This window comes from Pseudomonas sp. Sample_23 (assembly GCF_004307595.1).
Taxonomy (GTDB): domain Bacteria; phylum Pseudomonadota; class Gammaproteobacteria; order Pseudomonadales; family Pseudomonadaceae; genus Aquipseudomonas; species Aquipseudomonas atacamensis.
On sequence record NZ_RCNX01000031.1, the window covers coordinates 1 to 48,724 of the forward strand.

Here is a 48,724-nt window from a genome sequence, read left to right on the forward strand (position 1 = left end):
GGATGGGGGTTGGGGACACCGTCTTATTTACCCAACGGTCCAGAAGCCCCTCATCCCAGCCCTCTCCCGGAGGGAGAGGGGGCCGACCGAGGTGTCTTGCGCTCGACATCGACCTGAACGACCGAGTCGGCTATGGCTGTCAGGATTTGATTTCGACTCGGCATTTCAGGTCGGCGGAACTCGACAGAACACCCTGGTCGGCTCCCTCTCCCTCTGGGAGAGGGCTGGGGTGAGGGTTTTTCAGCCCAACACCACCAACCGATTCGGCAATTCATTCCTCACCTGCGTCACCGGCACATGCACCTTCAACAACTCGCCACACGCCTCCACGCACGTGACAAACCCTTCCAGCGTGCGCCCCTGCCTGACCTGTTCGGTAAACGCCGCGACAATCGCGTCCCAGTTGCTGTTGTCCAGCCGTTTGGAAATTCCCTCGTCCACCAGAATTTCCACATAGCGCTCAGCCTCGCAGACAAAAATCAGCACGCCGGTGCTGCCCACGGTGTGGTGCAGGTTCTGTTCGAGAAACTGCCGCCGCGCCAGGTTGGAGGCGCGCCAGTGGCGCACACGGCGCGGGACCAGATGCGTGGTGATTTTCGGCAGACGAAACAGCAGGCACAGGACGATGAACATGCCCCATTGCACCAGCAGCAGACTGCGCAGGGTCAGCCAGCCGGTGAGGTAGTGGACGATGCCCGGCAACACCAGCGCCAGCAGGCTGGCCCAGAGCAGCGGGATGTACGCGTAATCGTCGGCACGGGCAGCGAGCACCGTGACCAGTTCGGCGTCGGTGTCGCGCTCGACCCGGGCGATGGCCTCGGCGACTTTGCGTTGTTCGTGTTCAGTCAGTAATGCCATGTCGAAAAGTGCCTGCTCATTATTCTTTTGATCTCACCAGCCGCCGGACGAACCGCCGCCGCCGAAACTGCCCCCGCCACCGCTGAAGCCGCCACCGCCACCGCCGCTGAATCCGCCGCCACCGCCAAAGCCGCCCCCTCCTCCGGAGCCGCCCCGGCCGGCAGGCAGGATACCGAGCATCTGGCAGACAAACACCGTCACGATGAACAACATCACCAGAAACATGAACAGCGCCGGGTGCCGCGAGATGAAATCATCCGCCGGGTCGCCGCTGGATTCATACACGGTCGACGGTTCGTCCAGCGGATTGCCACCGAGCACCACCAGCATCGCCGCAACGCCATCGCTGATGCCTTTGCTGAAGTTGCCGGCCTTGAACGCCGGCGTGATGACCTGATGAATGATCACCGACGACTGCGCATCGGTCAGGCGATCCTCCAGGCCATAGCCGACTTCGATGCGCAGTTTGCGCTCGTCACGGGCGACGATCAGCAAGGCGCCGTTGTTCTTGTCCTTCTGGCCGATGCCCCAGTGCCGACCCAGTTGGACGCCGAAATCCTCGATGGTGGTGCCCTGCAGATCCGGCAGCGTGACCACCACCAATTGCTCGCCGGTGGCCTGCTCGTGCGCCTGCAATTGCTGGCTCAGTTGCGCGCGAATCGATGGCTCGAGCATTTGCGCCTGATCGACCACGCGCCCGCTCAGCGGCGGAAAGGTCAATTCGGCCCGGGCGCTGACGGCGAACAGCCACAGCATCAGCACCAGGCTTAGTTTCAACACACGCATGGGCGACCTCGAGTCAGAATTTCACTTCCGGGGCCTTCTCCGCGCCGGGCGTGGTGGCTTCGAAGGTCTCGCGCATCGGCAGATCGCTGTACATCACGCTGTGCCACAGGCGACCGGGGAAGGTGCGGATCTCGGTGTTGTACTTCTGCACCGCCAGAATGAAATCGCGGCGCGCCACGGCAATGCGGTTTTCCGTGCCTTCAAGTTGCGATTGCAGAGCGAGGAAGTTCTGGTTGGCCTTCAGATCCGGGTAGCGCTCGGAGACCACCATCAAGCGGCTCAATGCGCCGGTCAGTTGATCCTGCGCCTGCTGGAACTGCTTGAGCTTCTCGGGATTGTCGAGGGTGCTGGCATCGACCTGAATCGAGGTGGCCTTGGCTCGCGCTTCAATCACGGCGGTCAGGGTTTCCTGTTCGTGGGCCGCGTAGCCCTTCACGGTTTCCACCAGATTGGGGATCAGGTCGGCACGGCGCTGGTACTGGTTCTGCACTTGGCCCCAGGCGGCTTTGGCCTGTTCGTCGAGGGTCGGGATATTGTTGATGCCGCACGCGGTCAACAGCGTGGCGAACACCAGCAACGTGGCGATCTGTAACCGTGAACGGGAGGTTGAGCTGATATTCATTGCAGTGATGCTCCATGACACATTTGATTTAAAAACCGAGCGCTGGGCATTCCCGGCCAGCGGTTGGGGCATAATCGGCGCCGCCACTGGCATGCGACGGGCTAATCGGCTAAAAAGTGCCCTTCGCGTTCACGTTGCCGCTGTCGGCTGCGGTTTTCCGGCTCAGGATTTTGCGCTGGTATCCGAACAACAATAGTCGCTCCCTACATTTTGGCTGGCCGGTGTTGCATCACCGTTTGGGCTCTAGAGAAAAAATTCATGAAGAAGCTGTGTTTGCTGGGTCTGTTCGTCAGCCTGGCCAGTCATCAGGTACTGGCCGCCACGACCCCGGTACCTTTGGAAAACAAGGACGCTTTCATCAGCAACCTGATGAAACAAATGACCCTCGACGAGAAGATCGGCCAGTTGCGCCTGATCAGCATCGGCCCGGAAATGCCCCGCGAGCTGATCCGCAAGGAAATCGCCGGCGGCAACATCGGCGGCACGTTCAACTCGATCACCCGCGCGGAAAACCGTCCGATGCAGGACGCTGCCATGCGCAGCCGCCTGAAGATTCCGATGTTTTTCGCGTACGACGTGATCCACGGTCACCGTACGATTTTCCCGATTCCGCTGGCCCTCGCGTCGAGCTGGGACATGGACGCCATCGGCCAGTCCGGTCGCGTTGCGGCTAAAGAAGCCGCCGCCGACAGCCTCGACATCACCTTCGCGCCGATGGTGGATATCTCCCGCGATCCACGCTGGGGCCGCAGTTCCGAAGGTTTCGGCGAAGACACCTACCTGACCTCGCGCATCGCCAAAGTCATGGTCAAGGCCTATCAGGGCGAGACCCCGAGCGCCGCCGACAGCATCATGGCCAGCGTCAAGCACTTCGCCCTGTACGGCGCGGTCGAGGGCGGTCGCGACTACAACACCGTCGACATGAGCCCGGTGAAGATGTACCAGGATTACCTGCCGCCGTACCGCGCCGCGATCGATGCCGGCGCTGGCGGTGTGATGGTGGCGTTGAACTCGATCAACGGCATTCCGGCCACGGCCAACACCTGGCTGATGAACGACCTGCTGCGCAAGGACTGGGGCTTCAAAGGTCTGGCAGTCAGCGATCACGGCGCGATTTTCGAACTGATCAAGCACGGTGTCGCGCGCGACGGTCGCGAAGCGGCGAAGCTGGCGATCAAGGCCGGCATCGACATGAGCATGAACGACACCCTCTACGGCAAAGAACTGCCGGGGTTGCTCAAGTCTGGTGAGATCGAACAGAAAGACATCGACAACGCTGTGCGCGAAGTCCTCGCGGCCAAGTACGACATGGGCCTGTTCAAGGACCCGTACCTGCGCATCGGCAAGGCCGAGGATGATCCGGCCGACACCTACGCCGAGAGCCGCCTGCACCGCGCCGAGGCCCGCGAAGTGGCACGTCGCAGTCTGGTGCTGCTGAAGAACCACAACGAAACCCTGCCGCTGAAGAAAGACGCGAAAATCGCGCTGGTCGGTCCATTGGCGAAAGCGCCGATCGACATGATGGGCAGCTGGGCCGCCGCCGGGCGCCCGGCGCAATCGGTCACCCTGTTCGACGGCATGAGTTCGGTGATCGGCGACAAGGCCAACCTGATCTACGCCCGTGGCGCCAACATCACGGGCGACAAGAAGGTCCTCGACTACCTGAACTTCCTCAACTTCGACGCCCCGGAAGTGGTCGATGACCCGCGCCCGGCCAGCGTGCTGATCGACGAAGCGGTGAAAGCGGCGAAGGATGCTGACGTGATCGTCGCCGCTGTCGGCGAGTCCCGTGGCATGTCCCACGAATCCTCGAGCCGCACAGACCTGAACATCCCGGAAACCCAGCGCGAATTGATCCGTGCGTTGAAAGCCACTGGCAAACCGCTGGTACTGGTGCTGATGAACGGCCGTCCGCTGACGATTCTCGAAGAGAACCAGTCGGCCGATGCGATTCTGGAAACCTGGTTCAGCGGCACCGAGGGCGGCAACGCCATTGCCGACGTGCTGTTCGGCGACTACAACCCGTCGGGCAAACTGCCGGTGACTTTCCCGCGTTCCGTGGGCCAGATCCCGACCTACTACAACCACCTGAGCATCGGCCGGCCGTTCACTCCGGGCAAACCGGGCAACTACACCTCGCAGTATTTCGATGACACCACCGGCCCGCTGTTTCCGTTCGGTTATGGCTTGAGCTACACCACCTTCGCCCTGAGCGATATGGCGCTGTCATCGACCACCCTGAACGCCAGCGGCAAGCTCGACGCCAGCGTCATGGTCAAGAACACCGGCAAGCGTGACGGCGAAACCGTGGTGCAGTTGTACATCCAGGACGTCACCGGTTCGATGATCCGCCCGGTGAAAGAACTGAAGAACTTCCAGAAGATCATGCTCAAGGCCGGCGAACAGAAAGTCGTGCACTTCACCATCACCGAGGAAGACCTGAAGTTCTACAACGCCCAGCTCAAATACGCAGCCGAGCCTGGCAAGTTCAACGTGCAGATCGGCCTGGATTCGCAGGCGGTGACGCAGCAGAGCTTTGAATTGCTGTAACACCGATCCCACATTGATCGTTCCCACGCTCCGCGTGGGAATGCAGCCCGTGACGCTCCGCATCACTGGACGCGGAGCGTCCCTAGAGGCATTCCCACGCAGAGCGTGGGAACGATCAAATGACACACCGCTTTCGCGAGCAGGCTCGCTACCAGATTGGATTCAGGGTGTATTCAAAATCGTGGTTATCCGCGACGGTCGAGAATATTCACCACCAACCGATCCACCCAGCCCCACACCCGCTGCTTGACCCGCCGCCACAACGGTCGGCGCTGCCACTCCTCCAGACTCACCAGCTGACTCAAGCCGAAGTCCTTCACAAAGCTCGCCTCCACCGCTGCCGTCAACGCCGGGTCCAGCGCCTCCAGGTTCGCCTCCAGATTGAAACGCAGATTCCAGTGATCGAAGTTGCACGAACCGATGCTTACCCATTCGTCCACCAGAACCATTTTCAGGTGCAGGAAGCACGGCTGGTATTCGAAGATCTGCACCCCGGCCTTAAGCAGGCGCGGGTAGTAGCGGTGCCCGGCGTAGCGCACTGACGGGTGATCGGTGCGCGGCCCGGTCAGCAACAGCCGCACATCGACCCCGCGTGCAGCGGCTTTGCGCAGCGAGCGGCGGATTTTCCAGGTAGGCAGAAAGTACGGCGTGGCCATCCAGATGCGTTTTTGCCCGCTGTTCAGCGCGCGAAACAGCGATTGCAGAATGTCCCGGTGCTGGCGGGCGTCAGCGTAGGCCACGCGGCCCATGCCCTCGCCCTTGTCTGGTACGCGGGGCAGACGCGGCAGACCAAAATGCGCGGCCGGACGCCAGGCGCGGCGGTAACGGTTGGCGATCCACTGGCGATCGAACAGCAATTGCCAATCGATCACCAATGGGCCGCTGATCTCGACCATCACTTCGTGCCACTCGCTGACATCATGGCCCGGCGTCCAGAATTCATCGGTCACGCCGGTGCCGCCGACCACTGCCAGGCATTGGTCGACCAGCAGCAACTTGCGGTGGTCACGATAGAAATTGCCGACCCAGCGCCGCCAGCTCAGGCGATTGTAGAAACGCAGCTCGACCCCGGCCTGGGTCAGACGCTGACGCAGATGCAGCGTAAACGCGAGGCTGCCGTAATCATCGAACAGGCAACGCACGCGCACTCCGCGCTCGGCCGCCGCGACCAGCGCCTGGACGATGGCTTCGGCGCAGGCGCCGGCCTCGACCAGATACAGCTCCAGTTCGATCTGTTCTGTAGCTCCAGCGATGTGCTCGAGCATGCGCGGAAAGAACTGCGGGCCGTCGATCAACAGTTCGAAACGGTTGCCGTCACGCCAGGGAAACACCGCACCGCGCATGTCAGCGCGCCGTGAAAATCAGCACCGCACCCACCGGCACCGACAGACTGATCGCCGACAGATCGGCGAGTTTGCGCAGGTTTTCCAGGCCCGGCGCCAGATCGAAATCCTCGGCGTTGATCACCAGCGGCTCCAGTGTCACCACCTGAAAGCGCCGATCATCCAGACGCGTGGCGAGCAACTCGGCCGGGTATTCGTGCTGCTTGCCGTGCAGGCTGACGGTCAGCGGCAGGCGCAATTCCAACTGCGCGCCGGGCGCCAGATCGTTAATCGGGCGCAAGTCGATCTGGGTGGTGATGGTCGCCGAAGGGAATTGCTCGATCTGGAACAGCTCCTTGCGCATGCGCTCATCGCGCAGCGGAATGCCGCTGTTGATCGATTCGAGCTCGACTTCGACCTCGGCGCGACCGTTGGGGTCGACCTTGCCGTGCAGCACCAGAAAGCGCTGCACTTCCGACACGCTGGCATTTTTGGTGCTGACGAACGACAGCCGCGACGACTCGCCGTCCAGGTACCAATTGGCCTGGGCCGGCAGTGCAGCGGCGGTCAACAGCAGACTGGCGAAGGTTGTATAGAGGGAGCGGTTGAACATTGAACACTCGTGGGGGCGATAAACCTGCACGAACCTTAACCGCCCGCCAAGTTATTGCAAGCCCTGTGGGAGCGAGCCTGCTCGCGAATGCAATGCTCCCCGCACAGCATGTATTGCGGCTTGCGACGATTTCGCGAGCAGGCTCGCTCCCACAGGGGAGACCAGATAATTCAAGGATTCAGGCGACAGCCCTGGCGTTCGCTCAGCCATTGCGCGCTGTTACTGCGGCCCATACCGCTGACGGTGATGGTTTTGCTGGAAACATCATCGGTAAAACCGCTGGTTGGCAGCCATTGCTTTACATAACCACGGCAATACCCGGCATCGTTGTTCATCACATAACGACACGAGCAATATTCCTTGGCGGTGTAGGCGCTGATGATGTCCGGGAAAGCCCAGAGGTTTTCCCGTTCATACCAACCCCAACCGAGCAGCACGACCAACAGCAACAATAGAAAGCGCTTCATGGCCGCACCGCCTGCAACACGCGTTTGAGCAATTCATTGTGCTGGTAGCTGCCATCTCGATCATCGGCGTAACGCACGATCACCAGTTTCTCGCTGGGCATCACATACAGCGCCTGGCCCCAGTGGCCGAGGGCGGCGAAGGTGTCGGGTGGGGCGTCGGGCCATGGTGATGGTGTGCCATCGACAGGGCGATTGAGCCACCAATGTCCGCCGGGCACGGCTTCGTCCTGCTGCGCCTTGTAGCCAGCAAAGGGCTTGAGATTGAATGCCACCCAATCCTCGGGCAGCAACTGCCGATCGTTCCAGCGCCCGCCCCGCGCCATCAACAGACCGACCCGCGCCAGATCCCGCGCGGTGAGATAGGCATAGGACGAGGCGACAAAGGTACCGCTGGCATCGCTTTCCCACACGGCGTGGCGAATGCCCAACGGTTCGAACAATGCTGTCCACGGGTAATCGGCGTAACGCTCTGGGCCGACCATGGTTTTCAGGGCGGCGGCGAGCAGATTGCTGTCACCGCTGGAATAACGGAAAGCCTGACCCGCTGCGGCGTAGGCGTCGTGGCCCGCAGTGAACGCGGCCATGTCGCGATGGCCGCGGGTGTAGAGCATCGCCACCACCGAAGATTTCAGCGGGGCGTATTCGTAGTCTTCCTGCCAATCCAGACCGGAGGCCCAGTTCAGCAGATGGCCGAGGGTGATCGCCGGGTGTTTTTCCAGCGCCGGGTAGAACTTCAGCGCTGGATCGTCGAGCTTGAACCGGCCTTCGCCATAGGCCACGCCGAGGACAGCGGCCAGCAGGCTTTTGCTGATCGACCAGGTCAGATGCGGTGTCTGTGCAGTGGTCGGAGCGGCGTAGCGTTCGTAGATGATCTGGCCGTCGCGGATGATCAGCAAGGCGTCGGTGCGGATGCCCTGGCGGGTGACGTCGTTGCGGGGCGCGAAGGCGTAGTTTTCCAGTGCCAGGGCAGCCGGGCCGGTGATCTGTGGGGCGATAGGCCATTGCTCGCCGGGCCATTGTTCGGCGCGGACGGTGAGGCTGATCAGCAGCAGGAACAGCGACAGGCCTTTGAACATGGTGGGCGCTCTGGGAATGAACCTGCTGAGCCTAGTCAGGGTTTATGACAAATTTTAGATGTTGGTCGTCCATGAAATTGCCATCGCTGGCAAGCCAGCTCCCACAGGGGTCCCAAGTGAACACACATTTCATGAACACGTTTGAAACCTGTGGGAGCGGGCTTGCCCGCGATGAGGCCAGTCAGGCCAACGCAAGAGCCTTGGCCAAGCGCTTGGCCCGGGCCCCTGCAGCCAATTGCATCACGCCTTGATCACGCTGCCACATCGCTGCCCACGCAGGATCACCCTGCACCAACGCCTGATCTACCTCGGTCTTGAGTGATTCAAACTGCGCAAACAACCCGCCCAGCATGACATGCCCGGCCGGATTGTTCGGCGCTTGCCGGCTGGCCTCGGCGCACCCGGCCAGAAGCGCCAGCAAACGCAATTGCAGGGCCTGCGGCCAGTCGTTGTCCTGGCCGACGCCGTACAACCACGCGGTCATGGCGCTGAGCACGTAGACATCTTCAAGACTGCGAAACGGTTTGACGTAGGCGTCCCAGCCATCGCCGGCGAGCAGTTCGCACAGGGCGCCGTCGAGGTGCAGGCTACCGTGGCTGATGTCCGGCATCAACGGCAACGCCGGCAGTTTTTCCACCTTAACGCCGGGCTCGCCGGGATACACCACCGCCAGACTCAGGCGCGGTGCTTCGTCAAGCTCCTCACTGCGCGCAGCCACCAGTAACCAATCGGCGGCGTCGCCTGCGGTGACGAAATCCTTGCGCCCGCTCAAGCGCAAATCTTTCAGCCGCGTTTGCATATCGGCCGGGCGCAGGCTGCGTTGTTCGGTCGCGCACAAGGCGCCGAGGCTCAGTGGCGCGCTCGGCCACAACATGCGCAGCGCCGCCTGATAACCGACCAGAAACGCCAGCCCCGGCGTGGCCATCCGCCGCCCGCCAGCCACCGCCAATTCGTACGGCGTGACGTTGCCCAGCGCCTGCAACAACGTTGCAAAACCCTCGGCCAGATCAGCAACGGCGGGCAAGCGTTCACGGCGGTGCAACAGATCTGTCCAGGGCATGGGCGCCTCCTTGTGGGCTGTCATATAAGCATCACCGAACGTTCATGGCGATGACACCGGGGCTACATAGCCTGACTTTGCACAACACGGCTGCATAAAGAAAGTCGATCGGCTGCAACCCACGACGGGTTAAAGGCCCGTACGGAGATTCACATGACGCAAATCGCCCGCATCAGCGACACCGGCAATGAACGCCGCCTGCAAGCCGAACGCCTGATCGGCGCCGAAGCCTTGCAGCAAGCCCAGGCCCTGCGCTTCGCCGTCTTCAGCGGCGAGTTCAACGCCAAACTCAAAGGCGCGGAACTGGGTCTGGACATGGATGATTATGATGTTCACTGCAGCCACATCGGCGTGCGTGATCTGAACACCGGGCGCCTGGTAGCGACCACGCGTCTGCTCGATCACACCGCCGCCAGCAGCCTCGGCAAGTTCTACAGCGAAGAAGAATTCAGCCTGCACGGCCTCGCCCATCTGCAAGGCCCGATCCTGGAAATCGGCCGCACCTGCGTCGATCCGGCGTACCGCAACGGCGGCACCATCGCCGTGCTCTGGGGCGAATTGGCCGAAGTGCTCAATCAGGGCGGCTACAGCTACCTGATGGGTTGCGCGAGCATCCCGATGCAGGACGGCGGCATTCAGGCCCACGCGATCATGCAGCGTCTGCGCGAGCGTTATCTGTGCACCGAACACCTGCGCGCCGAGCCGAAAAATCCGCTGCCGACGCTGGATATTCCATCCAACGTCATCGCCGAAATGCCACCGCTGCTCAAGGCCTACATGCGCCTCGGTGCGAAGATCTGCGGCGAGCCATGCTGGGACGAAGACTTCCAGGTGGCCGACGTGTTCATCCTGCTCAAGCGCGACGAACTCTGCCCGCGCTACGCCAAACACTTCAAGGCGGCGGTGTGATGAGCCGGTTGCGGGTGTACGCGCGAATCGCGCGAGTGCTGCTGGTGGTGACACTGGGCCTGACCATGGCCAGCGTGTTCGGCGTGTTCGAACGCATCGGTCTGGCCCACTCGATGGAGCGGCGCCAGCGCTGGTCGCGCTTCTTCATGGCGCGGCTGAGCAATGCCCTGCCGTTTCGCGTGAGGGTCCATGGCGAGCTGCCAAAACAGCCGATGCTGTGGGTCAGCAATCATGTGTCGTGGACCGATATTCCGCTGCTGGGCATGCTCACGCCGCTGTCGTTTCTGTCCAAGGCCGAAGTGCGCACCTGGCCGGTGGCCGGCTGGCTCGCAGCCAAGGCCGGCAGCCTGTTCATCCGCCGTGGGTCGGGCGACAGTCAGTTGATCCGCAAGCAAATGACCCGCCATCTGCAAACCGAACATGCACTGCTGATGTTCCCTGAAGGCACCACCACCGATGGCCGTTCGCTGCGCACTTTTCATGGTCGCCTGCTCTCGGCGGCGATCGATTCCGAAGTGATGCTGCAACCGGTGGCGATCCGTTATCTGCGTGACGGCGAAATCGACACGCTCGCACCGTTCATTGGTGACGATGACCTGCTCTCGCACCTGATGCGCCTGTTCAGCCATGACTGCGGCGACGTCGAAGTGCATCTGCTCAAGCCAATAGAGTGTCAGGGCCGCGAGCGTGCGGCGCTGGCGTTCGAAGCGCAGCAGGCGGTGCAGAAGGTGTTGTTTGGTGAGGTGGCGAAACCTGCCGAACCGCGTCGCGCAGGCGATTTGATCGCCGCCTGAAAACACAAATCCCCTGTGGGAGCGAGCCTGCTCGCGAAGGCGTCGTGCCATTCAGCATCTATATTGGCTGAGACACCGCATTCGCGAGCAGGCTCGCTCCCACATTCAGATCTTCAGCGGATCAGAGTTTTGCGCAAAATCCTGAAGTTGCGGATAAAACAGGCTGAAGTCTTCACTCAACGGCTCATACAACCGCCGCAACTCCGCCATTGCCCCGGCCAATTCCTCCGGCCTGGTCAGGCGCCGCGAGATCCCGCGCAGCACCTGCTCCAGCACATCGAATTCGCGATACGAGCCCAGCCAGTCGTTAGCGACCATGTGCGGGGCGATCTTTGCCAGCCGTTCCGGCAATTGCCGTTCACGGGACAGCACGTGATAGACGTCTGCGGTGAACTGCTCCAGCGGCCGGTCGGCATACAGCGTCCAGTCCCGCGCCAGGCAATGATCGAAAAACACATCGAGGACGATTCCGGCATAGCGCCGCCGCGTTTCGCTGAAGCGTCCCAAAGCAATGTCGACCAGTGGATGGCGATCGGTAAAGACGTCGATGCGCCGATGCAGGGCGATCGCCGCCTCCACTTCCGGGTCGAACTGGCCTTGCAGCCGCCCTTTGACGAAGTCGCCATACAGGCTGCCGAGTAACTGACCGGGGCGCTGGCCGCCGAGATGCAAATGCGCGAGATAGTTCATGGGCGCAGCTTAGCACTGCGCTCGCTCCTCCAGCACCCTCATATCGTTATAACCCGATATAGCGATTTATGCGTTCGTCAGACCGAATTCATATTGGTATATCGCGATCCAACGATTTAAAGTTCGCTCCATCGCGATATATCGCTACTGCCACCACGAGCCCAAGCCATGAACCTCGACCTCGACGAAATAATAAAAGCCCTGGCGCACCCAGTACGGCGAGACATCCTCAACTGGCTGAAAGACCCGAAAGGCGAATTCCCCGAGCAGTTGCACAACCACGAGTACGGCATCTGTGCCGGGCAGATCGATCAGCGTTGCGGCCTGTCGCAATCGACCGTGTCGGCACACCTGGCAACGTTGCAACGGGCCGGTCTGATCAGCAGCCAGAAGGCCGGGCAGTGGCATTTTTTCAAACGTAACGAGGACGTCATCCAGGCGTTTCTCAGCACCCTCAGTAAAGAGCTCTGACCCTTAACGTCAGCCAGCCGACAAGGAAACCTGCATGCCCCTTTCGCTTCTCATCCTCGCCCTGAGCGCCTTCGCCATCGGCACCACCGAGTTCGTCATCATGGGCCTGCTGCCCGACGTGGCGGCGGACCTCGGCGTGTCGATTCCCGGCGCCGGCTGGCTGGTGACCGGTTACGCCCTGGGCGTGGCCATCGGTGCTCCGTTCATGGCGCTGGCCACCGCGAAGCTGCCGCGCAAGGCCGCGCTGGTGGCGTTGATGGGCATCTTTATTGTCGGCAACCTGCTCTGCGCCATCGCCAGCGACTACAACGTGCTGATGTTTGCCCGGGTCGTCACCGCGCTGTGTCACGGCGCGTTCTTCGGCATCGGCTCGGTGGTGGCGGCCAATCTGGTCGCGCCGAACAAACGTGCCTCCGCGGTCGCCCTGATGTTCACCGGTCTGACCCTGGCCAACGTGCTCGGCGTACCGCTGGGCACCGCATTGGGTCAGGAAGCCGGCTGGCGTTCGACCTTCTGGGCGGTGACCGTCATCGGTGTGATCGCGCTGATCGGCCTGATCCGCTTCCTGCCGGCCAAGCGTGACGAAGAGAAACTCGACATGCGCGCCGAACTGGCCGCGCTCAAAGGCGCCGGCATCTGGCTGTCGCTGAGCATGACCGCGCTGTTCGCCGCCTCGGTGTTCACCCTGTTCACCTACGTTGCCCCACTGCTTGGGGAAGTCACCGGTGTGTCGCCACGTGGCGTGACCTGGACGCTGATGCTCATCGGTCTGGGCCTGACGGTCGGCAACATCATCGGCGGCAAACTCGCCGACAAAGGCATGGCCGCCACGCTGATCGGCGTGTTCATCGCCATGGCCGTGGTTTCCACGGTGCTGAGCTGGACCAGCGTCGCGCTGATCCCGACCGAGATCACTCTGTTCCTCTGGGCCACCGCGTGTTTCGCCGCTGTGCCGGCGCTGCAAGTCAACGTGGTGACCTTCGGCAAGGCTGCGCCGAACCTGGTTTCGACCCTGAACATCGGCGCCTTCAACGTTGGCAACGCCCTCGGCGCCTGGGTCGGTGGCAGCGTCATCGCCCACGGCTACGGCCTGACCAGCGTGCCACTGGCCGCCGCCGCGCTGGCCGTACTTGCCCTGCTGGTGACCCTGATTACCTTCCGCCAGAACGGCAATGCCGAGCTGGCGCCTGCTTCCAACTGATCAACTTCCTTAATTAAAGAGAGGCTTTTAGACATGGCGACTATTTTCGACCCGATCAAACTCGGCGACATCGAGCTGAACAACCGCATCATCATGGCCCCGCTGACCCGTTGCCGCGCCGACGAAGGCCGTGTGCCGAACGCGCTGATGGCCGAATACTACGTACAACGCGCCTCGGCCGGCCTGATTCTCAGCGAAGCCACTTCGGTAACGCCGATGGGCGTCGGCTACCCGGATACCCCGGGCATCTGGTCCAACGATCAAGTGCGTGGCTGGGCCAACGTGACCAAAGCGATTCACGGCGCCGGCGGCAAGATCTTCCTGCAACTGTGGCATGTTGGCCGCATTTCTCACCCTTCGTACCTGAACGGTGAAGCACCGGTGGCCCCAAGCGCCATTCAGCCAAAGGGTCATGTCAGCCTGGTGCGCCCACTGGCCGACTACCCAACCCCGCGCGCCCTGGAAACCGCTGAAATCGCCGACATCGTCGACGCCTACCGCACCGGCGCCGAGAACGCCAAGGCCGCCGGTTTCGACGGCGTGGAAATCCACGGCGCCAACGGTTACCTGCTCGACCAGTTCCTGCAAAGCAGCACCAACCAGCGCACCGACCAGTACGGCGGCTCGCTGGAAAACCGTGCACGCCTGCTGCTGGAAGTGACCGACGCCGCGATCGAAGTCTGGGGCGCCGGCCGCGTTGGTGTGCACCTGGCACCGCGTGCCGATTCCCATGACATGGGCGATGACAACCTTGCCGAGACCTTCACCTACGTCGCCCGTGAACTGGGCAAGCGTGGCATCGCGTTCATCTGCTCGCGCGAAAAAGAAGGCGCCGACAGCCTCGGCCCGCAACTGAAAGAAGCGTTCGGTGGCCCATACATTGCCAACGAGAAGTTCACCAAGGAAAGCGCCAACGAGTGGCTGGCCAGCGGCAAGGCAGACGCCGTAGCGTTCGGCGTGCCGTTCATTGCCAACCCGGACCTGCCGGCACGTTTGCAGGCCGATGCGCCGTTGAACGAGCCGCATCCGGAGACTTTCTACGGTAAAGGTCCGGTCGGTTATATCGACTATCCGACCTTGTAATCAGGCTGTAGCGCAGAAATGAAAAAGCCCCGGACTTGTGAGAGTCCGGGGCTTTTTGTTGTTCGGCTTGGGGCTTGTAGCGTGGCACCCGGCGTAGCCCCTCACCCCAGCCCTCTCCCGAGGGAGAGGGAGCCGATTGGTGTGTTTTTCAAACTTTGAGTTCGGCGGGATATTTCAGGTCGGCACGGCTTGAGCAAACAACCCGGTCGGTCCCGCCATTGGGGAGAGGGAGCCGATTTGCAGATCCTTCAGAACCCGAGTTCGGCGGGATATTTCAGGTCAGCGTCACTCGAAAGATCAGCTTGGTCGGTCCCCTCTCCCTCTGGGAGAGGGCTAGGGTGAGGGAAACGCGGCAAAACACGGATTCACAAGAGCTACACAATTTCCCTACAAAATCCACGGCCGGCTACGTTTAAACTCCCCGCCGCAATAATCGGCCATAGCGGCTGATTGACATCCTGCCGGGCAATTGCGCATTTTGTTTCATTTGCGCAGGCTTGGGCTCAGGCGCAGCATGTCCAGCCCGGTGTCGACCCAGCGTTCAGCCTCGGCGTGCAGTTCGAAGCTGTCCGGAGCCAGCAGCCAGCCGTACAGCAGGCCGTCGATGTAGGCATGAATGCTGATCGCCGCGCGGGCCGTGTCGAGGTCTTCCGGCAACTGGCCGCGATTCACCGCATTACGCAGGGTCAGGCCGATGCGCACGTTGCAATCGAGACTGGCCGTCCGGCGCTGCTGGCGCAGATCGCACATTTCATCGGTGAATTCGCACTTATGAAACAGAATTTCGTTGATGCGCCGGGTTTTCGGGTCCAGTGCAACTTGATGAAACAAATGAATCAGCAACTGCCGCATGCAGCCCAGCGGGTCCGGTTCGTCTTCGCTTTCGCTGGCCTTGGCCAGTTCATCCAGCGGTTCGTGCAGGCTGTCGAGCATGGCCTGGACCAGATCGGCCTTGTTGCTGAAATGCCAGTAGATGGCGCCACGCGTCACGCCGGCGAGGGTCGCGATGTCCGCCAGGGTGGTGCGGGCAACCCCCCTTTCATAAAAGGCTTTCTCGGCCGCTTCCAGAATCTGGCTGCGGGTTTCCTGAGCTTCCTCTTTGGTACGACGGACCATGGCAGTAAAACCTCAAACAGGATGTTTCAGGGATGGCTGAATATCCGCTGAATAAAGAGGGGGCGATCTCTCGTGAATCGACTCCCCGGCCTACAATTTCAAACCTTGCGACGACTTTTGTATCAGGGTGGGTACACGGCGCAGGTGTTTACAAACAACCATGAACGTAAGTATATTACTTAGCAAGCTACTTATCCACCCGGTACCCGATTTTTACTCTTTCACACTTCTTGTGCGCTTCTTGCGCGCCTGACCCGAGGATCTTCATGCAATTCAAGCCAGCTGTTACCGCTCTGGTCACTGCCGTCGCCCTGGCATCGCTGCTCAGCGGATGTAAAAAGGAAGAAGCGGCCCCAGCCGCTCCGCCTCCTCAGGTCGGCGTCGTCACCCTGCAACCACAAGCCTTTACCCTGACCTCGGAACTTCCGGGCCGCACCAGTGCGTTCCGCATCGCTGAAGTTCGCCCGCAGGTCAACGGCATTATCCTCAAGCGTCTGTTCAAGGAAGGCGCCGACGTCAAAGCCGGCCAGCAGCTGTATCAGATCGATCCGTCGGTCTATGAAGCTACGCTGAAAAGCGCCGAAGCCGAGCTGCGTTCGACCAAGTCGATTTCCGACCGCTACAAGCAACTGGTCGACGAACAAGCCGTGAGCCGTCAGGAATACGACACCGCACTGGCCAACCGCCTGCAATCGGAAGCATCGTTGCAGAGCGCGCAGATCAACGTGCGCTACACCAAAGTCTACGCGCCGATCTCTGGCCGTATCGGCCGCTCTTCGGTCACCGAAGGCGCACTGGTCAGCAATGGCCAGGCCGATGCAATGGCAGTGATTCAGCAGCTCGACCCGATCTACGTCGACGTGACCCAATCGTCGGTGGAACTGCTGGAGCTGCGCCGCGAGCTGGAAAGCGGCCGTCTGCAGAAGGCCGGCGACAACGCCGCTGCGGTCAAGCTGACCCTGGAAGACGGCAGCCAATACAAGCTCGACGGCAAGCTGGAATTCTCCGAAGTCTCGGTTGACCAGACCACCGGCTCGGTAACCCTGCGCGCAGTGTTCCCGAACCCCGATCACACCCTGCTGCCAGGCATGTTCGTTCACGCCCAGCTGCAAGCCGGCGTCAACAGCGCAGCGATCCTCGCGCCGCAACAAGGCGTGACCCGCGACCTCAAAGGCACCCCGACCGCACTGGTCGTCGGCGCCGATAACAAGGTCGAGCTGCGTCAGCTCAAGGCCAGCCGCACTGTCGGCAGCCAGTGGCTGATCGAAGATGGCCTGAAAGCCGGCGATCGTCTGATCACCGAAGGGCTGCAGTACGTCAAACCGGGCGTCGAGGTCAAAGCGACCGAGGCGACTAACGTCGGCACCAAGAACCCGGCCCCCGCACAGGCAGCTGACAAAGCCGCCGGCGGCAAAGGGGAGTAACCCATGTCAAAATTCTTCATCGACCGTCCGATTTTCGCCTGGGTAATCGCCCTGGTGATCATGCTGGTCGGGGCACTTTCGATCCTGAAATTGCCGATCAACCAATACCCGAGCATTGCGCCACCGGCCATTGCGATCCAGGTGACCTACCCAGGCGCGTCCGCACAAACCGTGCAGGACACCGTGGTGCAGGTCATCGAGCAACAGCTCAACGGTATCGACAACCTGCGTTATGTGTCGTCGGAAAGTAACTCCGACGGCAGCATGACCATCACCGCGACCTTCGAGCAAGGCACCAATTCCGACACCGCGCAGGTCCAGGTCCAGAACAAGCTGAACCTGGCCACCCCGCTGCTGCCGCAGGAAGTGCAGCAACAGGGTATCCGCGTGACCAAGGCAGTGAAGAACTTCCTGCTGGTGATCGGCGTGGTGTCGCGTGACGGCAGCATGACCAAGGACGACCTGTCCAACTACATCGTGTCGAACATGCAGGACCCGATCTCGCGGACCGCCGGTGTCGGTGACTTCCAGGTCTTCGGTGCGCAGTACGCGATGCGTATCTGGCTCGACCCGGCCAAGTTGAACAACTTCAACCTGACCCCGGTCGACGTGAAGAATGCCATTGCTGCGCAGAACGTCCAGGTGTCGTCCGGTCAGCTCGGTGGCTTGCCTGCCGTGCAGGGCCAGCAACTGAACGCGACGATCATCGGCAAGACCCGTCTGCAGACCGCTGAGCAGTTCAAGGAAATCCTGCTCAAGGTCAACAAGGACGGTTCGCAGGTTCGCCTCAAAGACGTGGCTGAAGTCGGCCTCGGCGGTGAGAACTACGCGATCAGTGCCCAGTTCAACGGCAGCCCGGCGTCCGGTCTGGCGGTGAAACTGGCCAACGGTGCCAACGCCCTCGATACCGCCAAAGCGCTGCGCAACACCATCGACAGCCTCAAGCCGTTCTTCCCGCAAGGCATGGAAGTGGTGTTCCCGTACGACACCACTCCGGTGGTGACCGAATCGATCAAAGGCGTGGTGCACACGCTGGTCGAAGCGATCGCGCTGGTGTTCCTGGTGATGTTCCTGTTCCTGCAGAACTTCCGCGCCACCGTCATCACCACGATGACCGTGCCCGTGGTACTGCTCGGTACGTTCGGCATCCTCGCCGCCGCCGGTTTCAGCATCAACACCCTGACCATGTTCGGCATGGTGCTGGCCATCGGTCTGCTGGTGGACGACGCCATCGTCGTGGTGGAAAACGTCGAGCGGGTGATGAGCGAAGAAGGCTTGTCACCGAAGGAAGCGACGAAGAAGTCCATGGGCCAGATCCAGGGCGCACTGGTCGGTATCGCCCTCGTGCTCTCGGCGGTACTGCTGCCGATGGCGTTCTTTAGCGGTTCCACCGGGGTGATCTACAAGCAGTTCTCGATCACCATCGTGTCGGCCATGGCCCTGTCGGTACTGGTTGCCCTGATCTTCACCCCGGCGCTGTGCGCAACCATGCTCAAGCCGATTCCGAAAGGCGAGCACGGCACCCCGAAGAAAGGTTTCTTCGGCTGGTTCAACCGCAATTTCGACCGTGGCGTACGCAGCTACGAGCGCGGCGTCGGCAACATGCTGACCCGCAAGGCGCCGTATCTGCTGGCGTACCTGTTGATCGTGGTGGGCATGATCTGGCTGTTCACCCGCATCCCGACCGCGTTCCTCCCGGAAGAAGACCAGGGCGTACTGTTCGCTCAGGTGCAGACCCCGGCCGGTTCCAGTGCCCAGCGCACGCAGGTGGTCGTGGATGAAATGCGTGAGTACCTGCTGCGTCCGAACAAGGACGGCGGTGAAGCGGACGCGGTGGCTTCGGTGTTCACCGTGACCGGCTTCAACTTCGCCGGCCGTGGTCAGAGCTCGGGTATGGCGTTCATCATGCTCAAGCCGTGGGGCGAACGTAACGCCGACAACAGCGTGTTCAACCTCGCTGCGCGTGCCCAGCAACACTTTTTCAGCTTCCGCGACGCGATGGTGTTTGCCTTCGCCCCGCCAGCGGTTCTGGAATTGGGTAACGCCACCGGTTTCGACGTGTTCCTGCAGGACCGCGCCGGTATCGGTCACGAAAAACTGATGGAAGCGCGCAACCAGTTCCTCGGCATGGCGGCGCAAAGCAAGGTGCTGACCCAGGTGCGTCCGAACGGCCTGAACGACGAGCCGCAGTTCCAGCTGGAAATCGACGACGAGAAGGCCAGTGCCCTCGGCATCACCATCAGCGACATCAACAACACTCTGTCGATCGCGCTGGGCAGTAGCTACGTCAACGACTTCATCGACCGTGGTCGGGTGAAGAAGGTATATGTGCAGGGCCAGCCGGACTCGCGCATGAGCCCCGAAGACCTGAAGAAGTGGTACGTGCGTAACGCCGAAGGCACCATGGTTCCGTTCTCGGCGTTCGCCAAGGGCGAGTGGGTCTACGGTTCGCCGAAGCTGGCGCGCTACAACGGTGTGGAAGCGGTCGAGGTCCTCGGGGCTCCGGCGCCGGGCTACTCCACCGGTGAAGCGATGGCTGAAGTCGAAGCGATTGCCAAGAAGCTGCCGTCCGGTGTCGGTATCTCCTGGACCGGTCTGTCCTACGAGGAACGTCTGTCCGGCTCGCAAGCGCCAGCGCTGTACGCCCTGTCGCTGCTGATGGTGTTCCTGTGTCTGGCGGCGCTGTATGAAAGCTGGTCGATTCCGATCGCGGTCATGCTCGTGGTACCGCTGGGGATCATCGGTGCACTGATGGCCACCAGCCTGCGCGGTCTGTCCAACGACGTGTACTTCCAGGTGGGCTTGTTGACGACCATCGGTCTGGCGGCTAAAAACGCCATTCTGATCGTCGAATTCGCCAAGGAACTGCATGAACAGGGACGCAGCCTGCGTGAAGCGGCGATTGAAGCCTGCCGCATGCGTCTGCGCCCGATCATCATGACCTCGCTGGCCTTCGTTCTCGGTGTTGTGCCGCTGGCGATTTCCACCGGCGCCGGTTCAGGCAGTCAGCACGCGATCGGTACCGGCGTGATTGGCGGTATGCTCACGGCCACGATCCTGGCGATCTTCTGGGTCCCACTGTTCTTCGTTACTGTGTCGTCCATCGGTCAGCGCAAAAAGACCGACGCGGATGAGACTACTGAAACTCCTAAAGAGGCTGGCCAATGAGCAAGTCGCTACTCTCCATCGCAGTCGCCGCCTTCGTGCTGAGCGGTTGCTCGCTGATACCTGACTATCAGCAGCCTGAGGCTCCGGTCGCAGGCCAGTACCCGCAGGGGCCGGCGTACTCGCCGGCCCAGGCTCCGGCGCAAGCCGCTGCCGAACAGGGCTGGAAGCAGTTTTTCCATGACCCGGCCCTGCAACAGCTGATCCAGGTCGCCCTGGAAAACAACCGCGACCTGCGTGTCGCGGCGCTGAACATCGACGCTTACGCGGCGCAGTACCGCATCCAGCGCGCCGACCTGTTCCCGGCAGTGTCGGCCAATGCCGCCGGCAGCCGCCAGCGTCTGCCGGCCCGTGCCTCGCAGACCGGCGAGTCGATGATCAGCAGTTCGTATTCCGCCACCGTCGGCGTCAGCGCCTACGAACTCGACCTGTTCGGTCGGGTGCGCAGCCTGAGCGAGCAAGCGCTGCAACAGTATTTCGCTACCGAAGAAGCACGCCGCAGCACACAGATCAGTCTGGTCGCCAACGTCGCCAATGCCTACCTGACCTGGCAGGCGGACAAGGAACTGCTCAAGCTGACGCAGGACACCCTCGGTGCCTTCGAAGAAAGCTACAAATTGACCAGCCGCAGCAACGAAGTCGGTGTGGCTTCGGCGCTGGATCTGGCACAGTCGCGTACCTCGGTGGAAAACGCCCGGGCGCAACTGGCGCGTTATACCCGCCAGGTCGCACAGGACGAAAACAGCCTGACCCTGCTGCTCGGCACCGGTATTCCGGCCAATCTGCAAGCAGCCAAACCGCTGTCTGATGATCTGCTCAGCGACGTACCGGCCGGTCTGCCTTCGGACCTGCTGCAACGTCGTCCGGACATTCTGCAGGCCGAGTACAACCTGAAGGCGGCCAACGCCAACATCGGCGCGGCGCGTGCAGCGTTCTTCCCGAGCATCAGCCTGACCGCCAACGCGGGCAGCCTGAGCCCGGATCTGTCCGGTCTGTTCAAGGGTGGCTCGGGGACGTGGCTGTTCCAGCCGCAGATCAACCTGCCGATCTTCAACGCCGGCAGCCTGCGCGCCAGCCTCGACTACGCCAAGATCCAGAAGGACATTGGCGTGGCGAACTACGAGAAGTCGATTCAAACGGCCTTCCAGGAAGTCGCCGACGGCCTCGCCGCCCGCCAGACCTACACCGAGCAGCTGCAAGCGCAGCGTGACTTCGTTCAGGCCAACCAGGATTACTACCGCCTGGCCGAACGTCGCTACCGCATCGGCGTCGACAGCAACCTGACCTTCCTCGATGCCCAGCGTCAGTTGTTCAGCGCACAACAAGCGTTGATCACCGACCGCCTCGCGCAGCTGACCAGTGCGGTCAACCTGTACAAGGCACTGGGCGGTGGCTGGAATGCGCAGACCGCGCAGAACGAAGCGCTGAAAGAAGAAGCGCCGAAGATGAAGCTGTTCTGATCATCGGCTGACTACATCAAGCCCACCTTATTGGTGGGCTTTTTGTTGCCTGTCGCAAAGGTTTCGCGGCCGAACTGGCCTCTTCGCGAGAAGGCTCGCTCCCACAGGGAAACGCATTCCAGTTGTGGGAGCGAGCCTGCTCGCGAAGGGGACCTAACACTCACCACAAATCAGCATGAATCTTGCGTTCGATAACCGCCCAAAACCCGCTTTCAGCAATTGAACCCGAACACACAGGCCCTTCACCATTCGAACCAGAAAACCAATAACAACAAGGTTCGACACCATGCTCCTGCGCCCTGCCCCGCCCGGCTGACCGCCACCGCTGCATCTCAGACCTGCATCACGTTGCCTGCGCCGCACCCGCCGCGACAGCGCAGCCGTTCGCCCTAAAAAAACAAGAGAGACCCAAGTCCATGACAGTTTTCCCTGTGCCCTACGCATTGCCCGCTGTGATCGCCCTGGCCATCGCCGGTCTGGCCCTGCCGGCAAGCGCCGAAGAAGGCGGTTTTGTCGAAGACGCCAAGGTCAACCTTAACCTGCGCAACTTCTACATCAACCGCAACTTCACTAACCCGACCAAGACCCAAGGCAAGGCTGAAGAGTGGACGCAGAGTTTCATCCTCGACGCCAAATCCGGCGTCACCCAAGGCACCGTCGGTTTCGGCATGGACGTACTCGGGCTGTATTCGATCAAGCTCGATGGCGGTAAAGGCACGGGCGGTACGCAGTTGTTGCCGCTGGACCATGACGGGCGCCCGGCGGACAACTTCGGCCGCACCAACGTCGCGTTCAAGGCCAGACTTTCGCAGACCGAGGTCAAGGTCGGCGAGTGGATGCCGGTGCTGCCGATTCTGCGTTCGGACGACGGTCGCTCGCTGCCGCAAACCTTCCGTGGCGGCCAGATAACCTCCAAGGAAATCGCCGGCCTGACCCTCTATGGCGGCCAGTTCCGCGCCAACAGCCCGCGCGACGACAGCAGCATGAGCGACATGTCGATGACCGGCAAAGCCGCGTTCACCTCTGATCGTTTCAACTTCCAGGGCGGCGAATACCTGTTCAACGACAAGCGCACACAGATCGGCCTGTGGAACGCGCAACTCAAGGACATCTACAGCCAGCAGTACCTCAATGTGCTGCACAGTCAGCCGCTCGGCGACTGGACGCTGGGCGCCAACCTCGGCTTTTTCTACGGCAAGGAAGATGGCAGCGCGCGTGCCGGCGATCTGGACAACAAGACCTGGTACGGCATGTTTTCGGCCAAGTACGGCGGCAACACGTTCTACCTCGGCTTGCAGAAATTGACCGGCGACAGCGCGTGGATGCGGGTCAACGGCACCAGTGGCGGCACGCTGGCCAACGACAGCTACAACGCCAGTTATGACAACGCTCAGGAACGCTCCTGGCAGCTGCGCCACGACTACAACTTCGCCGCCATGGGCATCCCCGGCCTGACCCTGATGAACCGCTACATCAGCGGCGACAACGTGCACACCGGGACGATCACCGACGGCAAGGAATGGGGTCGCGAATCGGAACTCGGTTACACGGTGCAGAGCGGCACGTTGAAGGATCTGAACGTCAGATGGCGCAACTCGACCATGCGCCGCGACTTCAGCAACAACGAGTTCGATGAAAATCGCCTGATCGTCAGCTACCCGATCAGCCTTCTCTAACCACACATGCCCCACTGTGGGAGCGAGCCTGCTCGCGAAAGCGCAGCTTCAGTCGACATCTCTGTCGAATATGAAATGGCCTTCGCGAGCAAGCTCGCTCCCACATTTGTTTTGTGATCGACACAACTCCAATGTGGGAGCGAGCTTGCTCGCGAAGGCGTAATTTCGGGCGCCATCAATCCCGGGATTCGACTCCTAGCTCATCCCACACCGACTCCGCCAGATGAAACGTCGCGTTCGCCGCCGGGATGCCGCAGTAAATTGCGCTCTGCATGATCACTTCCTTGATCTCGCCACGGCTGACGCCGTTGTTGGCTGCCGCGCGCAGGTGCAGTTTCAGTTCGCCCTCGCGGTTCATGCCGATCAGCATGGCGATGGTGATCAGGCTGCGGGTATGGCGGGGCAGGCCCGGGCGGGTCCAGATGTCGCCCCAGGCGTGGCGGGTGATCATCTCCTGGAATTCCGAGTTGAACTCGGTCAGCGTGGTCAGGCTGCGATCGACGTGGGCATCGCCCAGCACCGCGCGGCGGACTTGCATGCCTTCGTCGTAACGTTGTTTCTCGTCCACAAATTCTTCCTCACTGAGCCTGCAAAAACGCCAGCACACGGTCGCTGAAAGCGGCACCGGCCTGCACGTTGGACAAATGCGCCGCACGGAACTCGGCGTACTCGGCACCGCGCACGTGGTCGCGGATGAAGTGCCCGCCGGACGGCGGCGTCACCGCATCTTCGCTGCCGGCAATCACCAGCAACGGCACGTTGATCGAAGCCAGTTGTTCACGAAAATCGGCATCGCGCACGGCCGCGCAGTTGGCCGCATAACCTTGTGGATTGGTTGCGGCAAGCATGTCGGTAATCTTCTTCGCCGCCTCGGTATGGGCCGCCGAGAAGTCCGGGGTGAACCAGCGCGCAATCGAGGCATCACGCAGTGCGACCATCGCCGCCGGGCCGTCGCGCAACACGGTTTCGATGCGTGGATTCCATACCGACGGATCGCCGATTTTTGCCGCCGTGTTGCAGACGATCAGTTTGTGCAGACGATGCCCGGCATTGATCCCAAGCCACTGACCGATCAGCCCGCCCATCGACAACCCGCAGAAATGCGCGCGCTCGATATGCAGCGCATCGAGCAGACCGAGCACGTCGCGACCGAGTTGTTCGATGCTGTACGGCCCCTCGGTGACCAGCGATTGCCCATGGCCGCGCGTGTCGAAACGCAGCACGCGGAAATGCTCGGTGAACGCCGGCATTTGCGCGTCCCACATGTGCAGGTCGGTGCCCAGCGAGTTGGACAGCACCAGCACCGGCGCCTCCGCCGGGCCCTCAATTTCATAGTGCAGTTCGCCATCGGCGAGTTGAACGAAAGCCACAGCCCTCTCCTTCAGACAGTCAAAGCGTTGTGTTCAGCCACCGCGCGCTCGACCCAGACTTGCGCCTGGCCAAGGTAATGCGCGGGGTTCAGAAGATCATCGAGTTCAGCGCCACTGAGTTCGGCGGTGACTTGCGGCTCGTCAGCGAGCACCGCACGCAAATGGCGTTGCTCGGCCACGGCGCGTTTGCAGCATTGTTCGAGCAGGTGATGCGCGGTGTCGCGGCCGACGCGTTGGGCGAGGACGATGCTCACCGCTTCGGCCAGCACCAGGCCTTGGGTCAATTCGAGGTTGCGGGCCATGCGCGCCGCGTCGACTTCCAGACCGTCGGCCAGCAAGCGCGCCTGTTGCAGCGAACCGGACACCAGGCAGCAGATTTCCGGCAGGGTTTCCCATTCGGCATGCCACAAACCGAGGCTGCGTTCGTGCTCCTGCGGCATCGCGCTGAACAGCGTCGACACCAGCCCCGGCACCCGCGTGGCCGCGCCGATCAGCACCGCCGCGCCGACCGGGTTGCGCTTGTGCGGCATGGTCGACGACCCGCCTTTGCCCGGTGCCGCAGGCTCGAATACTTCCGCTGCTTCGGTCTGCATCAACAGGCTGATGTCGCGGCCGAATTTGCCGAGGCTGCCGGCGATCAGGCCAAGCACCGCGCCGAATTCGACGATGCGATCACGCTGGGTATGCCACGGTTGCTCGGGCAGGGTCAGTTGCAGCTCTTCGGCCAATGCTTTGGCGATCGGCAACGCCTGTTCACCCAGCGCCGCGAGCGTGCCGGAGGCGCCACCGAATTGCAGCACCAGCAGCCGTGGCTTCAGTTCTTGCAGACGCTGACGGCTGCGCGTGACGGCGCCCAGCCATCCGGCGATTTTCATCCCGAGAGTCACCGGCGTGGCGTGTTGCAGCCAGGTGCGCCCGGCCAGTGGCGTGGTAGCGAAACGTTGTGCCTGAGCAGCGAGCGAGTCGGCCAGTTGCGCCAGTTGGTCTTCGATCAGCGCCAGCGCCTGGCGTAATTGCAGGACCAGCCCGGAATCCATCACGTCCTGACTGGTCGCGCCCAGATGCACATAGCGCTCGGCTTCGGCATCGCTCGAAGCGATCTGCTTGCCCAAGGCCTTGACCAGTGGAATCGCCGAATTGCCGGCCGTGGCAATCGCCTCGCCCAGCGCCGCGAAGTCATACAGACTGGCGTCGCACGCTGCGGCAATCGGTGCCACACCCGATGAAGGAATCAGCCCGACCCGCGCCTCGGCCCGGGCCAGCGCCGCTTCGAAATCGAGCATCGCCTGCACCCGGCCCTGATCGCAGAACACTTCGCGCATATCGCGGGCGGTGAAGTAGGCATCGAACAATTGATTGCCCGGTCGCTGAGTCATAAACAGTCCTTGCCGGCGCGGGCCTCGCAGCCCGCGCACATGGGTTTACAGATCGTGGTGCAGATACTTCGCCTGCTTGGGCAAACGCAGGCTGAACAGGAAAGCCACCGCCATCATCGCCGTGACGTACCAGTAGAAGGCGTTTTCCATGCCGCCAGCCTTGAGGCTCAGGGCCACAAACTCTGCCGAGCCACCGAAGATTGCATTGGCCACCGCGTAAGCCAGGCCGACACCAAGCGCGCGCACTTCCGGCGGGAACATCTCGGCTTTTACCAGACCGCTGATCGAGGTGTAAAAGCTCACAATCGCCAGCGCCAGGGTGATCAGTACGAAGGCGAGGAACGGGCTGCTGATGCTTTTCAGGCTGAGCAGAATCGGCACAGTGAACAGCGTGCCGAGGGCGCCGAACCAGAGCATCGAATTACGCCGGCCGATCTTGTCGGCGAGCATGCCGAACAACGGCTGCATGCACATATACAGGAACAGCGCGCCGGTCATGATGTAGCTGGCGGTCTTGGCGTGCATCCCGGCGGTGTTCACCAGGTATTTCTGCATGTAGGTGGTGAAGGTGTAGAAAATCAGCGAGCCGCCAGCGGTGTAGCCGAGCACGGTGATGAACGCCGCTTTGTGATCGCGAAACAGTGCAGTGATGCTGCCGGCGTCTTTGTGCGCGCGGGTTTCCTTGTTGGTGGTTTCCTTCAGCGAGCGACGCAGGAACAGCGAAATCAGCGCCGCCACCGCACCGACCACGAATGGAATCCGCCAGCCGTAGGCACGCAGGTCTTCTTCAGTGAGGAACTGTTGCAGCACCACCACCAACGACACCGCCAGCAGTTGTCCGCCAATCAGCGTCACGTACTGGAACGAGGCGAAGAAACCGCGCTGGCCCTTGAGCGCAACTTCGCTCATGTAGGTCGCGGTGGTGCCGTACTCGCCGCCCACCGACAGACCTTGCAGCAAACGCGCGAACAGCAACAGCAGCGGCGCCCAGACGCCGATGTCCTTGTAGGTCGGCAGGCAGGCAATCAGCAGCGAGCCGAAGCACATCATCAGAATCGAGATGAGCATCGAGTTCTTGCGCCCGTGCTTGTCAGCGACCCGGCCGAAGATCCAGCCACCAATCGGCCGCATCAGGAACCCGGCGGCGAACACGCCAGCGGTGTTGACCAGTTGCACGGTGGGGTTATCGGAAGGGAAAAACGCCGGGGCGAAATAGATCGCGCAGAAGGCGTAGACGTAGAAGTCGAACCACTCGACGAGGTTGCCGGACGAAGCGCCGACGATGGCAAAGATGCGCTTGCTGCGCTCTTCGCCGGTGTAGTGGGAGGTGGTGGTTGTCATTGTTTTTTCACTCGATAGGGACAGTCACAGTCTAGACATACTTTGCAACAGTCCCGTTCCACATCAGATCATCACCCACGTCTGGATCAGTCTTTGTGGCGAGGGGATTTATCCCCGCTGGGCAGCGAAGCGGCCCCAAAACCAGTCGGCGCGGTATTTCAGGTATACCGCGCGTAGCGAATTTGCGAGTGCTACGCACTCGAACGGGGATAAATCCCCTCACCACAGGGACTCTATCCTGCAGGGGATTTGGGGTGTTCTCTCAATAATCGAAGAACACCGTCTCGGCATCGGTGCCCTGCAGAACTACATTCCACTGGTACACACCCGACGCATCCGCCTTGGCCAGCAACGTCTGGCGACGCTCCGCCGGCACGCACTCGAGCAACGGGTCAGCAACGTTCGCCGGTTCGCCTTCGAAATAGATCCGCGTCAGCAAATGCTTCACCAGACCACGGGCAAACACCAGCACCACCAGATGCGGCGCCTGGGTCGAACCTTTCAACCCCGGCACGGTGCCCGGTTTGATCGTGGTGAAACGGAAGCGCCCTTCGGCGTCCACCGGTACCCGGCCAAAGCCTTCGAAATTCGGATCGAGCGGTTTGTCCTGATAATCTTCCGGGTGGTCGTACTTGCCGGCGGCGTTGGCCTGCCAGACTTCAAGCATGGCATCGTTGACGACATCGCCATTGCCATCCACCACCTGACCGCTGATCGCCACGCGCTCGCCGAGGGTCAGCTCGTTGGCCAGGGTTTCGCGGTTCAGCCAGGTCAGGCCGATGTGGTAATACGGCCCGACGGTGTGGGACGTGGTCGCATAAAGCGTCATCTTATTTCTCCATCGGCGTGGCTTCACGGCCGCGCAGCACGATGTCCCAGCGGTAACCGAGGGCGTAGGACGGAATGGTTTTTTCCAGATCGAAAGCAGCGATCAGGCGTTCCTTGGCCGAGGTGTCCGGCACGCAGTTGTAGATCGGGTCATACGCCAGCAACGGGTCGCCGGGGAAATACATTTGCGTGACCAGTCGGGTGAGGATGCTCGGCCCGAACAGGGAAAAGTGGATGTGCGCCGGGCGCCAGGCGTTGTGGTGGTTGCCCCACGGATAGGCGCCGGGCTTGATGGTCTGAAACTGATACCAGCCGTCGGCATCGGTGACGGTGCGGCCGGTGCCGGTGAAGTTCGGGTCCAGCGGCGCGTCGTGCAGGTCGCGGGCATGGTTGTAGCGGCCGGCGGCATTGGCCTGCCAGATCTCCACCAGAATCCCCGGCACCGGCAGACCGTCCTCGTCGAGCACGCGGCCGTGAATGATGATGCGCTCGCCCAACGGCTCGCCGTCGTGCTGTGCGGTCAGGTCATTGTCCTTCTCGGCAACGTGTTCGGCACCGATGGTCGGCCCGGTGATTTCCGACAGCGAGTGCGGCAGGTGCACCAACGGCTTGGACGGCGAGCGCAGGTTGGTGGATTGATACGTCGGGTGCAGGTAGTCAGGCTGAGTGCCTGCCTGTGGGCGACGGTAACCAGGCTTGTCAGTCATTTCGCTTTCCTCAGTTCTTGTAAGTGCCGCAGCGCGTCAGACACGTTCGATGGCCAAGGCCAGACCCTGGCCAACACCGACGCACATGGTCGCCAGACCTTTCTTGCCGCCAGTCTTTTCCAGATGATGCAGGGCGGTCAGCACCAGCCGCGCACCGCTCATGCCCAACGGATGACCGAGGGCAATCGCGCCGCCATTCGGGTTGACCTGCGGCGCATCGTCGGCCAGGCCCAACTCGCGCAATACCGCGAGGCCCTGGCTGGCAAATGCTTCGTTGAGTTCGATCACGTCGAAACCGCTGACCGCGACGCCAAGGCGCTCGGTCAGTTTACGCACCGCTGGCACCGGGCCGATGCCCATCACCCGAGGTGCGACACCGGCGCTGGCCATGCCGAGCACTTTTGCGCGGGCGGTCAGGCCGTGTTTTTTCACCGCTTCGGCTGACGCCAGAATCAGCGCAGCAGCACCATCGTTGACCCCGGAGGCATTGCCGGCGGTGACGGTTTTGTCCGCGCCGTTGACTGGCTTCAGTTTGGCCAGCGCTTCAATCGTAGTGTCGGCGCGCGGATGTTCGTCCTCGCTGACCACGGTTTCGCCCTTTTTGTGGGCAATCCGTACTTCAACAATTTCTTCGGCGAAGTAACCGGCGGCCTGCGCGGCGGCGGTACGTTGCTGACTGCGCAGAGCAAAGGCGTCCTGATCTGCGCGAGAGACCTTATAGTCGTCGGCGACGTTGTCAGCGGTTTGCGGCATGGCATCGACGCCGTACTGCGCCTTCATCAGCGGGTTGATGAAACGCCAGCCGATGGTGGTGTCTTCCAGTTTCATGTTGCGCGAGAACGCCGCGTCGGCCTTGCCCATTACGAACGGTGCGCGGGACATCGACTCGACGCCGCCGGCAATCGCCAGCTCCATTTCGCCACTGGCGATGGCGCGGAATGCGGTGCCAATCGCGTCCATGCCCGAAGCGCAGAGGCGATTGAGCGTAACGCCGGGCACGCTGTCCGGCAGACCGGCGAGCAGCAATGCCATGCGCGCAACGTTGCGGTTGTCTTCGCCGGCTTGGTTGGCGCAGCCGAGAAACACTTCATCGACGGCATTCCAGTCCACCGAAGGATTGCGCTCCATCAGGGCTTTGATCGGTACGGCGGCGAGGTCATCGGCGCGCACGGCGGACAATGCGCCACCGAAGCGGCCGATAGGGGTGCGAATCGCGTCGCAGATATACACGTCACGCATCATGCTTCTCCCGGTGCCTGACCGTGGGCGGCAGCGGTGCGCGCTTCCAGATCACGCAGCGCCGTCAGCTCGACTTCGGTCGGCTCAGCGGTGGTTTCAACGGAGTCGGCAAAACGAATCGCCCAACCGGTGGCGGCGACCACTTGCTCGCGGGTCACGCCCGGATGCAGCGCAGTGACCACGAATTCGTGGGTACCCTCCTCCGGTTCCATGATGCACAGGTCGGTGATGATGCCCACCGGCCCGGCGCCCGGCAGGCCGAGACGTTTACGCGAATCGCCACCTTCGCCGTGACCGACCGAGGTGATGAAGTCGAGTTTGTCGACAAACGACCGCGCCGACTGTTTAAGGATGATCAGCACGCTTTTCGCCGAACCGGCAATCTCCGGCGCGCCACCGGCACCCGGCAGACGCACTTTCGGCGCGTGGTAGTCGCCGACCACGGTGGTGTTGATGTTGCCGAAACGATCGACCTGCGCGGCGCCGAGGAAACCGACGTCGATGCGCCCGCCCTGCAGCCAGTAGCGAAAAATCTCACCGGTCGGCACCACGGTGTCGGCGGTCTCGGCCAGCTCACCGTCACCGATGGACAGCGGCAGCACGCTCGGCTTGGCGCCAATCGGGCCGGATTCGTAGATCAGCACTACGTCCGGCGATGAAGTCAGGCGCGCGAGGTTGGCGGCTTTCGATGGCAGGCCGATACCGACGAAGCATACCGAGCCGTTTTTCAGGCGCCGGGCCGCCGCGACGGTCATCATTTCATTGGTGGTGTAAGTCATTACTTGGCCTCCGAAGCAGCGGCCAATTTGGCCTGGAATTCGCTGAAGTCAGCGCAGCCATGGATGAATTCGTTGATCCACGCGGTAAACGTCTCACGGTCGCGAGCGATCGGGTCCCACGCCTGATAGAAACGATTGTCACGCTCGGTGTAACCGTGGGCGTAGGACGGATGTGCGCCACCCGGCACGTGGCAGACCGCGCTCAAGGCCCAGGTCGGCAGCACGCAAGCGTTCATCGGTGCGTTGAGGTCGTCGACGATTTCTTCCACGGTGACGATGCAGCGCTTGGCCGCCAGCGCGGCTTCTTTCTGCACACCGAGAATGCCCCAGAGCAACACGTTGCCTTTGCGGTCGGCTTTCTGCGCGTGAATCACGGTGACGTCCGGGCGTACCGATGGCACTGCCGCCAGCACTTCGCCGGTGAACGGGCAGGTCACGGTTTTGATCAGCGGATTGACCTTCGGCAGGTCGGAGCCGGCGTAGGCACGCAGCACCGCGAACGGCAGGCCGGACGCGCCGGCGACATAGGCGTTGGCGAGGTCGGCGTGGCTGTGTTCTTCGATTTCCAGCGCGTGCGGCCATTGTTTCTCGACCGCGTCACGCAAACGGTGCAGCGAGCCCACGCCCGGGTTGCCGCCCCAGGAGAAAATCAGTTTGCGCGCGCAACCGGCGCCGATCAGTTGGTCGTAGATCAGGTCAGGCGTCATCCGCACCAGCGTCAGATCTTTCTTGCCTTGACGAATGATTTCATGACCCGCTGCCGTAGGGATCAGGTGAGTGAAGCCTTCGAGGGCGACGGTGTCGCCGTCGTTGACGAATTGCTTCACCGCGTCGTGCAGCGAAAGGATCTCAGCCATGGAGCGGGCTCCTGTTCTTGTAAGGAATCGCCAGTGATAAAAAGGCGCGAGGTTCAGCGCCGGAGTCACTGAAGATTAAGCTCGGGAAATTCGCCAAACAATCCGATAATCGACTGAGTGTTCGTTTATCGAACGGATTGTTGCTTCCCTAATGATCGTTCCCACGCTCCGCGTGGGAATGCAGCCCGGGACGCTCCGCGTCCCTGTACAGCCGAACGCAGAGCATCCATAGAGGCATTCCCACGCGGAGCGTGGGAACGATCGTGGGTCTGCCTCAGGTCGCATCCGCATGACTGACCATGCCCTTGATCAGCACCGCCGCCGTCGCCAAACCGGCCGGGATCACCAGTGCGGTCAGCACCTGCTCGAAATTCCAGCCCAAGCCGAGCAAGGTTGCGCCCATCCACGCGCCGAGGATCGCGCCGAAGCGGCCGATGCCGAGCATCCACGACACACCGGTCGCGCGGCCTTGAGTCGGGTAGAAGCGCGCGGCCAATGACGGCATCGCCGATTGCGCGCCGTTGACGCACATGCCCGCCACCAGTACCAGCGTCGCCAGCAAGGTGATGTTGCCCAGGCTCTGCCCCACGGCATAGGCAAACACCCCGGCCAGCAGGTAGAAAATGCCGATGACCTTGTGCGGATTGAAGCGATCCATCGCCCAGCCCACCCCGACCGCGCTCAACACGCCGCCAAACTGGAACAACGCACCGATGAACGCGGCCTGCTCCATGCTCGCGCCGCTGTCGCGCATCAGCGTCGGCAGCCAACTGGTCAGTAGGTACACGATCACCAGGCCCATGAAATAAGTCAGCCACAACAGCAGCGTGCCGGTGCTGTATGTACCGGAGAAAATCACCGCAAAGACGTTGCGCGCCTTGACGGTTTTCTGCTCCGGCACGCTGAAACTCGCAGCCTGGGCGACGGTGACTGGGTCGATCGGCGCGAGGGTCTTGCGCACTTTGTCGGTGCCACGGTTGCGCACCACCAGATAGCGCGCCGATTCCGGCAGCCAGAACACCAATACCACGGCGAGGATCAGCGGCAGGATCCCGCCGATCATCAGCAGAGCATGCCAGCCGAACGCCGGGATCAGCTTCGCGGAGATGAAACCGCCGCCGGCCATGCCGAGGTTGAAGCCGCAGAACATGCTGGTCACCAGCAGCGACTTCTTGCGCTCCGGGGTGTATTCCGAGAGCAGCGTCGTGGCGTTGGGCATGCCCGCGCCGAGACCGAGGCCGGTGAGGAAGCGCAACACCAGCAGTTGTTCGACGTTGGTGCTGTACGCCGAGGCCAGGCTGAAGCCGCCGAACAGAATCACCGCGCCGACGAGTACGACTTTGCGCCCGAAGCGGTCAGCCAAAGGGCCGGAGCCGAGCGCGCCGAAGACCATGCCGATCAGCGCAGCACTCATCACCGGGCCGAGGCTGGCGCGGTCGATGCCCCAGTCTTGCGACAGCGCCGGGGCGATGAAGCCCATGGCGGCGGTGTCGAGGCCGTCGAGAAATACGATCAGGAAACACAGGATCACCACCCGCCACTGATAGCGCGAGATCGGTTGGGCGTTGATGAAGGTCTGCACATCGAGGCAGTTACCCACAGCGGACTGAGGCTGGTTCATTATTTTTATTCCACGCAAAAAACGCAGTCGAACGGCGGCCGGCCAAAGGAAGGCACGGTCACAAGAATAGAAGGTTGTAATCAGGCGTTGCGGTGAACCCGGCAACAACGGGTGGGATACAGACAGTCGGGGAGCGAGCGCATGGTGAGTTGCCTCTTGTCATTATTATGGGGTCGACAGTCCGGCGAGCTCATTCACATCAGCGCCGGATGACGCTGCCGCGACATTAATGATCCGAGGGTTTTAGCGTCAATTCGATAAACGCAACACTGTGCGTTTATCGAACAGCTTCCTCAGGCGAACAACTGCGCACTGAGGTCGCGACTGGCGCTGAGCAGGCCCGGCAAGAAGCGCTGCTCCAGCTCGGCGCGACTGACCCGCCCGGCGTGGGTGCTGACATTCAGCGCGGCGACCACTTGCCCGGAGGCGTCGTACACCGGCACAGCGATCGAGCGCAGGCCCTGTTCCAGTTCCTGATCGACAATGCACCAGCCCTGCTGCCGCACCTGCTGCAAACATTCGAGCAACGCGTCGGGGGTATGAATGGTGCGGCTGGTCTTGGCCACCAGTTCGGCGTGGTCGAGGTATTCGCCCAGGGAGGTGTCGTCCAGCGCGGCCAACAGAATGCGCCCCATCGACGTGCAATAGGCAGGGAGACGCCCGCCGACGGAAAGGTCGACCGAGATCAATCGCTGAGTGGTCGCCGAACGCGCGATATAGAGAATGTCATCGCCCTCCAGCGTCGCCATGTTGCAGGCCTCGTGCAGTTGCTCGCTCATGCGATCCAGATACGGTTGGGCGGAGACGGCCAGCGGTGTCGAGGACAGATAGGCGTGGCCGAGGGTCAGCACTTTCGGCAGCAGCGAATAGGTGCGGCCGTCGGTGGTGGCGTAGCCGAGCTTGATCAGCGTGTGCAGGCAACGGCGCACGGCGGCGCGAGGGATTTCAGTGCGATGACTTATCTGCGCGATGGTCAGGTGGCGTTTGCGTTCCTGAAACGCCTGCACCACGGCCAGACCACGGGCCAGGGACGTCATGAAATCCGGATCACCGGTCAGCGCCTGAATGCGCTTGGCCGGCGAGGCGACAATGGGCGGCGCCACCGAGGTGAAGGAGTTGCGCATTTGATCGTTCATTTCTTGTCCTTGTCCGGCACGCATCGATGCCTAGTCAAACGGCTCGCCGCGCGATGCACAAGCACCGGGGCGCCAACATTGGGCGATTATCGAACCGCCGACCGATAATCGCAATCCAGCCCCCGCTCTCCTCTTCATCCTTGAGGCAGCTTTAGCGATTCTGCTCGCAACTTAGTTGTTCCAGTTAATGGCGCCAAAAACAGAACGCCGGTTCTATAACGCTGTCTTTACACTTAACTAGCGGCAAAAGTTGCCAGCAACAAAACCATCACACATTCAGAACCGTTTTTAACTTGGCAAAGATAGTCATTCCCGAATAGGCCGCTATAATGCACCCTAGTCGCGGCGCTTTAATCAAAAGCCCGCGACTTGCTGAAACGAGGTCCTTCGTCTCAGCTCCGGCCAGCGCCCGGCGCCCATCACACATGCAACGCCAGCGCTCGCTGAAACAGGAAACTGATGCTGCGTCAGTTTTTATCTGGTGCCGTAGCCGCCTGTAACACGGAAGTCTTGATCGCCTCTGCAATGTCTCCGCGCCCGATCGGGCTGTGGATGACTGTCGGGCTCGCTCAATTGACTCGTTGCAGTGTGTTTCACCGGATATTCAATTCAACTCATACAGGTAGCACCGTGACAAAAGACGAACTGCGCGCGGAACTAGAGCGCCAGGAACAACGTTACAAGGAAGTTTACGGCGGGGAAGTCACCACCTACGCCGCTCAGCCGGAACCGGAACGCAAGGCATGGCGCAAGCGCCCTACCGTTCAGGATCAGGTGTTCAAGCAGGAAATCGAAAAGATCGAAAAGGAACTCAAAGCCGAAGAGCCATGAGCCACGGCGGTTGAGCATTCGAAAGTCGGCGTCCGCCTGAGCCACAGCGCGGTGGAAGACGACACCTCGCGCGCCCGCTATCCGCGGGCAGCGGCTGCATCGCTGTTCTGCGGCTTATGAACGAGCGTCCCACAGGTTTCAGAGATATTTCAGACAAGCGTTTGAGCCTTTGCGATGTCTGAAAAAACGGCTCGAAAATCTAGTTTATTCAATAAAATCAAGTAGTTGAAAAACCCTGCGTGCTGCTTGGTTTTCACGCCCTGCAACAAATTAAATCGAAGAAGGGTGTGACCAGTGAGCAGACGGGGCATCGATTTCCTGTCTTTTCTGGCATAATCGCGCCCCCTTACGACCGGGTCAGAAAACCTTCATGATCGATTTATTCAGCGGACTGGATGCTTGGGTGCTTGTGAGCCTCTTGCTCGCCCTGACGTTTGTCCTCGCCTTCGAGTTCATCAATGGATTTCATGACACCGCTAACGCGGTAGCCACTGTTATCTACACCAAAGCCATGCCGCCACACCTGGCGGTGTTCTTTTCCGGTGTGTTCAATTTCCTCGGCGTGCTGCTGGGCGGCGTTGGCGTGGCGTATGCCATCGTCCACTTGCTGCCGGTTGAGCTGCTGATCAATGTGAACACCGGCCATGGCCTGGCGATGGTGTTCTCGTTGCTCGCCGCGGCAATCGCCTGGAACCTGGGTACCTGGTACTTCGGTATCCCGGCTTCCAGCTCGCACACCCTGATCGGCTCGATCCTCGGTGTCGGCCTGGCCAACGCGCTGATCAACGACATTCCGTTGAGAGATGGCGTGAACTGGCAGAAAGCGATCGACATCGGCGCCTCGCTGGTGTTCTCGCCGATGGCCGGCTTCCTCATCGCCGCGCTGGTGCTGATCGGCCTGAAATGGTGGCGCCCGCTGTCGAAGATGCACAAGACGCCGGAACAGCGCCGCAAGATCGACGACAAAAAGCACCCACCGTTCTGGAACCGTCTGGTCCTGGTGATCTCGGCCATGGCCGTGAGCTTCGTGCACGGTTCCAACGACGGCCAGAAAGGCATCGGCCTGATCATGCTGGTGCTGATCGGTATCGTCCCGGCACAGTTCGTACTCGACCTGAACAGCACCACCTACCAGATCGAACGCACCCGCGACGCAACCTTGCACCTGAGCCAGTTCTACCAGCGCAACGCCGATTCGCTGGGTGAGTTCCTGGCCCTGGGCAAGAGCGTGGAAGGCGACCTGCCGGAGAAATTCCGCTGCAACCCGCAGCAGACCGAACCGACCATCACCGCCCTGCTGCACACTCTCAAAGGTGTAGCGGACTATCATTCGCTGTCGTCGGACAGCCGCATCGAAGTGCGTCGCTACCTGCTCTGCCTGGACGACACGGCGAAGAAAGTCGGCAAGCTGCCTGGCCTGGAAGCCCGTGAAAAGGCTGACCTCGACAAGCTGCGCAAAGACCTGACCACCACCACTGAATACGCCCCGTTCTGGGTGATTCTGGCGGTCGCCCTGGCACTGGGCCTGGGCACCATGGTCGGCTGGAAGCGCGTAGTGCTGACCATTGGCGAGAAGATCGGCAAGCAGGGCATGACCTATTCCCAGGGCATGTCGGCGCAGATCACCACCGCCAGTTTGATCGGCATGGCCAACATTTTCAGCCTGCCGGTGTCGACCACTCACGTGTTGTCTTCGGGTGTGGCCGGGACCATGGTTGCCAATAAAAGCGGCCTGCAGGGTGGCACGGTCAAGACCATTTTGCTGGCCTGGGTGTTGACCTTGCCAGCGACCGTGGCGCTGTCGGCCGGATTGTTCTGGTTGGCTTCGAAGGCTTTGGGTAGTTGATCGTTAGCTGTTGATTGGAAAAGGCGTGATTCGTGAGGATCACGCCTTTTTTGTTATTGGGGCTAAGAAGTATGCCGAAGGGGCAAAAGATCAAAAGCCAAAGCAAAAGCCAGATCAAGAGCCCCTCACCCTAGCCCTCTCCCGGAGGGAGAGGGAACTGACCGAGGTGTTTGAGCGAGTTACGTCGATGTGAAAGTCCGAGTTGAACTCAGGATTTGAAAAGCACACAAATCAGCTCCCTCTCCTCGGGGAGAGGGCTGGGGTGAGGGGCAGCAACAATGCAAATCAAAAGCCGAACACCCACGCTTTTCACCACTCAATAGGCCGAGTGTCAGCTCGCCTGCTCTTGATCTTGATCCACCGGCGACGTCGGAAGGCTGAGCGGAGGGATTGATCCGGGGGTGGGAGCGCAGCGACCGTCTGGCGCAGCCAGACACAGCGGAAGGAGGTGCAGCGAAGCAAACCGGAGCCGCTGCGCCCGGATCAGTCCCGGAGCGAAGGAACCCGAGCCTGCGAGGGCCGAACGTAGGAGCAAGCCTTTTGGGTTACCTTTTTGGCGTTTGAAAAAGGTGACTCGCCGTAAGGGCGAAACCGCCAGCAGCCACACCCGAAGCAACGGATATTCACCCAAAACCCCAACAGCCTGGTCGGCCCACAGGCCGCCACGGCCCAAAAAAAAGGGGCAACCGAAGTCGCCCCAAAATGCCTTGCGTGCCCATCAAATCCAGAAGAACTCACTTGCGCCGCTTATGCGCATCCTTCCAGATAAAAAATCCAAACCCTGCAAAAAACAGCACCATGAGCCCCACCGTGAGAACCCCGGCAAACACCACGTTATCGAAAAACATGACTGACCTCCCGGCCCTGCTTTGCTTTGTTGCGATGGACTCAAATTAACAAACACACAGGCGCACATATTGACCAGGATCAATATCCGCAACGTTGGGAAATAAAGGAGGGGAAATAACTGATCTGCATCAACCAATGCAGCGGGAGATCAACGCTTTTTCGGCTTGTTCTTCGACTTTTTCTTGGCTTTTCCCAACGGCATCGCCTGCTCGAAAGCCTGGCGCACTTCGTTCAGGCGCTTTTCGTTGAGGTCATGCACACGCTTGGCGCGTTCAGTGCTGAGGTCGATCAGTTTGTCGTCTTGGCTCATGGCGTCCGGCACATCGCAGAAGAGATCACAGCTGCCGTCACCGGCAGGATTGCGCCAATCATGCCGCTTGGCGCAGGCGCTGACCAGTCACTGCTCAAATCTCGATATCGACCCACAGCCCCTGACGCGGCTGATCGTCTATCAACGGCACCACCGGCACGGTGTTGTCGGCGTTCAACTCGGTACCCGGCACGGCCAGATGCTCTTCAGGATCCTCATCCGCCTCACGGCGTCGGCGGTCACGTTCCTGCTGACGACGCTGTTCTTCGCGCGCCAGCAGACGATCCTCTTCCGGATCACGCTTCTGCAGATCGATCGTGCTTTCGTTGGAGCTTTCCTGCACCGGCACCACTGGCGGGATGTCCGGCCGCTGGCGGATCGGATCCTGCTGGGAAGTGATCGGCACGGCGCTCAAGGGGAGCATCGGTGGCAACATATAAAGGTCTCCTGTCTGCAGGCTATCGGCTGGGGTGCAGGCGCCTTGAGCCGCCTGTCGCAAACTTGTGACCCGGTAGACACTGACAGGTGCCCTGCCGCTTGAAAAAAGCGACACATGACGCCGCGGCTTCAGCTTGCAGCTCGAAGCTAAAAGCTTGCCGCTGCTCCTATTCCTTTGGCCCTGAAGCCCGCATTCCGTTAAGATAGCCCGCTTTTTCAAGGTGGGAGTCAGGCAGCATGGCGCAGCAGTATCAACCGGGGCAACGCTGGATCAGTGACAGCGAAGCAGAGCTTGGTTTAGGCACCGTTCTGGCACAGGACGGCCGCTTGCTGACCGTGCTTTACCCGGCCACTGGCGAAACCCGCCAGTACGCGCTACGGAATGCGCCCCTGACCCGCGTGCGGTTCTCGCCGGGCGACTCCATCACCCATTTCGAAGGCTGGAAGATGACCGTGCAGCAGGTCGACGACGTCGACGGGCTGATGGTCTACCACGGTCTCAACGGGCAGAACGAGGTCGTCACGCTGCCGGAAACCCAGCTGTCGAACTTCATTCAGTTCCGTCTGGCCAGCGACCGCCTGTTCGCCGGACAGATCGACCCGCTGCCGTGGTTCTCCCTGCGCTACAACACCCTTGAACACACCAGCCGCCAGTTGCAGTCCTCGCTGTGGGGCCTGGGTGGCGTGCGCGCGCAACCGATCGCGCACCAGCTGCACATCGCCCGCGAAGTCGCCGACCGTATCGCCCCGCGCGTATTGCTGGCGGACGAAGTAGGTCTGGGTAAAACCATCGAAGCCGGTCTGGTCATCCATCGCCAACTGCTCTCGGGCCGCGCCAACCGCGTGCTGATCCTGGTCCCGGAAAACCTCCAGCATCAGTGGCTGGTGGAGATGCGCCGCCGCTTCAATCTGCAGGTCGCGCTGTTCGACGAAGAACGCTTTATCGAAAGCGATGCCACCAACCCGTTCGAAGACACGCAACTGGCGCTGGTCGCGCTGGAGTGGCTGGTCGATGACGAGAAGGCACAGGACGCCTTGTTCGCTGCCGGTTGGGACCTGATGGTGGTCGACGAAGCGCACCACCTGGTCTGGCATGAAGACAAGGCCAGCGCGGAATATTCGCTGGTCGAGCAACTGGCCGAAGTCATCCCCGGCGTGCTGCTGCTCACCGCCACCCCGGAACAACTCGGTCAGGACAGCCACTTCGCCCGTCTGCGCCTGCTCGACCCGAACCGTTTCCACGACCTGGCCGCGTTCCGCGCCGAGAGCGACAACTATCGCCCGGTCGCCGAAGCGGTGCAGGAACTGCTCGACAAGGGCCGTCTCTCCGCCGAAGCGCACAAGACCATTCACGGTTTCCTCGGCAACGAAGGCGAAGCCCTGCTCACCGCCGTCAACGATGGTGATACTGAAGCCAGCGCCCGCCTCGTGCGTGAGCTGCTCGATCGCCACGGCACCGGCCGCGTGCTGTTCCGCAACACCCGCGCCGCCGTGCAGGGTTTCCCGGAGCGCAAACTGCATCCGTATCCACTGCCGTGCCCCGACGAATACCTCGAACTGCCGCTGGGCGAACACGCCGAGCTGTACCCGGAAGTCAGCTTCCAGGCGCAGCCGGAAGCCAGTGAAGAAGAGCGCTGGTGGAAATTCGACCCGCGCGTGGAGTGGCTGATCGATCAGCTGAAAATGCTCAAGCGCACCAAAGTGCTGGTGATCTGCGCCCACGCCGAAACCGCGATGGACCTGGAAGACGCGTTGCGCGTGCGTTCCGGCATCCCGGCCACGGTGTTCCACGAAGGCATGAACATCCTTGAGCGTGACCGCGCCGCCGCCTACTTCGCCGACGAAGAATTCGGCGCGCAGGTGCTGATCTGCTCGGAGATCGGCAGTGAGGGTCGCAACTTCCAGTTCGCTCACCACCTGGTGCTGTTCGATCTGCCGTCGCACCCGGACCTGCTCGAGCAGCGCATCGGCCGTCTTGACCGGATCGGTCAGAAGCACATCATCGAACTGCACGTGCCGTACCTGGAAACCAGCCCTCAAGAGCGCCTGTTCCAGTGGTACCACGAAGCGCTCAACGCCTTCCTCAACACCTGCCCGACCGGCAACGCCTTGCAGCATCAGTTCGGCCCGCGCCTGCTGCCGCTGCTCGAAGAAGCCGATGACGGCGAGTGGCAAGCGCTGATCGACGAAGCACGCGCCGAGCGTGAGCGTCTCGAAGCCGAGCTGCACACTGGCCGCGACCGTCTGCTGGAACTCAACTCCGGTGGCGCTGGCGAGGGTGAAGCGCTGGTAGAAGCGATCCTCGAGCAGGACGACCAGTTCGCCCTGCCGATCTACATGGAAACCCTGTTCGACGCGTTCGGCATCGACAGCGAAGACCATTCGGAAAACGCTCTGATCCTCAAGCCGAGCGAGAAGATGCTCGACGCCAGTTTCCCGCTGGGCGACGACGAAGGCGTGACCATCACTTACGACCGCAACCAGGCGCTGTCGCGCGAAGACATGCAGTTCATCACCTGGGAACACCCGATGGTGCAAGGCGGCATGGATCTGGTGCTGTCCGGCTCGATGGGCAACACCGCCGTCGCGCTGATCAAGAACAAGGCGTTGAAGCCGGGCACCGTATTGCTGGAATTGCTCTACGTCAGCGAAGTGGTCGCACCGCGCTCGCTGCAACTGGGTCGCTACCTGCCACCGGCGGCGCTGCGTTGCCTGCTCGATGCCAATGGTAATGACCTGTCGCCACGGGTGTCGTTCGAAACCCTCAACGATCAGCTGGAAAGCGTGCCACGGGCCAGCGCCAACAAGTTCATCCAGGCCCAGCGTGATCAATTGACGCCACGGATCAACGCCGGCGAAGACAAGATCGCCCCGCGTCACGCCGAGCGTGTGGCTGAAGCGCGCCGTCGTCTGGCCGCCGACACTGACGAAGAACTGGCGCGCCTGACCGCCTTGCAAGCGGTCAACCCGACCGTGCGCGACAGTGAACTGGAGGCGTTGCGCACTCAGCGTGAGCAGGGTCTGGCGATGCTCGACAAAGCGGCGCTGCGCCTGGAAGCGATTCGGGTGCTGGTAGCGGGCTAACCGCCCCGCTCCACCGCTGAAAACCAAGAGGCCCGCAGTGATGCGGGCCGATCGTTCCCACGCTCTGCGTGGGAACGATCATGTGGGAGCGAGCCTGCTCGCGAAAACGGTCAGGCAGTCGCCGCAGAAATTTCTGGCTCAACCACCGCCACCAATCCCTCCTTCATCCGCTGCGCATCGCGAACAAAACACCGCGATGCCAGAAACAGAAAGACCATGGTCAGGAACAGCGCCACCGGGATCAGGTACATCGCGTCGTGCAGGCCGACAGCCTTGAACGCTTCGGTCATCTGCTCAGCCCCCGCCGCCAGCATCGCCGTATGCGCGAAGTGATCCGACAGACCACCCACGACCACCGGACCCAACCCGCCGCCGAGCAGATACAGACCGGCAAAGAACAACGCCATCGCCGTGGCCCGCAGGCGTGGTTCGACGACGTCCTGAATCGCCGTGTACACGCAGGTGTAGAAGTTGTAGGCGAACAGCCAGCCGACGCTGAACACCGCGACGAACACACCGATCTCGATGCGCCCAGCATGCAGCGCCCACGCCGTGCACAGGGTCGAAATGATCAGACTGAACGCGGCAAACAGCAGCCGCCCACTGGCGAAACGCTGATGAATCTTGTCGGCAATCCAGCCGCCGAGGGTCAGCCCGACCAGTCCGGTGACGCCGACGATCACGCCGGTGGCCACCGCCGCCTCCTGCAACGGCATGAGGAAATAGCGCTGCAGCATCGGCACCAGAAACGAGTTGCAGGCATAGGTCGCGAAGTTGAAGCACAGCCCGGCCATCACCAGCCACAGGAAGGTCGGCACGGCGAGGACGCGGCGGATCGGTTTGTCGACTTTCTCTTGCGAGACCTGCACGGTTTCCGCTGCGCCGCGTTTCGGCTCTTTGATGAAGAACATGAACACCGCGAGGATCAGCCCCGGCACAGCAGCGATGAAGAACGGCGCGCGCCAGCTGTCGAAAGCCTTGACCATCGCGCCGATGGTGAAGAACGCCAGCAGCAGCCCCAGCGGCAGGCCAAGCATGAAAATACCCATCGCCCGCGCCCGACGGTGCGCCGGAAACAGATCGCCGATCAGCGAGTTGGCCGCTGGTGCGTAACTGGCTTCGCCGATGCCGATGCCCATGCGCACGATGAGGAAACTCCAGAAACTGCCGACCATGCCGTTGACCGCAGTCAGCGCACTCCAGGTCGCCAGGCCCCAGCCCATCAGTTTGCTGCGTGAACCGGTGTCGGCCATGCGCCCGAGTGGCAGGCCGGCAATCGCGTAAACGATGGTGAACGCGGTGCCGATGATGCCCAGCTGAAAGTCGCTGAGGTGCCATTCCATGCGGATCGGTTCGATGATGATCGCCGGGATGGTGCGGTCGAAGAAATTGAACAGGTTGGCGAGGAACAGCAGGAACAGAATGCGCCAGGCATTCGCCGCTTGGGTCAAGTTCTGCATGGGTCCGTCTCTTTATTGTTATGAGGGCTTCACTGCCAGCGCGTCGAGCCCGGAACCTGCAATCTAGTCAGCTGCGCCGGGGCTGTCTGTCATCATTCGTCAGCCTGATATCGACCCATCGCACTGTAACGAAACGTAAGCCCTTGATAAGTCTGGAATCCCCCGCCGTACGGGGCTTTCGCGGCAAAATCCGGCGACAAAAAAATAGTTTCGCGCCCCCCTTCCCAACGCCATGGCAAAGCCTAGAATGGCCGCCGGATCCGTCCGGATCTTCCGATCAACCCCTTTGATACCCCCGCCCATGTCCGAAGCCAGTCCGTGTCTGAATTGCGGTGCCTGCTGTTCCCATTTTCGCGTGTCTTTTTTCTGGGGTGAGTGCGCATCCTCTGGCGGGACGGTGCCCGATGAACTGGTCGCGCAGATCACCCCGAGCCGGGTGGCAATGATCGGCACCGATCGCAAACCGGCGCGTTGCATGTCGCTGGCGGGTGAGGTCGGCAGCGCTGTGGCCTGCACGATCTATGACAAGCGCTCGAGCACCTGCCGCGAGTTCGAGGCGTCGTGGGAGAACGGCGAGCACAATCCCGACTGCGACAAGGCCCGCGCCGCCCACGGCCTGCCACCCTTGCCGCCACACTGCAACGACCTGCCCCTGGAGCGTATTGCCTGAGCCTTAGCGCGAATCGCTATGAGGCTAATGGCAAAATCATTACCACCAATGTGCCACTACGGCTTGCAGCCGGAAAACCGCCTCTATACTGCTTTCATTCGCCTGCGTTGATTGACGCACGGGCCAGATGAATCCGAGACGGGGCATGCTATGGAGTGGCTTGGTTTGCAGTTTGTTGCCGAGCTGCCGGCGAGCGGGCAGATTCTCCTCGATTGCAGCCACAATCCTTTGCTGGTGATGGTGGCCTATCTGGTCGCCTGCGCGGCGAGTTTCGCCACCCTGGACATGGCAGAGCGCCTGGTGCATGCCGAAGACCCGGGGTCGCGGCGAATCTGGCGCTGGATCGGCGCGACCTGCCTGGCCGGCGGCATCTGGGCCATGCACTTCATCGGCATGCTGGCCTTCCAGACCCCCATCGATATTCAGTACGACCTCGGCATCACCCTATTGTCGTTGCTGATCGCCCTGCTCGCCTCTTGGCTGGCCATGCACACTCTCAGTGAGGTGCAGCCGAGCGCGCTGCGTTGCCTGAAGACCGCGTGTGTCATCGGTTTGGGCATCGCTGGTATGCATTACGTCGGCATGGCAGCGATGAAGTCGAGCGCCACTGCCTACTACCAGCCGGAGCTGTTCGCGCTGTCGGTGCTGATTGCCATCGGCGCCAGTTTCGCCGCGCTGTGGGTGGCGCGCTATCTCAGCGAAGGCAGCGGCGTGGCACATCAGTTGCTCAAGTACAGCGCGGCGCTGATTCTCGGCGCCGGCATCATCAGCATGCACTTCACCGGCATGGCTGCGCTGGATCTGGTGCTTCCCGAAGGTGCCCTGGCAGCGAGCGGCGGCGACACCGGCCATCTGCAACTGGGCCTGACCGTAGCGCTGATCATCCTGCTGATTCTCGGCAGTGCGATCAGCGCCGCCCTCGCCGACAAAAAGCTGCAGAACAAGGAAAACGACCTGCGCCGGCTCAACGCCCTGCTCAGCCAACTCGATCAGGCGCGCATGTCTTTGCAGCAAGCGGCCAATTACGACGCGCTGACCAACCTGATCAACCGCCGTGGTTTCAACCAGATGTTCGCCGAAAAACTCAGCCAGAAAACCAGCGAGGGCGGCATGCTCGCGGTGATGTTTCTCGACATCGACCACTTCAAGCGCATCAACGACAGCCTCGGCCATGATGCCGGTGACGCGCTGCTCAAAGTCATCGCCCAGCACATCAAGAGCTCGGTGCGCAGCCATGAAGACGTGGTCGCGCGATTCGGCGGCGACGAGTTTTGCATCCTCATCAGCCTGCGTGACCGCGAAGAGGCGCGTGGTATGGCGCAGCGCATCATGCACAAGATGAAAGAGCCGATCGAACTGGCCGGCCGGCGCATGGTGATGACCACCAGCATCGGCATCAGCCTGTTCCCAGAAGACGGCACCACTTGCGAAGAGCTGCTCAAGCACGCCGACCTGGCCTTGTACCAATCCAAGGGCGCCGGGCGCAACGGTCTGCACTTCTTCAATTCCAGCCTGAAGACCCGCGCCAGTTTCGAGCTGCAACTGGAAGAAGAACTGCGCAGTGCGCTACGGCAAGACAACGCGCTGATGCTCTACTACCAGCCGATCTTCGAAGTGAAAACCGGACGCGTGACCAAGCTCGAGGCGCTGATTCGCTGGCAGCATCCGGTTCACGGTTTGCTCACACCGGATCGCTTCATCGGTATCGCCGAGAACAACGGTTTGATTGCCGAACTGGACAACTGGGTGCTGCGCCGCGCCTGCAAGGATCTCGGCGAGCTGTCGCGGCATGGTTGTGCCGAATTGAAAATCGCCTGGAACTGCTCGCCGCTGAATCTGGCGCGCGAAGAGCTGGCCGAGGAGATCGAACACGCCTTGCACACAGCAGGTGTGGCCCCGGAACGCCTGGAACTGGAGGTCACCGAAAACGCCTTGATGGGCAATATCGCCGACACTTTGGTGCTGCTGCGGCAGATCCGCGCCCTTGGTGTGTCGTTGTCGATCGATGATTTCGGCACCGGCTATTCGTCGCTGGCCTACCTCAAGCGCCTGCCGTTGAACACACTGAAGATCGACCGCTCGTTCATCCTCGACATCCCCACCGCCACGGCGGACATGGAGATCGTCCAGGCGATCATCGTCATGGCTCACACCCTGCATCTGCAGGTGGTCACCGAGGGCGTCGAGAGCCTGGAGCAATACGAGTTTCTCGAGCGTTCGGGCTGCGATTTCATTCAGGGTTATCTGCTCAGCCGCCCGGTGCCGCTGGACGAATTGCGCGCGGTGCTCGATGAAATCAACCAGCGCAAACCCGTCCTCGGGGTCAATCCGTTGAGTCTGGCGCGCGATACATTTGCACCAGCGTCGCTGGATCCTTCGCTAAAAAGCCTTGCGCCCCATGCAGGCGCATCAATTGTGCGGCCAATCCGCTGATTGGCGTCGTCGAGCCCTGCTCGCGGGAAAATTTCACCGCTGTATCGAGATCCTTGAGCAGCGTGCGCACGTGCCACTTGATCGGTTCGAAACGGCTCTCGGCCATTTGCGGGGCAAGGATTTGCAAGGGCTTGGAATCGGCAAAGCCACCGGCCAGCGCCTCGGCGATCAGACTGGCATCGACCCCGGCCTGCTCGGCCAGCGCCACCACTTCGGCAATCACCAGCGCATTGCACGCGACGATCATCTGGTTACAGGCCTTGGTCACCTGGCCGGCACCGATGCCGCCCATGTGCGTGACGCGCTGACCGAGGTTGAGCAGCACCGGGCGCACGCGCTCAAGATCTGCCGCTGCACCACCGACCATGATTGCCAGGCTGCCTGCTTCGGCGCCGACCACACCGCCGGACACCGGTGAATCAAGCCAACCCATAGCGGTTTTCTCGGCCAGCTCTGCGGCCATCTCGCGAGTCGCGGTCGGTTCAAGACTGGAGAAATCCACCAATAGCTGGCCGTTTTTTGCACCTTCGGCAACACCGCCAGCACCAAACACCACCTCACGCACCACGGCAGTGTCGGCCAGACACAGCATGACGATGTCGGCGTGCGCGCACAGTTCGGCGGGGCTCGATACCTGGCGGGCGCCGGCCGCAACCAGCGGTGCACACTTGTCCGGGTTGCGGTTCCACACTGTCAGCGGGTAACCCGCCGCCAGCAGACGCCGGCACATCGGCAGGCCCATCAGGCCGATTCCGGCAAACCCCAACGAAGGTAGCGTTGACATCATTTCGCCTCTTTTCGATTAAAGATCACCGAATCATGGCCGATTCATCAACGATCAGGAAAGGATTCCGCCCGGCGATCAGACCAGCCAGCACTACGACGCCCGGGCCGTATTCGCGCACACAAGACGCGAGATCTTATTCCGTGAGGTTCGCCGGCACCGTCCGGCGGGCCAACCCAGTCCAGGTAAATGGCGCACCATGACCTCTAAAAACAACCCCGCCAGTGCAACAGCCGATCTGACCCTGAGCCCCGCCGCGAACAGCGCGTCATTATCCAGACCGACGCCGCCTTCGCGTCCGCTGTCGACCCAGCAATACATGTACTTCACCGAAACCAACACTGACCGCATCCTCGATAACCTCGACGGCCTGCGCGATTCGGTGTTCCCGCGCCCGGCGCATCAGGAAGGCGACAACGAGCAGCACAACGACCAGGAATTCCCCTCGGTGTGCCTGATCGGCCTCGGTCGCTGCGGCTCCAACATCGCCCTCGACGTGGCGGAGCTGGTGTACAACGCGCGCAAGTTCTACCTCAACGAATTCAACAACGAAGACCGCCCGACCGACCGGCGTCTGGCCGACAAGGGCTACAGCCCGGCGCAGTGGATCAAGAACAATCTGCGCATCGGCACCAGCAAATCGACCAAACCGGTGTTTCTGGTCGAACCGCTGGTGATGCTGGGCGACCTCGACAAGGACATCGCCGGGCGCATCCGTTTCTCGCGCAAGGGCGAGAAAAGCGGCTTCCTGCGCGACTACAGCAAAATGAAGATCATGGACTTGTCCGAAGTCCACGCCGGTGGCGCCGGTAACGCGCCGATCCTCGGCCAGTACCTGGCGAAGATCATCCTCAACAAGGACACCCAGCGCTTCTCCAGCCCCGACTGGAAAATGATCCACTCGTACCTGATTGACAGCTGCGGGATCAAGGCCAACCAGTCGCGCCTGTATTTCTCGATCTTCAGTGCCGGCGGCGGTACCGGTTCGGGCATGGCCTCGGAGTTCGGTCTGGCCCAGCAGCACTCGTACATGAACAAGACCTTCGACACCAAGCCGATGGACGAGCATGACGGCAAGAGCGGTCATTCGTTCGTGTTCGAGCCGATCTTTACCAGCGGCATCTGCGTGCTGCCGAACATTTCCGACCACCGCAGCGAAATGTCCGAAGCGCTGCACATCAACGCCGGGCGCCTGCTGTGCAAATACCTGTCGGAGGAATGGGATTTCTCCTACAACTTCGCCAATGAAGACAGCAGCGAAGCCAGCGTGATGGGGCGTATCCGCCCGTGGAACGCGATGATGCTGATCTCCAACGACATCATGCGTTACGCCGAAGAAAGCGATGACGGCAATATCCAGAACATTGATGTCAATGCCATGGAGAAGCACGCCAACCAGTACATCTCGCAGCAGATCTTCAA

At 61.5% G+C, this 48,724-nt stretch carries 41 protein-coding genes and 1 pseudogene; 16 read left to right on the forward strand and 26 right to left on the reverse strand.

From position 1 onward, the window contains the following. Positions 1-240: 240 nt before the first annotated feature. From D8U82_RS06180 to D8U82_RS06190, 3 genes are read right to left on the reverse strand one after another with little or no spacing between them, the layout of a single operon-like run. Positions 241-858 carry a TPM domain-containing protein gene (locus D8U82_RS06180; protein ID WP_024011959.1) on the reverse strand — a complete coding sequence of 206 codons (618 nt, stop codon included), beginning with the start codon at positions 856-858 and terminating at the stop codon, positions 241-243. A 33-nt stretch (positions 859-891) separates the two neighbouring features. Then, positions 892-1,644: a TPM domain-containing protein gene (locus D8U82_RS06185; protein WP_130901886.1), complete on the reverse strand. Its 753-nt coding sequence runs from the start codon at positions 1,642-1,644 to the stop codon at positions 892-894. A 13-nt stretch (positions 1,645-1,657) separates the two neighbouring features. After that, complete coding sequence (locus tag D8U82_RS06190) at positions 1,658-2,266, reverse strand: LemA family protein (protein ID WP_024011957.1); 609 nt, start codon at positions 2,264-2,266, stop codon at positions 1,658-1,660. A 258-nt stretch (positions 2,267-2,524) separates the two neighbouring features. Here D8U82_RS06190 and bglX point away from each other — a divergent pair, with 258 nt between their 5' ends. After that, positions 2,525-4,816 (forward strand): beta-glucosidase BglX, encoded by a 2,292-nt coding sequence (bglX, locus tag D8U82_RS06195; protein WP_130887059.1) that lies wholly within the window; start codon positions 2,525-2,527, stop codon positions 4,814-4,816. 185 nt (positions 4,817-5,001) lie between these two features. Here the strand turns inward: bglX and D8U82_RS06200 are convergent, their stop codons facing one another. The 5 genes from D8U82_RS06200 to D8U82_RS06220 all read right to left on the reverse strand — a co-directional run bounded on the left by D8U82_RS06200 (position 5,002) and on the right by D8U82_RS06220 (position 9,354). Next, complete coding sequence (locus D8U82_RS06200) at positions 5,002-6,159, reverse strand: phosphatidylserine/phosphatidylglycerophosphate/cardiolipin synthase family protein (RefSeq protein ID WP_056783426.1); 1,158 nt, start codon at positions 6,157-6,159, stop codon at positions 5,002-5,004. Between the two features lies 1 nt (position 6,160). Further along, positions 6,161-6,751, reverse strand: a complete 591-nt coding sequence (locus D8U82_RS06205; RefSeq protein WP_130887060.1) for a YceI family protein — start codon at positions 6,749-6,751, stop codon at positions 6,161-6,163. Positions 6,752-6,921: 170 nt separating this feature from the next. Then, a complete protein-coding gene (locus D8U82_RS06210; RefSeq protein WP_130901887.1) occupies positions 6,922-7,218 on the reverse strand; it encodes an amidase in 297 nt (98 codons plus the stop codon). After that, complete coding sequence (locus tag D8U82_RS06215) at positions 7,215-8,294, reverse strand: serine hydrolase (RefSeq protein WP_130887062.1); 1,080 nt, start codon at positions 8,292-8,294, stop codon at positions 7,215-7,217. The genes D8U82_RS06210 and D8U82_RS06215 overlap by 4 nt, the downstream gene beginning before the upstream one ends. A 181-nt stretch (positions 8,295-8,475) precedes the next feature. Next, the gene (locus D8U82_RS06220; protein WP_130901888.1) at positions 8,476-9,354 is read right to left on the reverse strand and encodes an acyl-CoA dehydrogenase family protein; all 879 of its coding nucleotides are present in this window, start codon (positions 9,352-9,354) and stop codon (positions 8,476-8,478) included. Positions 9,355-9,507: 153 nt separating this feature from the next. Here D8U82_RS06220 and olsB point away from each other — a divergent pair, with 153 nt between their 5' ends. Next, positions 9,508-10,263 (forward strand): L-ornithine N(alpha)-acyltransferase, encoded by a 756-nt coding sequence (gene olsB / locus D8U82_RS06225; protein ID WP_016771324.1) that lies wholly within the window; start codon positions 9,508-9,510, stop codon positions 10,261-10,263. Continuing rightward, positions 10,263-11,057 (forward strand): lysophospholipid acyltransferase family protein, encoded by a 795-nt coding sequence (locus tag D8U82_RS06230; RefSeq protein WP_130887064.1) that lies wholly within the window; start codon positions 10,263-10,265, stop codon positions 11,055-11,057. Before olsB ends, D8U82_RS06230 begins: the two co-directional genes overlap by 1 nt. Positions 11,058-11,162: 105 nt before the next feature. Here D8U82_RS06230 and D8U82_RS06240 read toward each other — a convergent pair whose 3' ends face one another. Continuing rightward, on the reverse strand, positions 11,163-11,747 hold the full coding sequence (locus tag D8U82_RS06240; RefSeq protein ID WP_130887065.1) for an ACP phosphodiesterase: 585 nt from the start codon (positions 11,745-11,747) through the stop codon (positions 11,163-11,165). A 168-nt stretch (positions 11,748-11,915) separates the two neighbouring features. Here D8U82_RS06240 and D8U82_RS06245 point away from each other — a divergent pair, with 168 nt between their 5' ends. Genes D8U82_RS06245 through D8U82_RS06255 form a run of 3 tightly spaced genes read left to right on the forward strand, consistent with a single transcriptional unit; the run spans position 11,916 to position 14,502 of the window. Then, complete coding sequence (locus D8U82_RS06245; protein ID WP_016771327.1) at positions 11,916-12,218, forward strand: metalloregulator ArsR/SmtB family transcription factor; 303 nt, start codon at positions 11,916-11,918, stop codon at positions 12,216-12,218. Between the two features lie 34 nt (positions 12,219-12,252). Continuing rightward, complete coding sequence (locus D8U82_RS06250; protein ID WP_016771328.1) at positions 12,253-13,419, forward strand: MFS transporter; 1,167 nt, start codon at positions 12,253-12,255, stop codon at positions 13,417-13,419. A gap of 33 nt (positions 13,420-13,452) precedes the next feature. Beyond that, on the forward strand, positions 13,453-14,502 hold the full coding sequence (locus D8U82_RS06255; RefSeq protein ID WP_016771329.1) for an alkene reductase: 1,050 nt from the start codon (positions 13,453-13,455) through the stop codon (positions 14,500-14,502). Positions 14,503-14,985: 483 nt separating this feature from the next. Here the strand turns inward: D8U82_RS06255 and emhR are convergent, their stop codons facing one another. Further along, on the reverse strand, positions 14,986-15,618 hold the full coding sequence (gene emhR, locus D8U82_RS06260) for an efflux system transcriptional repressor EmhR (RefSeq protein ID WP_024011948.1): 633 nt from the start codon (positions 15,616-15,618) through the stop codon (positions 14,986-14,988). 266 nt (positions 15,619-15,884) lie between these two features. On the opposite strand from emhR, the gene emhA reads away from it, so the two are divergent. The 4 genes from emhA to D8U82_RS06280 all read left to right on the forward strand — a co-directional run bounded on the left by emhA (position 15,885) and on the right by D8U82_RS06280 (position 23,343). After that, the gene (gene emhA / locus D8U82_RS06265; protein ID WP_016771331.1) at positions 15,885-17,042 is read left to right on the forward strand and encodes an efflux RND transporter periplasmic adaptor subunit EmhA; all 1,158 of its coding nucleotides are present in this window, start codon (positions 15,885-15,887) and stop codon (positions 17,040-17,042) included. Between the two features lie 3 nt (positions 17,043-17,045). After that, positions 17,046-20,210 carry an efflux RND transporter permease subunit EmhB gene (gene emhB, locus D8U82_RS06270; RefSeq protein WP_024011946.1) on the forward strand — a complete coding sequence of 1,055 codons (3,165 nt, stop codon included), beginning with the start codon at positions 17,046-17,048 and terminating at the stop codon, positions 20,208-20,210. Next, positions 20,207-21,667, forward strand: coding sequence for an efflux RND transporter outer membrane subunit EmhC (emhC, locus tag D8U82_RS06275; protein WP_024011945.1), 1,461 nt, complete (start codon positions 20,207-20,209; stop codon positions 21,665-21,667). Before emhB ends, emhC begins: the two co-directional genes overlap by 4 nt. 416 nt (positions 21,668-22,083) lie before the next feature. After that, positions 22,084-23,343 carry an OprD family porin gene (locus tag D8U82_RS06280; RefSeq protein ID WP_130887066.1) on the forward strand — a complete coding sequence of 420 codons (1,260 nt, stop codon included), beginning with the start codon at positions 22,084-22,086 and terminating at the stop codon, positions 23,341-23,343. Positions 23,344-23,518: 175 nt separating this feature from the next. On the opposite strand, the gene pcaC is transcribed toward D8U82_RS06280, so the two are convergent. The 11 genes from pcaC to pcaR form a co-directional block, all read right to left on the reverse strand. Further along, entirely contained in the window at positions 23,519-23,911 is a 393-nt protein-coding gene (gene pcaC, locus D8U82_RS06285) for a 4-carboxymuconolactone decarboxylase (protein WP_024011942.1), read from the reverse strand. A gap of 10 nt (positions 23,912-23,921) precedes the next feature. After that, positions 23,922-24,713 carry a 3-oxoadipate enol-lactonase gene (pcaD, locus tag D8U82_RS06290; protein ID WP_125925263.1) on the reverse strand — a complete coding sequence of 264 codons (792 nt, stop codon included), beginning with the start codon at positions 24,711-24,713 and terminating at the stop codon, positions 23,922-23,924. Between the two features lie 11 nt (positions 24,714-24,724). After that, positions 24,725-26,089 (reverse strand): 3-carboxy-cis,cis-muconate cycloisomerase, encoded by a 1,365-nt coding sequence (locus D8U82_RS06295; RefSeq protein ID WP_130901889.1) that lies wholly within the window; start codon positions 26,087-26,089, stop codon positions 24,725-24,727. A 45-nt stretch (positions 26,090-26,134) separates the two neighbouring features. After that, the gene (locus D8U82_RS06300) at positions 26,135-27,430 is read right to left on the reverse strand and encodes an MFS family transporter (RefSeq protein ID WP_110645961.1); all 1,296 of its coding nucleotides are present in this window, start codon (positions 27,428-27,430) and stop codon (positions 26,135-26,137) included. A gap of 262 nt (positions 27,431-27,692) precedes the next feature. After that, positions 27,693-28,259: a protocatechuate 3,4-dioxygenase subunit alpha gene (pcaG, locus tag D8U82_RS06305; RefSeq protein WP_130901890.1), complete on the reverse strand. Its 567-nt coding sequence runs from the start codon at positions 28,257-28,259 to the stop codon at positions 27,693-27,695. Position 28,260: 1 nt separating this feature from the next. Then, positions 28,261-28,965, reverse strand: coding sequence for a protocatechuate 3,4-dioxygenase subunit beta (pcaH, locus tag D8U82_RS06310; RefSeq protein ID WP_076566301.1), 705 nt, complete (start codon positions 28,963-28,965; stop codon positions 28,261-28,263). Between the two features lie 36 nt (positions 28,966-29,001). Continuing rightward, the gene (gene pcaF, locus D8U82_RS06315; protein WP_177434119.1) at positions 29,002-30,207 is read right to left on the reverse strand and encodes a 3-oxoadipyl-CoA thiolase; all 1,206 of its coding nucleotides are present in this window, start codon (positions 30,205-30,207) and stop codon (positions 29,002-29,004) included. Further along, positions 30,204-30,983: a CoA-transferase subunit beta gene (locus D8U82_RS06320; protein WP_016771341.1), complete on the reverse strand. Its 780-nt coding sequence runs from the start codon at positions 30,981-30,983 to the stop codon at positions 30,204-30,206. The genes pcaF and D8U82_RS06320 overlap by 4 nt, the downstream gene beginning before the upstream one ends. After that, entirely contained in the window at positions 30,983-31,840 is an 858-nt protein-coding gene (locus D8U82_RS06325) for a CoA transferase subunit A (protein ID WP_130901892.1), read from the reverse strand. The genes D8U82_RS06320 and D8U82_RS06325 overlap by 1 nt, the downstream gene beginning before the upstream one ends. Positions 31,841-32,114: 274 nt before the next feature. Continuing rightward, positions 32,115-33,461, reverse strand: a complete 1,347-nt coding sequence (locus D8U82_RS06330) for an MFS transporter (RefSeq protein ID WP_073475852.1) — start codon at positions 33,459-33,461, stop codon at positions 32,115-32,117. Between the two features lie 293 nt (positions 33,462-33,754). Next, positions 33,755-34,597: a pca regulon transcriptional regulator PcaR gene (pcaR, locus tag D8U82_RS06335; RefSeq protein WP_016771343.1), complete on the reverse strand. Its 843-nt coding sequence runs from the start codon at positions 34,595-34,597 to the stop codon at positions 33,755-33,757. Positions 34,598-35,227: 630 nt separating this feature from the next. On the opposite strand from pcaR, the gene D8U82_RS06340 reads away from it, so the two are divergent. Then, positions 35,228-35,428, forward strand: coding sequence for a hypothetical protein (locus D8U82_RS06340; RefSeq protein WP_008080067.1), 201 nt, complete (start codon positions 35,228-35,230; stop codon positions 35,426-35,428). Positions 35,429-35,798: 370 nt separating this feature from the next. Beyond that, positions 35,799-37,274, forward strand: a complete 1,476-nt coding sequence (locus D8U82_RS06345) for an inorganic phosphate transporter (protein WP_016771345.1) — start codon at positions 35,799-35,801, stop codon at positions 37,272-37,274. A gap of 734 nt (positions 37,275-38,008) precedes the next feature. On the opposite strand, the gene ccoM is transcribed toward D8U82_RS06345, so the two are convergent. From ccoM to D8U82_RS06350, 3 genes are all read right to left on the reverse strand, one after another. Continuing rightward, complete coding sequence (gene ccoM, locus D8U82_RS28585; RefSeq protein ID WP_016771346.1) at positions 38,009-38,122, reverse strand: cytochrome c oxidase subunit CcoM; 114 nt, start codon at positions 38,120-38,122, stop codon at positions 38,009-38,011. Between the two features lie 149 nt (positions 38,123-38,271). Then, positions 38,272-38,433 (reverse strand): hypothetical protein, encoded by a 162-nt coding sequence (locus D8U82_RS28055; RefSeq protein ID WP_016771347.1) that lies wholly within the window; start codon positions 38,431-38,433, stop codon positions 38,272-38,274. A 94-nt stretch (positions 38,434-38,527) separates the two neighbouring features. Further along, the gene (locus D8U82_RS06350; protein WP_024011931.1) at positions 38,528-38,869 is read right to left on the reverse strand and encodes a hypothetical protein; all 342 of its coding nucleotides are present in this window, start codon (positions 38,867-38,869) and stop codon (positions 38,528-38,530) included. 239 nt (positions 38,870-39,108) lie between these two features. Here D8U82_RS06350 and rapA point away from each other — a divergent pair, with 239 nt between their 5' ends. After that, complete coding sequence (rapA, locus tag D8U82_RS06355) at positions 39,109-41,955, forward strand: RNA polymerase-associated protein RapA (RefSeq protein ID WP_130901893.1); 2,847 nt, start codon at positions 39,109-39,111, stop codon at positions 41,953-41,955. A 110-nt stretch (positions 41,956-42,065) separates the two neighbouring features. Here rapA and D8U82_RS06360 read toward each other — a convergent pair whose 3' ends face one another. Beyond that, positions 42,066-43,415, reverse strand: a complete 1,350-nt coding sequence (locus tag D8U82_RS06360; protein ID WP_130901894.1) for an MFS transporter — start codon at positions 43,413-43,415, stop codon at positions 42,066-42,068. 301 nt (positions 43,416-43,716) lie between these two features. Here D8U82_RS06360 and D8U82_RS06365 point away from each other — a divergent pair, with 301 nt between their 5' ends. Together D8U82_RS06365 and D8U82_RS06370 are read left to right on the forward strand one after the other, a co-directional pair. Continuing rightward, complete coding sequence (locus tag D8U82_RS06365; protein WP_130887072.1) at positions 43,717-44,085, forward strand: YkgJ family cysteine cluster protein; 369 nt, start codon at positions 43,717-43,719, stop codon at positions 44,083-44,085. A 150-nt stretch (positions 44,086-44,235) separates the two neighbouring features. After that, a complete protein-coding gene (locus tag D8U82_RS06370) occupies positions 44,236-46,518 on the forward strand; it encodes a bifunctional diguanylate cyclase/phosphodiesterase (protein ID WP_130901895.1) in 2,283 nt (760 codons plus the stop codon). On the opposite strand, the gene D8U82_RS06375 is transcribed toward D8U82_RS06370, so the two are convergent. Continuing rightward, entirely contained in the window at positions 46,409-47,305 is an 897-nt protein-coding gene (locus D8U82_RS06375; RefSeq protein ID WP_177434120.1) for an NAD(P)-dependent oxidoreductase, read from the reverse strand. The two genes, D8U82_RS06370 and D8U82_RS06375, sit on opposite strands and share 110 nt — an antisense overlap. Positions 47,306-47,501: 196 nt before the next feature. Here D8U82_RS06375 and D8U82_RS06380 point away from each other — a divergent pair. Beyond that, positions 47,502-48,724 (forward strand): annotated as a pseudogene (locus tag D8U82_RS06380) (hypothetical protein); the annotation flags it as partial.

Bases quoted from the DNA above. Each gene is read 5' to 3' on its own strand.
- D8U82_RS06295 (WP_130901889.1), bottom strand. From the start codon at position 26,089: ATGACTCAGCGACCGGGCAATCAATTGTTCGATGCCTACTTCACCGCC.
- D8U82_RS06180 (WP_024011959.1), bottom strand. From the start codon at position 858: ATGGCATTACTGACTGAACACGAACAACGCAAAGTCGCCGAGGCCATC.
- D8U82_RS06250 (WP_016771328.1), top strand. From the start codon at position 12,253: ATGCCCCTTTCGCTTCTCATCCTCGCCCTGAGCGCCTTCGCCATCGGC.
- D8U82_RS06300 (WP_110645961.1), bottom strand. From the start codon at position 27,430: ATGACAACCACCACCTCCCACTACACCGGCGAAGAGCGCAGCAAGCGC.
- D8U82_RS06205 (WP_130887060.1), bottom strand. From the start codon at position 6,751: ATGTTCAACCGCTCCCTCTATACAACCTTCGCCAGTCTGCTGTTGACC.
- D8U82_RS06185 (WP_130901886.1), bottom strand. From the start codon at position 1,644: ATGCGTGTGTTGAAACTAAGCCTGGTGCTGATGCTGTGGCTGTTCGCC.
- rapA (WP_130901893.1), top strand. From the start codon at position 39,109: ATGGCGCAGCAGTATCAACCGGGGCAACGCTGGATCAGTGACAGCGAA.
- D8U82_RS06210 (WP_130901887.1), bottom strand. From the start codon at position 7,218: ATGAAGCGCTTTCTATTGTTGCTGTTGGTCGTGCTGCTCGGTTGGGGT.
- D8U82_RS06230 (WP_130887064.1), top strand. From the start codon at position 10,263: ATGAGCCGGTTGCGGGTGTACGCGCGAATCGCGCGAGTGCTGCTGGTG.
- D8U82_RS06240 (WP_130887065.1), bottom strand. From the start codon at position 11,747: ATGAACTATCTCGCGCATTTGCATCTCGGCGGCCAGCGCCCCGGTCAG.
- D8U82_RS28055 (WP_016771347.1), bottom strand. From the start codon at position 38,433: ATGAGCCAAGACGACAAACTGATCGACCTCAGCACTGAACGCGCCAAG.
- pcaR (WP_016771343.1), bottom strand. From the start codon at position 34,597: ATGAACGATCAAATGCGCAACTCCTTCACCTCGGTGGCGCCGCCCATT.
- bglX (WP_130887059.1), top strand. From the start codon at position 2,525: ATGAAGAAGCTGTGTTTGCTGGGTCTGTTCGTCAGCCTGGCCAGTCAT.
- D8U82_RS06245 (WP_016771327.1), top strand. From the start codon at position 11,916: ATGAACCTCGACCTCGACGAAATAATAAAAGCCCTGGCGCACCCAGTA.
- olsB (WP_016771324.1), top strand. From the start codon at position 9,508: ATGACGCAAATCGCCCGCATCAGCGACACCGGCAATGAACGCCGCCTG.
- pcaG (WP_130901890.1), bottom strand. From the start codon at position 28,259: ATGACGCTTTATGCGACCACGTCCCACACCGTCGGGCCGTATTACCAC.
- ccoM (WP_016771346.1), bottom strand. From the start codon at position 38,122: ATGTTTTTCGATAACGTGGTGTTTGCCGGGGTTCTCACGGTGGGGCTC.
- emhB (WP_024011946.1), top strand. From the start codon at position 17,046: ATGTCAAAATTCTTCATCGACCGTCCGATTTTCGCCTGGGTAATCGCC.
- D8U82_RS06345 (WP_016771345.1), top strand. From the start codon at position 35,799: ATGATCGATTTATTCAGCGGACTGGATGCTTGGGTGCTTGTGAGCCTC.
- D8U82_RS06220 (WP_130901888.1), bottom strand. From the start codon at position 9,354: ATGCCCTGGACAGATCTGTTGCACCGCCGTGAACGCTTGCCCGCCGTT.
- D8U82_RS06280 (WP_130887066.1), top strand. From the start codon at position 22,084: ATGACAGTTTTCCCTGTGCCCTACGCATTGCCCGCTGTGATCGCCCTG.
- emhR (WP_024011948.1), bottom strand. From the start codon at position 15,618: ATGGTCCGTCGTACCAAAGAGGAAGCTCAGGAAACCCGCAGCCAGATT.
- pcaH (WP_076566301.1), bottom strand. From the start codon at position 28,965: ATGACTGACAAGCCTGGTTACCGTCGCCCACAGGCAGGCACTCAGCCT.
- D8U82_RS06255 (WP_016771329.1), top strand. From the start codon at position 13,453: ATGGCGACTATTTTCGACCCGATCAAACTCGGCGACATCGAGCTGAAC.
- D8U82_RS06375 (WP_177434120.1), bottom strand. From the start codon at position 47,305: ATGATGTCAACGCTACCTTCGTTGGGGTTTGCCGGAATCGGCCTGATG.
- D8U82_RS06350 (WP_024011931.1), bottom strand. From the start codon at position 38,869: ATGTTGCCACCGATGCTCCCCTTGAGCGCCGTGCCGATCACTTCCCAG.
- D8U82_RS06320 (WP_016771341.1), bottom strand. From the start codon at position 30,983: ATGACTTACACCACCAATGAAATGATGACCGTCGCGGCGGCCCGGCGC.
- D8U82_RS06330 (WP_073475852.1), bottom strand. From the start codon at position 33,461: ATGAACCAGCCTCAGTCCGCTGTGGGTAACTGCCTCGATGTGCAGACC.
- D8U82_RS06215 (WP_130887062.1), bottom strand. From the start codon at position 8,294: ATGTTCAAAGGCCTGTCGCTGTTCCTGCTGCTGATCAGCCTCACCGTC.
- D8U82_RS06200 (WP_056783426.1), bottom strand. From the start codon at position 6,159: ATGCGCGGTGCGGTGTTTCCCTGGCGTGACGGCAACCGTTTCGAACTG.
- emhA (WP_016771331.1), top strand. From the start codon at position 15,885: ATGCAATTCAAGCCAGCTGTTACCGCTCTGGTCACTGCCGTCGCCCTG.
- D8U82_RS06360 (WP_130901894.1), bottom strand. From the start codon at position 43,415: ATGCAGAACTTGACCCAAGCGGCGAATGCCTGGCGCATTCTGTTCCTG.
- D8U82_RS06365 (WP_130887072.1), top strand. From the start codon at position 43,717: ATGTCCGAAGCCAGTCCGTGTCTGAATTGCGGTGCCTGCTGTTCCCAT.
- pcaF (WP_177434119.1), bottom strand. From the start codon at position 30,207: ATGATGCGTGACGTGTATATCTGCGACGCGATTCGCACCCCTATCGGC.
- D8U82_RS06370 (WP_130901895.1), top strand. From the start codon at position 44,236: ATGGAGTGGCTTGGTTTGCAGTTTGTTGCCGAGCTGCCGGCGAGCGGG.
- D8U82_RS06190 (WP_024011957.1), bottom strand. From the start codon at position 2,266: ATGAATATCAGCTCAACCTCCCGTTCACGGTTACAGATCGCCACGTTG.
- emhC (WP_024011945.1), top strand. From the start codon at position 20,207: ATGAGCAAGTCGCTACTCTCCATCGCAGTCGCCGCCTTCGTGCTGAGC.
- D8U82_RS06325 (WP_130901892.1), bottom strand. From the start codon at position 31,840: ATGGCTGAGATCCTTTCGCTGCACGACGCGGTGAAGCAATTCGTCAAC.